This window comes from Marinobacter sp. C7 (genome assembly GCF_022343555.1).
In the GTDB taxonomy this organism is placed as follows: domain Bacteria; phylum Pseudomonadota; class Gammaproteobacteria; order Pseudomonadales; family Oleiphilaceae; genus Marinobacter.
In genome coordinates this window covers 1-57457 of record NZ_JAKQZH010000002.1, presented here as the reverse complement: position 1 = coordinate 57457, position 57457 = coordinate 1, and the positions used below count along the sequence as shown (strand labels likewise).

The 57457-nt window shown below is 60.4% G+C and carries 53 protein-coding genes (1 of these 53 cut by a window edge); 30 read left to right on the top strand and 23 right to left on the bottom strand.

Annotated elements, in window-relative coordinates; all coding sequences use genetic code 11:
- On the bottom strand, positions 1 to 305 hold the 5' portion of the coding sequence (gene pilG / locus MD273_RS10210; protein WP_008175635.1) for a twitching motility response regulator PilG. It extends 88 nt beyond the left edge of the window; the window shows 305 of its 393 coding nt (coding positions 1-305); the start codon lies at positions 303 to 305; the stop codon falls past the left edge of the window.
- A 297-nt stretch (positions 306 to 602) separates the two neighbouring features.
- Between pilG and gshB the strand changes: the two genes are divergently transcribed.
- The 8 genes from gshB to MD273_RS10170 all read left to right on the top strand — a co-directional run bounded on the left by gshB (position 603) and on the right by MD273_RS10170 (position 7599).
- Positions 603 to 1556: a glutathione synthase gene (gene gshB / locus MD273_RS10205; RefSeq protein ID WP_239037689.1), complete on the top strand. Its 954-nt coding sequence runs from the start codon at positions 603 to 605 to the stop codon at positions 1554 to 1556.
- A 52-nt stretch (positions 1557 to 1608) separates the two neighbouring features.
- On the top strand, positions 1609 to 2469 hold the full coding sequence (locus tag MD273_RS10200; RefSeq protein ID WP_239037688.1) for an energy transducer TonB: 861 nt from the start codon (positions 1609 to 1611) through the stop codon (positions 2467 to 2469).
- Positions 2466 to 3032, top strand: a complete 567-nt coding sequence (locus MD273_RS10195; RefSeq protein ID WP_239037687.1) for a YqgE/AlgH family protein — start codon at positions 2466 to 2468, stop codon at positions 3030 to 3032. Before MD273_RS10200 ends, MD273_RS10195 begins: the two co-directional genes overlap by 4 nt.
- Positions 3025 to 3465: a Holliday junction resolvase RuvX gene (gene ruvX, locus MD273_RS10190; RefSeq protein ID WP_239037686.1), complete on the top strand. Its 441-nt coding sequence runs from the start codon at positions 3025 to 3027 to the stop codon at positions 3463 to 3465. Before MD273_RS10195 ends, ruvX begins: the two co-directional genes overlap by 8 nt.
- A 35-nt stretch (positions 3466 to 3500) precedes the next feature.
- Complete coding sequence (pyrR, locus tag MD273_RS10185) at positions 3501 to 4010, top strand: bifunctional pyr operon transcriptional regulator/uracil phosphoribosyltransferase PyrR (RefSeq protein ID WP_239037685.1); 510 nt, start codon at positions 3501 to 3503, stop codon at positions 4008 to 4010.
- 39 nt (positions 4011 to 4049) lie between these two features.
- Positions 4050 to 5063, top strand: a complete 1014-nt coding sequence (locus MD273_RS10180) for an aspartate carbamoyltransferase catalytic subunit (protein WP_239037684.1) — start codon at positions 4050 to 4052, stop codon at positions 5061 to 5063.
- The gene (locus MD273_RS10175) at positions 5060 to 6367 is read left to right on the top strand and encodes a dihydroorotase (RefSeq protein ID WP_239037683.1); all 1308 of its coding nucleotides are present in this window, start codon (positions 5060 to 5062) and stop codon (positions 6365 to 6367) included. The genes MD273_RS10180 and MD273_RS10175 overlap by 4 nt, the downstream gene beginning before the upstream one ends.
- Positions 6368 to 6567: 200 nt before the next feature.
- Complete coding sequence (locus MD273_RS10170) at positions 6568 to 7599, top strand: putative solute-binding protein (protein ID WP_239037682.1); 1032 nt, start codon at positions 6568 to 6570, stop codon at positions 7597 to 7599.
- 33 nt (positions 7600 to 7632) lie between these two features.
- On the opposite strand, the gene MD273_RS10165 is transcribed toward MD273_RS10170, so the two are convergent.
- Complete coding sequence (locus MD273_RS10165) at positions 7633 to 7905, bottom strand: HU family DNA-binding protein (RefSeq protein ID WP_239037681.1); 273 nt, start codon at positions 7903 to 7905, stop codon at positions 7633 to 7635.
- A 227-nt stretch (positions 7906 to 8132) separates the two neighbouring features.
- On the opposite strand from MD273_RS10165, the gene MD273_RS10160 reads away from it, so the two are divergent.
- A complete protein-coding gene (locus MD273_RS10160) occupies positions 8133 to 9206 on the top strand; it encodes a hypothetical protein (protein ID WP_502846052.1) in 1074 nt (357 codons plus the stop codon).
- Between the two features lie 26 nt (positions 9207 to 9232).
- Complete coding sequence (locus MD273_RS10155; protein WP_239037680.1) at positions 9233 to 11293, top strand: TRAP transporter large permease subunit; 2061 nt, start codon at positions 9233 to 9235, stop codon at positions 11291 to 11293.
- 171 nt (positions 11294 to 11464) lie between these two features.
- Here MD273_RS10155 and MD273_RS10150 read toward each other — a convergent pair whose 3' ends face one another.
- The 6 genes from MD273_RS10150 to mutM form a co-directional block, all read right to left on the bottom strand.
- On the bottom strand, positions 11465 to 13000 hold the full coding sequence (locus MD273_RS10150; RefSeq protein ID WP_239037679.1) for a phosphoenolpyruvate carboxykinase: 1536 nt from the start codon (positions 12998 to 13000) through the stop codon (positions 11465 to 11467).
- 173 nt (positions 13001 to 13173) lie between these two features.
- Positions 13174 to 14028 carry an Hsp33 family molecular chaperone HslO gene (hslO, locus tag MD273_RS10145; protein WP_239037678.1) on the bottom strand — a complete coding sequence of 285 codons (855 nt, stop codon included), beginning with the start codon at positions 14026 to 14028 and terminating at the stop codon, positions 13174 to 13176.
- 66 nt (positions 14029 to 14094) lie between these two features.
- Complete coding sequence (gene hslR / locus MD273_RS10140) at positions 14095 to 14502, bottom strand: ribosome-associated heat shock protein Hsp15 (RefSeq protein WP_239037677.1); 408 nt, start codon at positions 14500 to 14502, stop codon at positions 14095 to 14097.
- A 41-nt stretch (positions 14503 to 14543) separates the two neighbouring features.
- Positions 14544 to 15233, bottom strand: coding sequence for a GMP/IMP nucleotidase (gene yrfG / locus MD273_RS10135; RefSeq protein WP_239037676.1), 690 nt, complete (start codon positions 15231 to 15233; stop codon positions 14544 to 14546).
- Between the two features lie 84 nt (positions 15234 to 15317).
- Positions 15318 to 15650 (bottom strand): hypothetical protein, encoded by a 333-nt coding sequence (locus MD273_RS10130; protein ID WP_239037675.1) that lies wholly within the window; start codon positions 15648 to 15650, stop codon positions 15318 to 15320.
- Positions 15651 to 15832: 182 nt separating this feature from the next.
- Complete coding sequence (mutM, locus tag MD273_RS10125) at positions 15833 to 16645, bottom strand: bifunctional DNA-formamidopyrimidine glycosylase/DNA-(apurinic or apyrimidinic site) lyase (RefSeq protein ID WP_239037674.1); 813 nt, start codon at positions 16643 to 16645, stop codon at positions 15833 to 15835.
- Positions 16646 to 16862: 217 nt separating this feature from the next.
- On the opposite strand from mutM, the gene MD273_RS10120 reads away from it, so the two are divergent.
- The gene (locus MD273_RS10120; RefSeq protein WP_239037673.1) at positions 16863 to 18038 is read left to right on the top strand and encodes a DesA family fatty acid desaturase; all 1176 of its coding nucleotides are present in this window, start codon (positions 16863 to 16865) and stop codon (positions 18036 to 18038) included.
- A 94-nt stretch (positions 18039 to 18132) separates the two neighbouring features.
- Here MD273_RS10120 and MD273_RS10115 read toward each other — a convergent pair whose 3' ends face one another.
- Both MD273_RS10115 and MD273_RS10110 read right to left on the bottom strand, forming a co-directional pair.
- Entirely contained in the window at positions 18133 to 18786 is a 654-nt protein-coding gene (locus MD273_RS10115; RefSeq protein WP_239037672.1) for a peroxiredoxin, read from the bottom strand.
- Between the two features lie 145 nt (positions 18787 to 18931).
- On the bottom strand, positions 18932 to 20296 hold the full coding sequence (locus MD273_RS10110; RefSeq protein ID WP_239037671.1) for an alanine/glycine:cation symporter family protein: 1365 nt from the start codon (positions 20294 to 20296) through the stop codon (positions 18932 to 18934).
- A 203-nt stretch (positions 20297 to 20499) separates the two neighbouring features.
- Here MD273_RS10110 and MD273_RS10105 point away from each other — a divergent pair, with 203 nt between their 5' ends.
- Together MD273_RS10105 and fghA are read left to right on the top strand one after the other, a co-directional pair.
- Entirely contained in the window at positions 20500 to 20934 is a 435-nt protein-coding gene (locus MD273_RS10105; protein WP_239037670.1) for a CBS domain-containing protein, read from the top strand.
- Positions 20935 to 20961: 27 nt separating this feature from the next.
- On the top strand, positions 20962 to 21807 hold the full coding sequence (gene fghA / locus MD273_RS10100) for an S-formylglutathione hydrolase (RefSeq protein ID WP_239037669.1): 846 nt from the start codon (positions 20962 to 20964) through the stop codon (positions 21805 to 21807).
- On the opposite strand, the gene MD273_RS10095 is transcribed toward fghA, so the two are convergent.
- From MD273_RS10095 to MD273_RS10060, 8 genes are read right to left on the bottom strand one after another with little or no spacing between them, the layout of a single operon-like run.
- Positions 21808 to 24660: an EAL domain-containing protein gene (locus MD273_RS10095; protein ID WP_239037668.1), complete on the bottom strand. Its 2853-nt coding sequence runs from the start codon at positions 24658 to 24660 to the stop codon at positions 21808 to 21810.
- The gene (locus tag MD273_RS10090; RefSeq protein ID WP_239037667.1) at positions 24653 to 25093 is read right to left on the bottom strand and encodes a response regulator; all 441 of its coding nucleotides are present in this window, start codon (positions 25091 to 25093) and stop codon (positions 24653 to 24655) included. Before MD273_RS10090 ends, MD273_RS10095 begins: the two co-directional genes overlap by 8 nt.
- Positions 25086 to 28388: a PAS domain S-box protein gene (locus MD273_RS10085; protein WP_239037666.1), complete on the bottom strand. Its 3303-nt coding sequence runs from the start codon at positions 28386 to 28388 to the stop codon at positions 25086 to 25088. The genes MD273_RS10090 and MD273_RS10085 overlap by 8 nt, the downstream gene beginning before the upstream one ends.
- A complete protein-coding gene (locus tag MD273_RS10080; protein WP_239037665.1) occupies positions 28381 to 30627 on the bottom strand; it encodes an ATPase, T2SS/T4P/T4SS family in 2247 nt (748 codons plus the stop codon). The genes MD273_RS10085 and MD273_RS10080 overlap by 8 nt, the downstream gene beginning before the upstream one ends.
- Positions 30628 to 31764 carry a sensor histidine kinase gene (locus MD273_RS10075; RefSeq protein WP_239037664.1) on the bottom strand — a complete coding sequence of 379 codons (1137 nt, stop codon included), beginning with the start codon at positions 31762 to 31764 and terminating at the stop codon, positions 30628 to 30630.
- Complete coding sequence (locus tag MD273_RS10070) at positions 31757 to 32425, bottom strand: GTP-binding protein (RefSeq protein ID WP_239037663.1); 669 nt, start codon at positions 32423 to 32425, stop codon at positions 31757 to 31759. The genes MD273_RS10075 and MD273_RS10070 overlap by 8 nt, the downstream gene beginning before the upstream one ends.
- 14 nt (positions 32426 to 32439) lie before the next feature.
- The gene (locus tag MD273_RS10065; protein WP_239037662.1) at positions 32440 to 32967 is read right to left on the bottom strand and encodes a response regulator; all 528 of its coding nucleotides are present in this window, start codon (positions 32965 to 32967) and stop codon (positions 32440 to 32442) included.
- 24 nt (positions 32968 to 32991) lie between these two features.
- Entirely contained in the window at positions 32992 to 33840 is an 849-nt protein-coding gene (locus tag MD273_RS10060; protein ID WP_239037661.1) for a sensor histidine kinase, read from the bottom strand.
- A gap of 265 nt (positions 33841 to 34105) precedes the next feature.
- Here MD273_RS10060 and MD273_RS10055 point away from each other — a divergent pair, with 265 nt between their 5' ends.
- Positions 34106 to 35110: a GGDEF domain-containing protein gene (locus MD273_RS10055; protein WP_239037660.1), complete on the top strand. Its 1005-nt coding sequence runs from the start codon at positions 34106 to 34108 to the stop codon at positions 35108 to 35110.
- Here MD273_RS10055 and MD273_RS10050 read toward each other — a convergent pair.
- Positions 35098 to 36489 (bottom strand): MATE family efflux transporter, encoded by a 1392-nt coding sequence (locus MD273_RS10050; RefSeq protein WP_239038467.1) that lies wholly within the window; start codon positions 36487 to 36489, stop codon positions 35098 to 35100. The two genes, MD273_RS10055 and MD273_RS10050, sit on opposite strands and share 13 nt — an antisense overlap.
- A gap of 102 nt (positions 36490 to 36591) precedes the next feature.
- Here MD273_RS10050 and MD273_RS10045 point away from each other — a divergent pair, with 102 nt between their 5' ends.
- Positions 36592 to 37464, top strand: a complete 873-nt coding sequence (locus MD273_RS10045) for a carboxylate/amino acid/amine transporter (RefSeq protein WP_239037659.1) — start codon at positions 36592 to 36594, stop codon at positions 37462 to 37464.
- 119 nt (positions 37465 to 37583) lie between these two features.
- Positions 37584 to 38981 carry a sodium-dependent transporter gene (locus MD273_RS10040; protein WP_239037658.1) on the top strand — a complete coding sequence of 466 codons (1398 nt, stop codon included), beginning with the start codon at positions 37584 to 37586 and terminating at the stop codon, positions 38979 to 38981.
- Positions 38982 to 39148: 167 nt separating this feature from the next.
- Here MD273_RS10040 and MD273_RS10035 read toward each other — a convergent pair whose 3' ends face one another.
- The 3 genes from MD273_RS10035 to dctP form a co-directional block, all read right to left on the bottom strand.
- The gene (locus MD273_RS10035; RefSeq protein ID WP_239037657.1) at positions 39149 to 40459 is read right to left on the bottom strand and encodes a TRAP transporter large permease; all 1311 of its coding nucleotides are present in this window, start codon (positions 40457 to 40459) and stop codon (positions 39149 to 39151) included.
- Positions 40456 to 41004, bottom strand: a complete 549-nt coding sequence (locus MD273_RS10030) for a TRAP transporter small permease subunit (protein WP_239037656.1) — start codon at positions 41002 to 41004, stop codon at positions 40456 to 40458. The genes MD273_RS10035 and MD273_RS10030 overlap by 4 nt, the downstream gene beginning before the upstream one ends.
- A gap of 89 nt (positions 41005 to 41093) precedes the next feature.
- Positions 41094 to 42140: a TRAP transporter substrate-binding protein DctP gene (dctP, locus tag MD273_RS10025; protein ID WP_239037655.1), complete on the bottom strand. Its 1047-nt coding sequence runs from the start codon at positions 42138 to 42140 to the stop codon at positions 41094 to 41096.
- Between the two features lie 164 nt (positions 42141 to 42304).
- Between dctP and MD273_RS10020 the strand changes: the two genes are divergently transcribed.
- Positions 42305 to 43045 (top strand): enoyl-CoA hydratase/isomerase family protein, encoded by a 741-nt coding sequence (locus MD273_RS10020; RefSeq protein ID WP_239037654.1) that lies wholly within the window; start codon positions 42305 to 42307, stop codon positions 43043 to 43045.
- Here the strand turns inward: MD273_RS10020 and MD273_RS10015 are convergent.
- A complete protein-coding gene (locus MD273_RS10015) occupies positions 43042 to 44625 on the bottom strand; it encodes a class I adenylate-forming enzyme family protein (protein WP_239037653.1) in 1584 nt (527 codons plus the stop codon). The two genes, MD273_RS10020 and MD273_RS10015, sit on opposite strands and share 4 nt — an antisense overlap.
- A gap of 143 nt (positions 44626 to 44768) precedes the next feature.
- Between MD273_RS10015 and MD273_RS10010 the strand changes: the two genes are divergently transcribed.
- From MD273_RS10010 to MD273_RS09950, 13 genes are all read left to right on the top strand, one after another.
- On the top strand, positions 44769 to 45563 hold the full coding sequence (locus MD273_RS10010; RefSeq protein ID WP_239037652.1) for an SDR family NAD(P)-dependent oxidoreductase: 795 nt from the start codon (positions 44769 to 44771) through the stop codon (positions 45561 to 45563).
- Positions 45563 to 46003, top strand: a complete 441-nt coding sequence (locus MD273_RS10005) for a PaaI family thioesterase (protein ID WP_239037651.1) — start codon at positions 45563 to 45565, stop codon at positions 46001 to 46003. Before MD273_RS10010 ends, MD273_RS10005 begins: the two co-directional genes overlap by 1 nt.
- Positions 46004 to 46077: 74 nt before the next feature.
- Entirely contained in the window at positions 46078 to 47280 is a 1203-nt protein-coding gene (locus MD273_RS10000; RefSeq protein ID WP_239037650.1) for an acyl-CoA dehydrogenase family protein, read from the top strand.
- 10 nt (positions 47281 to 47290) lie between these two features.
- A complete protein-coding gene (locus MD273_RS09995; protein ID WP_239037649.1) occupies positions 47291 to 48058 on the top strand; it encodes an SDR family NAD(P)-dependent oxidoreductase in 768 nt (255 codons plus the stop codon).
- A gap of 147 nt (positions 48059 to 48205) precedes the next feature.
- Entirely contained in the window at positions 48206 to 49279 is a 1074-nt protein-coding gene (locus tag MD273_RS09990) for a phosphotransferase (RefSeq protein WP_239037648.1), read from the top strand.
- Positions 49280 to 49288: 9 nt separating this feature from the next.
- Complete coding sequence (surE, locus tag MD273_RS09985) at positions 49289 to 50068, top strand: 5'/3'-nucleotidase SurE (protein WP_239037647.1); 780 nt, start codon at positions 49289 to 49291, stop codon at positions 50066 to 50068.
- 24 nt (positions 50069 to 50092) lie between these two features.
- Entirely contained in the window at positions 50093 to 51760 is a 1668-nt protein-coding gene (locus tag MD273_RS09980; protein ID WP_239037646.1) for a long-chain fatty acid--CoA ligase, read from the top strand.
- Positions 51761 to 51924: 164 nt separating this feature from the next.
- Positions 51925 to 52788: a branched-chain amino acid ABC transporter permease gene (locus tag MD273_RS09975; RefSeq protein ID WP_239037645.1), complete on the top strand. Its 864-nt coding sequence runs from the start codon at positions 51925 to 51927 to the stop codon at positions 52786 to 52788.
- A gap of 2 nt (positions 52789 to 52790) precedes the next feature.
- Positions 52791 to 53825 (top strand): branched-chain amino acid ABC transporter permease, encoded by a 1035-nt coding sequence (locus MD273_RS09970; RefSeq protein WP_239037644.1) that lies wholly within the window; start codon positions 52791 to 52793, stop codon positions 53823 to 53825.
- Positions 53818 to 54585: an ABC transporter ATP-binding protein gene (locus MD273_RS09965; RefSeq protein ID WP_239037643.1), complete on the top strand. Its 768-nt coding sequence runs from the start codon at positions 53818 to 53820 to the stop codon at positions 54583 to 54585. The genes MD273_RS09970 and MD273_RS09965 overlap by 8 nt, the downstream gene beginning before the upstream one ends.
- Positions 54572 to 55279, top strand: coding sequence for an ABC transporter ATP-binding protein (locus MD273_RS09960; protein ID WP_239037642.1), 708 nt, complete (start codon positions 54572 to 54574; stop codon positions 55277 to 55279). Before MD273_RS09965 ends, MD273_RS09960 begins: the two co-directional genes overlap by 14 nt.
- Before the next feature lie 49 nt (positions 55280 to 55328).
- A complete protein-coding gene (locus tag MD273_RS09955; RefSeq protein WP_239037641.1) occupies positions 55329 to 56477 on the top strand; it encodes an ABC transporter substrate-binding protein in 1149 nt (382 codons plus the stop codon).
- A gap of 306 nt (positions 56478 to 56783) precedes the next feature.
- Positions 56784 to 57457 (top strand): type VI secretion system Vgr family protein (locus MD273_RS09950; RefSeq protein ID WP_251068236.1); only part of this gene is annotated, 674 nt, incomplete at its 3' end.

The following is a 57457-nucleotide window of genomic DNA, read 5'->3' as shown; positions in this document are numbered from 1 at the left end:
ACGATGCGCCCTTTCGCTTTATCGAACAGACCGTCCTTGCTGGAGAGCATGATAACCGGCGTCTTTTTGAAAGAGGAATTGTTCTTGATCAGTGCGCAGGTCTGGTAGCCATCCAGACGGGGCATCATGATATCCACGAAAATGATGTCCGGCTGGGAATCGGCAATCTTGGCCAGAGCGTCAAAGCCGTCAGTCGCCGTGATGACTTCACAGCCGACCTTCTTGAGGAGGGTTTCTGCGGTGCGACGAATCGTTTTGCTGTCGTCGATCACCATAATCTTCAGATTCTCGAAGTTGTCATCCATTGTCCAACTGCCTTGCGCTCAGCGACTATCTTTATTTTGGAACGGGGGGTTTTAACACAAACCTCAAGGTTCTTCTATAAACCCCGCTCAGTTATAGAATATCGATGGCCATATAAAAAGTATTAGTTTGTGACTAAATGTACTTCTGCCCGCACAGTCACGTATCCCCTGAGGATATCTCCGGATGCATTCGTGGTTCGGGTACAATACCATCTGACGTCTCAGCATAGCACTTAACGCCCGGTCCGCTCTGCTGACCGGTTCGTGTTTTTACTTCCCAGGAGCTGAAGAGACACTATGACAGTCCGACTCGGGATCGTGATGGATCCCATTGAAAACATCACATTCAAGAAAGACAGTTCGCTCGCCATGTTGCTCGCCGCGCAGAAGCGGGGCTGGCAGATCGAATACATGGAGTTGCCGGACATGTACCTCGACGGTGGCAGGGCGATGGCCCATACCCGGGATCTGACTGTGCACATGGATCCGGAAAACTGGTTCAGTTTCGGCGGCGGCCGTGACCGGGCCCTGGGCGATCTGGACGTGATCCTGATGCGCAAGGACCCCCCGGTGGACAGGGAATTCCTGATGGCCACCTACATCCTGGAGTCGGCAGAGCTGCAGGGAGCCCTGGTAGTGAATCCGGCGGCCACGTTGAGGGACTGTAACGAAAAGCTCTTTGCAACCCAGTTCGAGGATCTCACGCCACCGTTGCTGGTCAGTCGCTCGGCGCACCGGTTCCGCGAGTTCTATGCCGAACACGGTGATATCATCATGAAGCCGGTTGACGGCATGGGTGGTCACTCGATCTTCCGGGTGCGGGAGAATGATTTCAACCTGGGGGTGATTATCGAGACGCTGACCAATTATGGTACTCACCAGGCCATGGCCCAGAAGTACATTCCCGAGATCACCGATGGCGATAAACGGATCCTGCTGATCGAAGGCGAGCCGGTGCCCTATGCTCTTGCTCGGATCCCTTCCCAGGGCGAGAATCGCGGCAACCTGGCTGCCGGTGGCCGGGGCGAAGGGCGGGAACTGACCGACCGTGACCGGGAAATCTGTGCCCGTGTCGCGCCGGCGATCAAGGAGAAGGGCCTGATGTTTGTCGGCCTGGACGTGATCGGCGACTATCTCACCGAAATCAATGTAACCAGCCCCACCTGCATCCGGGAACTGGATGCGGCTTACGGAATCGATATCGGCAGCATGCTGATGGATGCCGTTGAAAAGCGTCTGAAGCAGGCGTAACCGAAAGAGCAGGGCGAGTAGTGCAGGACCAACGACAGGATCAGGAACAGGAATGGCAGTTCAGGTAAGTGATTTTGACCGGTTTTCCTTCACCCTGTTCATGGCGTTGGCCGTGCACGCGATTATTGTGCTGGGGATCTCCTTCGCGCCGGAGCCGCCGCGCTCGTCGGCGCAGACCATGGAAATCACCCTGTCCCAGTTCGATGACGAGAAGGCCCCGGAGAAGGCCGATTTCCTGGCCCAGACCAGTCAGCAGGGCAGTGGCACCGAAGACGAGCCCCGGGAAATGACCACACCCCAGCCGGCCGAGGTCAGCCAGCCGGAGCCGGCACAGGTGCAGCCGGAGCCCCCGTCCCAGCCAGAACCGGTGAAGCAGCAGGAACAGACGGTGGTTCAGACTACCGCGCCCTCCAGTCGCAAGGTGGCCGAGCCCGAGGACAGGGCCGAGCCGGAACCGCAGCCGGTGCGCAAGAAGAAAAGCCTGATGGAGCGCAGCCTGGAAATCGCCAGCCTGGAGGCGCGGTTTGATGCCCAGCAGCAGGCCTACGCGCGCAAGCCGCGGGTTATGCGGGTCACCTCTGCCTCCACCCTGAAGTCCACCAACGCCTGGTATGTCCAGAACTGGATCAGCAAGGTTACCCGGGTCGGTAATATCAATTATCCGACCGAAGCGCGGCGTGCGGGCATCTATGGCACGCTCAGGATGCTGGTATCCCTCAAGAAAGATGGCACAATCAAGGAAGTGGCTATCCTGCAATCTTCGGGCAGCCGGGTCCTGGACGACGCCGCCATCCGGATCGTACGCATGGCGTCTCCGTTCGCCCCGTTCCCGGAAGACATGCGCGAGGAAGTGGATGAGCTGGAAATCATACGAACCTGGTCTTTCCAACGGCGGGGGCTGACATCCGGATGACCGCAACCAGGAAATCTCCCAACAGTCTGCAGCACCACTTTCTCGTGGCGTCGCCCTGGCTGGCCGACCCCCGTTTCCACGGCGGTGTGATCTACATCTGCGAGCATTCCGATGAAGGTGCCCTCGGGCTGATGATCAATCACCCCCTGGACATCCATCTCGGAGAGATCCTGGAGCAGCTGGACATGCATGGTTCGGAGCTGGACCTCCCGGTATACAGTGGTGGCCCGGTCCAGCCCGAGCGTGGCTTCGTCCTGCACAGTCCCGGTACCACCTGGCAGAATACCGCCCAGGTGGCCGGGGACGTCCTGCTCACCACCTCCCGGGATATCCTGGCCGGTATCGGCCGCGGCGATGGCCCGCAAGAGTTCCTGGTGGCGCTGGGCTACTCCGGCTGGGGCGAGGGCCAGCTGGAAGAGGAGCTGGGTAGCAACTCCTGGCTGACCTGTCCGGCCAGTACCGATATTCTGTTCCGGACCCCGGCCCAGGACCGCTACCACGCCGTTCTGAGGCTGATCGGCATCGACCTGAACCAGTTGACCGAGTTTGGTGGCCATGCCTGAAGCGGGCAATCGCCGGGTCATGGCGTTCGATTTCGGTACCCGCCGGATTGGTGTGGCAACGGGCCAGGAGCTGCTGGGCACCGGCGAACCGCTGGCGATGATTCCCGCCCGCGATGGTATTCCGGATTGGTCGGAGGTGGAAAAGCTGCTGGAGGAGTGGCGACCGGACCTGGTACTGGTCGGTCTGCCCCTGAACATGGACGACACCGAGAACGAGATGTGTGCCCGGGCCCGAAAGTTCGGCAACCGTATCCATGGCCGATTCCATTACCCGGTGGAGATGGTGGACGAACGCCTCACCAGTTTCGAGGCCAAGGGTGACGTCATGGCCCGCGGTGGCAGCCGGGATTTCGGCCGTCACGGTGTCGACGACCGCGCCGCGGTACTGATTCTGGAAACCTGGTTCCGGGAACAGGATAATAGCGCCGGCTGACCTTTCCGGCTGACCTGAAATACAGTGAGGACCTGATGACCGCACAGCTTGATATCAACCAGCTGCTGGATGAGCTGGAAACGGGACTGCGCCGGATTCTGGAGGAGCGCGGCGTAACCGAGCCGGCGATAATCGGTATCCGGACCGGCGGCGTCTGGCTGGCGGATGTGCTCAGCAAGCGCCTGGGCATCGATCAGGCCTTCGGGGAGCTGGATATCTCCTTTTACCGGGATGACTTCAGCCGTATCGGGCTGAATCCGAAGGTGAAGCCTTCCAGTCTGCCCTTTGACACCGAGGGCCGGGATATCATCCTCATCGATGACGTCATCATGAGTGGCCGGACCATTCGTGCCGCCATGAACGAAATTTTCGACTACGGTCGTCCCGCCAGTATCATACTGGCCACCCTGATTGATCTCGGAGCAAGGGAATTGCCGATCCAGCCGGATGTGGCCGGGCGGGTACTCTCCCTCGCCGCCCATCAACGGGTCAAACTCCGGGGCCCTGACCCCCTGCGCATTGAACTACAGGAAACCGGGCAGTAACCAGCAATTCCATTCGGCAACACAGAAAACAGGCGACCCATGACCGCACACGACCCTTCCCCGCACCACTTGCAGCTGACCCGGGATGGTCAGTTGCGGCATTTCCTTACCCTGGACGGCCTGGACCGTGACTTGCTCACCGACATTCTGGATACCGCCGACTCTTTCATCGAAGTGGGGGAGCGAACCATCAAGAAGGTCCCCCTGTTGCGGGGCCGAACGGTGGTCAACCTGTTCTTCGAATCCAGTACCCGTACCCGCAGTACTTTCGAGCTTGCCGCCAAGCGCCTGTCTGCCGACGTGCTGAATCTCGATATCAGTACCTCTGCCACCTCCAAGGGCGAGTCCCTGTCTGACACCCTGCTCAACCTTGAGGCCATGGCCAGCGACATGTTTGTGGTAAGGCACTCCCAGAGTGGCGCACCGCATTTCATTGCCGAGAGCGTGACCCCCGGAGTTGCCATTATCAATGCCGGCGACGGTCGTCATGCCCACCCCACCCAGGCGATGCTCGATATGCTGACCATTCGCCAGCACAAGCAGAGGTTTGAGGGCCTGAAAGTGGCCATCGTCGGCGATGTCCTGCACTCACGCGTGGCACGGTCCCAGATTCGCGCGCTTAATGTGCTGGGAGCCGAAGAGGTCCGGGTGATTGCCCCCGGAACCCTGTTGCCGAAGGATGTGGAGAGTCTGGGCTGCACCGTGGAATACGACATGGAGAAAGGCATGAAGGATCTGGATGTGGTGATCATGCTGCGGCTCCAGAAAGAGCGTATGGAAGGGGCGCTGTTGCCCAGCGAGCGCGAGTTCTACCGTCTTTACGGACTTAACCGCGAGAAGCTGGCGCTGGCTCATCCGGAATGCATCGTGATGCATCCCGGCCCGATCAACCGGGGCGTGGAAATCGAATCGGCGGTGGCGGATGGTCCGCAATCGGTGATTCTCAATCAGGTGACCAACGGCATCGCCATCCGGATGGCGGTCATGTCCATGGCCATGGGAGGTCAGGTGGCGGAGCGGCAACGGCAGCAGGCAAAGGGGGCAAAGGCATGAGTCATACCAGTAACCAGTCCTCGACGTTGCTACTGATCACCGGAGGTCGCCTGGTCGATGGTCAGGGCGGGGAGGCCGACAACGATGCACTGCTGATCCGGGATGGCCGGATTGCAGCCACCGGCAGCCAGGCCCGCAGTGCCGATGTCGATGACACCATCAACGCCGACGGTTGGGTGATCGCCCCGGGCTTTGTCGACCTCTGCTGCAACCTGCGCGAGCCGGGCAATGGCCAGAAAGGAAACATTGCCTCCGAAACCCGGGCGGCAGCCCACGGTGGCTTCACCACGGTTTGCGCCTCACCGGAAACCTCGCCGGTCAATGATTCCGGAGCCGTGACACACCTGATCCGGGATGTGGCCGCCAGCCGTTCGCCGATTCGGGTCCTGCCAATCGGTGCCATCACCCGGGGACTCGAGGGCGATCTGCTCAGTGACATGGCGGGTCTCAGGAACGCCGGCTGCGTTGCTGTCGGTAACGGTTCCCGCGGCGTACGCAATGCCCGTATCCTGCGCCGTTGCATGGCCTATGCCCAGACTTTCGGTCTGACCGTGATGTTCAGCCCGGAGAACCAGGCCCTGGCAGCCGACGGTTATGCCCATGACGGCCTGGTGACGTCGCGCCTGGGTCTTCTGGGGATTCCCGAAGTGGCGGAAACCGCGGCGGTCATGGAGATGCTGTTACTGGCCGAAGAGACCGGTGTCCGTCTGCACCTGAGCCAGCTGTCCTGTGCCCGCAGCGTCGAAATGCTGGCGGAAGCGCAGCAGCGGGGTATCAAGGTCACTGCCGACGTTGCCATTCACCAGCTGCTGTTTACCGAGGATGCTCTGGCCGGCTTCGACAGCCGCTTCCATGTGCGCCCGCCGTTGCGTTCCGAAAGTGACCGGAGAGCGCTGGTTGCCGGTGTCAGGGAGGGCGTCATCGCTGCGATTGTCAGCCAGCACCAGCCCCATGATACGGCGGCCAAACAGGCTCCGCTCGCCGCCACCGAGCCGGGTCTGTCCACCATCGAAAGCGTGCTCTCGCTCGGACTGGAGCTGGTTGATCGGGACGAGCTGTCGTTGACCGATCTGGTCAGGGCCCTGACCTCCGGACCGGCATCCGTCATCGGCCGGACCTCGGGGCTGGCCGAGGGGGATATGGCAGATCTTTGCCTGTTTGACCCGACCGGGACCTGGGTCGCCGACGACCGCACACTGGTCTCGGCCGGGCGCCATGCGCCGGTCACCGGCCGTGAACTGACCGGTGTGGTCCGGATGACTCTGGTCGAGGGCCGGAAAGCCTGGGACGCCCTGCAGGCCTGAGTGCGGAAATGCGGCAGAGGTCCTATGACCTCTGTCGACACCATCACAGAATCCCCCCCTCTTGCTGAAAAGACCTTGATGGCAGGCACCTGTGCCAACGTATTCTTGTATCGGTCGACCTAAGGTCGCTCAAGGACATCGTGGCAACCCCGGCACCCGGACGTGCCGGCGCCCGACAATAATAAATCAGGAGTCATCCCGTGAAATCAGCAAACTTCCCGCAACGGGTGGCCGTCGCTGCCACCCTGTGTGCCTCGCTGTTGTTCCCCGCGCTGGGCCATGCCCAGGATCAGGCGCCGAAGGAGATCCTCGAACGCAGCTTCTGCGTCTTTGATCCGGTGGGGGCCAACGGCCCTCTGTTTGCCATCACCAAAACTTTTCAGCCGGTTGCCCTGAAACGGGGGATCAAACTGGACCTTCGGGCCTATACCGACGAGAAAGTTGCGGCCGAGGACTTCAAGGCAGGCCAGTGCGATGCCGTCCTGCTGACCGGCACCCGTGCCCGGGAGTTCAACAGGTTCACCGGAAGTCTCGAGGCCATGGGGGCGGTGCCGGGTGAGGAGGAAATGCGTCTGTTGTACAACACCCTGAGCCAGCCCAAGGCCCGCCCGTTCCTGGTGAACGGACCCTATGAAGTGGCGGGTGTGTTCCCGGCCGGTGCGATTTACCTTTTCACCCGCGATCGCAGCATCGACTCGGTCGAGAAGCTGCAGGGAAAACGCATTGCAACCCTGGATTATGACGAGGCATCGGTACGCATGGTACGGCATGTCGGGGCGTCCGTGGTGGGCTCCAATGCGGCCAATTTTGCTGGCAAATTCAACAATGGCAGTGTCGATCTGGCCTATGCGCCGGCGGTGGCCTACCAACCCCTGGAGCTGTACAAGGGCGTCAATCCCGACGGTGCCGTGGTCAAGTACGCCATCGGTTATATGAATTTCCAGGTGATCATCCACCGGGACCGGTTCCCGGATGATGCCGGCCAGATGGTGCGTGATCAGGCTATCCAGCGCCTCGACGAGGCGTACGAGATCATCGCTGAAGCCGAGGCAGGGATCCCCGGAGATGTGTGGATGTCGCTGCCTCAGGAAGACACTGCCCAATATGACAAGATGCTTCAGAAGGTGCGCCTGTCACTGCTTGAGGATGGTGTCTATGACGAGTGTGCGATCAAGCTGATGAAGGCCATCCGCTGTCGGGTGGATGGTTCACGGGCCGAGTGCGCATCCTGATTGCGAGGGCCCGCAGGGCGGGCCCGCCGCACCTTACTGAACTGCATCCTTGAGGGCTTTGCCTGCTTTGAAACCCACGGTTTTGCTGGCGGGAATCTGGATCGAGGCCCCGGTCTGGGGATTGCGTCCGTTCCGCGCCTCGCGACTGCGGATGTTGAAGGTTCCGAAGCCAATGAGGCTGACATCCTCGCCACGGGCAGCAGCGGCGGATACCTGATGGGTGAAGGCGGCGATGACTTCGCCGGCTTTCTCCCGGGTCATACCGGTGCGTTCGGCGATGGCGGCAGCGAGTTCAGGTTTACGCATGGGAAAGTCCTCTTATTGTCGTTGTCGACAGAAATCTATAGTGGCTCCTGATGGATTGTGCAAACCGGACTCTCCTCTGGCGTCCGGGTTGATACCGCCATTTGCGGCCCCGGTCTCATAAAAATCGGGCGGAGTGCGCCATAATTTCGCCCGGTTACAGTTTGTAACATTTGGGTCGGGCGCGACCCGAACATACAGAACAAGAACACCAGACAGGTATTGAAGCCATGACCGATCTCCGGAACTCCCGTCGTCACTGTCGTCACTCCCGCCGGTCCCCGGGCCGCCTTCGCGGTCTGTTTGCCGCTGCACTGACCGGCACGCTGCTGAGTGGTTGTGGCGTGGTCAACCACATGATGTACAAGACCACCGGGGATGTCATGCAAGGGTTTTCCCGCAACCACACAGTGCCCTACCTGATGCAGTCCCAGGATCTGGCCATGGGATGCGCCATGAGCGAGGCCACTGCGCCCCTGCTGATGTCGTTTGGCCGGGTTACCGATGAACCGGATCAGCTTGCTGTCATGCTGTACCTGTCCGCCGGTGGCTGCGCCGAGGAGCAGGCTCGCGAGTACGAACTGGATGGACTGGCGGCCCTTAAGGGATTGAAGGCGGAGGAGGCCGAGGACGCCATGATTCGCCAGAAACGCGCCTATGTTCTGGCGTCCGAGCGCTACTTCCGGGCATGGCAGCACCACAATGCCCACTATGGGGAAGTGGGCACCGGCGAGTGTCCCGCATTTGACGATGACATGGACGAGTTCATCTATCTCGCTGGTCTGCTGTCAGGCCTGCAGGCGCTTAATGCCCAGATCCAGTCGACGTCGTCCATTGGCGTGCCGGCCAACATCGGGTCGGTCGTGGCTCGTGGCACCGGCTGCCTCGACAACGACAAATGGTGGGGAACGCCGATGGCACTGAGGGCAACGGTATGGGCCATGGTTCCCGGAGCCCAACCGCAGGGCGAGGATGCCTTTGAACGCCTGCAGATTGCCGACGAACAGGGTGAAAATGCCGGTGTGCGTCTGCCCCATGTGTTCCATGCCATTGCAGCGATCAACAAGGGCGATCAGCAGCTGCTCAGGGAGGTCATCCGGGAGCACGCCGAATCGCTGGAGGAAGACGCGGCCAATGAGGACTGGCGCTTCGTGGATTCGATGGCTACCAACATGATTGTGGCAATGTCTGATCAGCTTTGGATGGAAAACACCGGTCACCGAACTCCGCTTGGTCAGCTCGGCACCTTCTGGGACGACCGGCAGGAAGCGGTTGAAACCATGGATCTGGACGATCTGCTGTAAACCATCGGTTCCCGGGGTAGTTAGTTATGGCCAAGGCTGGTTTTCGTACCGGACTGGAATGGTTTTCGTCATTGCCGGCATGTTTGCTGCTGCTGGCGGTGGTGCTGTTTTCCACCAGCAGTGATATCCACAACCGGATGCTCCAGACCGGTGAGCAGCTTTGGAGTGGTTATTACAAGCTTCGGATGGACCCGGTGGCTCCGGAGTGCGATCCGGATCGGGACATCGAGGCTGCGGTGGCCGCCGAGATGGCAGAGGAGCCGGCCAGCGACGACCCGATGGCAGCGTTGCTCGGTGAAGCGGAAAAGGACCCGGACGAGGTCCGGCTCGCGATCGAACGATCGATCGCGGACTGCAGGACGGCCCACCTGAACTATCAGAATCTCAGGGATAACCTGACTCCGGGGGTGAAAGCCTACCGCGCCGTTGAGTTGTTTGTTGCCGATGTAATCGCCTTTGGTCTGGAATCGCAGCGTTACATCCTGGTGATACTCGTCATGCTGTGCGCGGTGACCGCCACCCTGACCCGTCATCACATTGCCATGCGGGCCATGGAAACCCGTCTCGATTACACCGTTTCCCACACCCTGCAAACCATTGCCAATGCCATGCTGCTGGGCTCCAGTGTGATCTTCCGGCAGTCCAGTCTCGGCTCGGACACCCTGGTTTCCAGTGAAGAGCTCCTGCTGCACAACCTGTGGATTGCCGGTTTTGCCGCTCTGACGCTGGCCAGTCTCTTCCGGCTGTTCCGGGTGCCGGGGGACCTTCAGGATGGCGGCAACCTGAACAAGGCCTTGCTGGCAGTGCCGCTCTATACCGTGATGTGCCTGATCTCCGGTACCTATTTTGCCCTCATTGGCCATTCCTCGGGGATTGGTATCTACCTCGGCAAAATGATGGAGCTGGCGGATATGTTTCTCAACGTGGGGCTGTATGTCTGGGTAGGGATGATGCTCAAGCAGACCCGGCTGGCCACCCTGGTATTCAATGTGTTCCGGCCCTGGCGGATGCCACCGGAATTGCTGGCGGTCGTTGCCGTACTGGTGGCTGCGGTACCCACCGCCTATACCGGCGCCTCGGGCATTTTCGTTATCGCCGCCGGGGCAGTGATCTACAGCGAACTCCGTGCTGCCGGGGCGAGACGCCAGTTGGCGTTGGCCGCTACTGCCATGTCGGGGTCGCTTGGTGTGGTGCTGCGGCCCTGCCTGCTGGTAGTGGTCATCGCCTATCTGAACCGGGAAGTCACTACCGATGAGCTCTTCGGTTGGGGAATCTGGGTGTTCCTGCTGACGGCCGCCATGTTCACCGTCGTGGCCCTGTCGGTCAACCGCCAGAGCCGATTCGACCTTGCCCCAGCCTCACAGGCGTTCCCGGCGATGATCCAGGCGCTCAGACCACTGGTTCCCTATGTGCTCGTGATGGCGGTGGTGGTCCTGTTCTACCGATTTGCCCTGGATGTAACGATGGATGAATTCTCGGCACCCCGGTTGCTGCCGGTGATCATGCTTGCCATCCTTTTGTACGAGCACGTCAGCCTGAAAAACCGCAAGGGCAGAGCCTCCGGCGAAATCAATCATCAGGGGCTGGAGCGAAGCGTCCGCGGTGCCACCAATGATACAACGGCTGAGATTGGGGCTCTGCTGCTGTTGCTGGGGCTCTCGGTCAGTATTGGTGGTGTGATCGAGCGTTCCCACATCATGCAGAGCTTTCCCCAGGCATTCGACAGTGCCTGGACCGCAATGCTGCTGATGGTGGTGCTGCTGGTTGTTCTGGGTATGATCATGGACGCCTTCGGCGCCGTCATTCTTGTCACCGCCACCGTTGCCGGTATTGCCTACGCCAGTGGCATCCATCCCGTTCATTTCTGGATGGTTACCCTGGTCGCCTTTGAGCTGGGGTATCTGAGTCCGCCGGTGGCACTCAACCACCTGCTCACAAGGCAGGTAGTGGGTGAGGCAGAGGTCACGGCGGCACAGCAGGAAACCGGTACCTTCTATCAGCGTCACGAGCGGATCATCCTGCCGCTGGTTGCCATGGGCATATCCCTGCTGCTGGTGGCCTTTGCGCCGCTGCTGTTCTACGCCTGATCGCCGGGCACAAAAAAAGCGCCATGCGTGTGCAGGGCGCTTTTCGGAGCCGGAGCTTCAAGCCGGGGTCAGATGAAAGCATTCATCTGACCCCTTTTCATTCCGCGAACCCGGAGCTTGAAGTCGGGGTCAGAAAAAGGCTTTCTTCTGACCCCATGTTCACTTCGAACCTCAGCTCAGCTTCGGGCCAGCTTCCACGATGGAGTCGGCCACGTCGAACTTCTTGAAATTGTCGACGAACTGGCCAATCAGTTCCTGGGCCTTGCCGTCGTAATAGTCCGGGCTGACCCAGGTCTTGCGTGGGTTCAGCAGTTCGGTATCGACGCCCGGCACATGCTTGGGAATATCCAGGTTCAGGGCATCCAGATGCTCGGTTTCCACATCGTCCAGGTCACCGTTCTGGATCGCGGCGATGATGGCGCGGGTGGTCGGGATGCTGAAACGGCTGCCTTCACCATAAGGACCGCCGGTCCAGCCGGTGTTGACCAGGAAAACCTTGCTGCCGAACTCGTCCATGCGCTTCATCAACAGCTCGGCGTAGACGCCGGCCGGGCGCGGGAAGAACGGTGCGCCGAAGCAGGTGGAGAAGGTGGACTTCAGCTTGGAGGAAGAGCCCATCTCGGTGGAACCCACCAGTGCAGTGTATCCACTCAGGAAGTGGTAGGCCGCCGCTTCACGGTTCAGAATGGACACGGGCGGCAGGACGCCGGTCATGTCACAGGTCAGGAACACGATGTGCGAAGGCTCGCCGGCACGGTTCTCGATGACACGCTTCTCTACGTGCTCCAGCGGGTAGGCGCACCGGGAGTTTTCGGTCAGGGAAACGTCGGTGTAATCCGGTTCGCGGGTTTCCTCGTCGATTACCACGTTCTCGACGATGGCCCCGAAACGGATGGCGTCCCAGATGATCGGCTCGTTCTTCTGGCTCAGGTCGATGCACTTGGCATAGCAACCGCCCTCGATGTTGAACACGGTGCCGGTGCCCCAGCCGTGCTCGTCGTCACCAATCAGGTAGCGATGCGGGTCGGCGGACAGGGTGGTCTTGCCGGTGCCGGACAGGCCGAAGAACAGACAGGTTTCGCCGGTCTCGCTGACGTTGGCGGAGCAGTGCATCGGCAGCACGTCTTTTTCCGGCAGCAGGAAGTTCTGGACAGAGAACATCGCTTTCTTCATTTCGCCGGCGTAGTGCATGCCCGCCAGCAGTACCTTGCGCTTGGCAAAGTTGATGATCACACAACCGTCGGAGTTGGTGCCGTCACGCTCGGGCACACACTCGAAGTTCGCCGCGTTGAGGATCTGCCATTCCTGCTTGTCGGCCGGGTTGTAGCTGTCCGGGCGGATGAACAGGTTCTGGCCGAACAGGTTCTGCCAGGCGGTCTCGGTTGTCATCTTCACCGGCAGGTAATGCTCGGGATCGGAGCCGACGTGCACGTGGGCGACGAACTGGTCCTTTTCTGCGATATAGGCTTCAACGCGGTCCCAAAGGGCGTCGAACTTGTCAGCGTCGAAGGGACGGTTGATCGGCCCCCACTGGATATCGTCGGCGGTGCTGGGTTCCTCGACGATGAAGCGGTCCATAGGAGACCGGCCTGTACGATCACCGGTTTTGACTACCAGTGAACCGTTACAAGCCAGCTGGCCTTCGTTACGTGCCAGTGCCAGCTCGACCAGTCGTGCTGTACTCAGATCAGTATAAGTGTTGCTCACTTCGACCTCGCCCTCGGGATGTCTTCGTGATTGCTCAGGCCGTCCCCCCAAAATTGACGGAAATCTGAGCAATCGGGTCAATTCAGGCGCGCTATTATGCCAGACGCGCCGGTAAAAAACGACTGCCCTGGAAGCCGCGCCAGCTGGGACTTCCGGGCAAATCAAGTGCGTGCTCAGTGTAACGTATGACCGGTGAAAAGGTGATCAATGTCATTTCTATCGAAACGATAGTGAGCATGACAAAACTGGCAATCCATTTCGATTACGCCCCGTTCATCGAGAATGCTGTAGCACTCTTCCTTGCCAATCGCTTCCAGGGCGCCGAGGGTTCGTTCCCGGGAGCAGCTACAGCGGAAGGCAACCGGTTCCGCATCAAAAAGACGCACCGTTTCCTCGTGGAACAGCCGGTGCAGCAGGGTTTCGCTATCCAGTTCCAGCAGTTCGGCGGCCTCCACGGTGCGCGCCAGATGGTTCACCCGTTCCCACAGGTCATCGTCTTCCTCGGTATGGCCGGGCAGGCGCTGGAGCATCAGGCCCGCGGCGCCGTTCTCGTCGGCGAACAGAAACAGGCTGGTGGCAAGCTGCTCCGAGCGCTCGAAATACTCTTCCAGGCAGCCGGCCAGGCTGTCTTCCTCGCGGGGGACAACACCCTGATAGCGCTGGCCCGTGGCCGGGGTGATGGTAATGGCCATTCGACCCTCGCCGAGCAGTGCCTTGAAATCCTCTTCTCGGATGGAGTGTTCGTCGAACCGGGCCAGACCGCGGATATAACGGTCGTGGCTGCACTCTGCCATCAGGGTGCTGATGGGGCCGTCGCCCTGGGCCTGCAGTGACAGCGTCCCCTCGAACTTCAGGGAGGAACTCATCAGGACACTCGCGACCAATGATTCGCCCAGCAGTTCTCTTACCGAATCGGGGTAGGGGGCCTGGCCACCGATTTCCCGATAGCTTTCGCCCAGCTGGACCCAGGCACCCCGCACCTGGCTGTGCTCGAAGATAAAGCGTTGGAACTGGTCACGGGATGCCATGTGTGTCTCCTGAAAATTGACTGCTGGAATGGGGTAAGGGGTTGGTCGGTCCCGCCCGGGCGGGACTCAGATTCCGTGTTGTTCGCGGAAACGCCGGATATCCCGACGGTCCTTCTTGTTGGGCCGGCGGGCGGGGGGCAGCTGCGCTGCCTGCATGGTCTTGCGCTGCCAGGCAAGCTCCTCGCGACGTTTCACGCTGTCTTCGGTTTCGTGATAGAGCTTTTGGGCTTCGGGTGCGCCCCGGCGACGGTCACTGATGTCATCGATGATTACGATCTTTTCCTGCCAGCCAAGGCGCAGTGTCAGCTTTGCCCCGGTCTCCACGATCTTGCCCGGCTTGGTGCGCTGGCTGTTGTAGTGAACCTTGCCGCCTTCGATGGCTTCCTTGGCCAGGGAGCGCGTCTTGTAGAACCGGGCAGCCCAGAGCCATTTGTCGAGTCGTACCTTCTGGTCGTCAGCGTTGGTCGCCGTCATGTCTCCTCACCTGATGGGCGTATGATCGAATTATAGCCGGCTCACCGGCTGGATGGCAGGGGGTGTCGTTGCCGAAGTGAGGGCAGGACTTCGTCGAAGTGGTGAATGCCAGGAATGTCCGGGTGATGCTCCCGCGCCGGTTGCCGGCTATCGGGCGCGAGGATGGCCAGACACTGGCCGATGCCTGCAGTTCGGGCGCTCTCAAGAACGGGGAAACTGTCGTCCACCATCAGCGTGGCCGGAGCGGAGTAAGAGGTGACGGAATTCAGCTCCTGCCAGAACCGGGGGTCTTCCTTCGGTTTTCCCAGTTCGTGGCTGGAGATTATGGCGTCCACATGACGATCAAGGCCGGTGCGCTCGAGCTTGAGTGCCAGCGGGTCCGGATGGCAGTTGGTAACGATCACGGACTGCAGACCTGCGGATTTGAGCGCCGTCAGGAAGTCGGTGACATGAGGACGGAAACCAATGCGGTCACCCACCTCGGCCTTGAGCCCGGTGATATCGACGGAGAGCCTGTCGCTCCAGTAATCGGTGCAGTACCAGTTAAGGGAGCCGCGCTCGGCCATGATCATCGGAATCAGGGTGTCCCTGGCCTGCTGGGGGTGCAGGTCAAACTGCTCGGCGTAACGCCGGGGCAGGTGCTCGAGCCAGAAGTGATTGTCGAAATGCAGGTCGAGTAGGGTTCCATCCATATCGAGGAACACTGTCTCAACGGAAGACCAGTTCACCATAAACAAAACAGCCTGAAGACATTTTCTTCAGGCTGCCGGAGAACACCGGCCATGACAAGCCGGAAATGTACGGATCTGAGCGGATCAGTTGTCTGTCTGTTCGACCGTTTCCGGCTTCTTGCCAGTGCGGGTGCAGCCCAGGCAGCGCACGAACGTTGCCTTGGCCGGACCAACCACCAGTACCTCTCCAGCTTCTCCGGCGTTGCCGCCAAGCGCCGAGAATGGCAGGGAGACCAGGTACACTGCACTGCCAATGATGGTAGTGGCGAACAGCACCGGGCGGACAAAGAGCGCGTCTCCGGTCATGGCCAGGGCCGAGGGTGTTTCATCGATGGCCTGGGCGTGGCCGACGGATGAAAACGCCATCAGACAAGCTGCCAGTGTGGCCATGATGGTACGGGAAATCTTGCGGGTCATTGTACTGTCTCCTGAACTTTGTCGGCCCTGTAGATGCATGGTTTTGGCAGCATCGCCATCAGGGTCGGACATTTAAAGGACGACCCTATTGTAGACCATGAGCATTAATCCTCTGTTAACTATGAATCATATTTGCGCATTTTCAAACGATTTTTCGTTGCAAAATGTGCGCTTTGGGCAACTCAGCGCTGACATCTCGGACAGTACACTGTGGAGCGGTTGTTCATGCGGATTTCCTTCAGGTCGGCGCCGCATTCCTTGCAGGCCTCGCCGCCGCGACCGTAAACCAGCAGGGACTGCGCGAAGTACCCGGGTTTGCCGTCACTGTTCACGAAGTCCCGCAGGGTCGTGCCGCCCATCAGGATCGCGGCACTGAGTGTTTCCCGGATGGCCTCGGCGAGCCGGTGGTAGCGGTCCAGGCTGATCCGCCCCGCTTTGCGTTTGGGGTGTATGCCGGCTTTGAACAGTGCTTCGTTGGCGTAGATGTTGCCGACCCCCACCACCACGTGGTTGTCCATGATGAACGACTTCACCGGCGTCTGTTTGCCACGGGACAGCTGGAACAGCAGCGGACCGTTGAAGTCCGGGGACAGCGGCTCCGGGCCCAGATTCGCAATCAATGGGTGGCTGGTGGCGGATTCGGTCCACAACCAGCAGCCGAAGCGTCTCGGGTCGTTGAATCGCAGTATCACTCCGGAGGCCAGTATCAGGTCGATATGGTCATGGGGCTGGGGCAGAGAGGTATCGGTAATCACCCGCAAGCTGCCGGACATTCCCAGGTGCACAATCACGGTACCGCCATCGAGGTTGATAAAAAGGTACTTGGCGCGCCGGTCCACGCTGCGGATAACCTGGCCAGTCAGTCGCTCCGCCAGGTCCTCGGGAACCGGCCAGCGCAGCCTGCCATCACGCACCGTGACACCGGTAATGATCTGGCCTTCGCAGTGGGGCGCTATGCCCCGGCGGGTGGTTTCAACTTCGGGTAATTCGGGCACGCGGGTGGTCTCCGGTGGTGTGCAGCGGGCGTTGTTACCAAACAAGGCCGATAAGTGTAATCAGTAACAATTTTCCGGCCAAATTCGGTTGTTGCGGCGAACACCTGTACGCTAGAGTTGTAGCGTTGGTTTGTTTCCCTTCGAGTGTTTGCGAAATACCCTGATGTATCGCCCGCCGAACGGCTGCAAGCCGCCGATCTGATTTTGAGGAAATACTATGTGGTTCAACGGTCTACTTGACCTGTCGGTGCCGCAACTGCTCCTGGTTGCCCTGGCCCTGACGCACGTCACCATCGTGAGCGTGACGCTTTATCTACACCGCCATTCCGCCCATAACTCGCTGGATCTGCATCCGGCACTGGCGCACTTTTTCCGGTTCTGGTTGTGGTTGACCACCGCCCAGAACACCAAGGAGTGGACAGCGATCCATCGTAAGCACCACGCCAAGTGTGAAACCGAGGAGGATCCCCACAGCCCGGTGGTTCTGGGTATCCGGAAGGTGCTTCTGGAAGGCGCAGAGCTATACGCCGAGGCTGCCACCCCGGAGACCCTCCAGCGCTATGGGCAGCGCACTCCGGAAGACTGGGTCGAGCGCACGGTTTATACCCCGCACAAGCACTGGGGCATCATCCTCATGGCCGCAATCAACCTGATGCTGTTCGGAGTGCATGGTATCTGGATCTGGGCCGTACAAATGCTCTGGATCCCGGTCTGGGCGGCCGGTGTGGTCAATGGCATTGGCCATTACCTGGGTTACCGCAATTTCGAGTGCGCGGACAATGCCCGCAACATTTCACCGATCGGCATCCTGATCGGTGGCGAAGAGCTCCACAACAACCACCATACCTACCCGAATTCCTCCAAGCTGTCCCGGCGCTGGTACGAGGTGGACATCGGCTGGGGCTATATCCGCCTGTTCCAGTTGTTCGGCCTGGCCAAACCCAAGGGATACCGTCCCATTGCCCATTACGTGCCGGGTAAACAGGAAGTGGATGTGGAAACGGTGCAGGCCATCGCCAACAACCGGTTCGACATCATGCGCCAATACCGCAAGCGGGTGATGGAACCGGTTCTGCGTCAGCAGAAAGCTCTGATGGATGAAGAGGTGCGTCCCCGTTACCGCAAGCTCAAGCGCCTGCTTTCACGGGAAGTAACGCTGATCAAGCCGCGGGAACAAGAGCATCTGGAGAGCGTGCTGGAGCGGCACGACATTCTCCGTCAGATCTACGAAAAGAGCCACGAACTCCAGGCACTGTGGCGCCAGCGCGGGCTCAAGCCCCAGGAAAAACTGCAGGCACTGATGGACTGGTGCAAGGACGCGGAGGCCAGTGGTATCCGTTACCTGGAAGAGTTTGCGGCGCACCTGCGGGCTTATTCACTGCGTCCGGCGTAAAAAAAGGGGTCAGATGAAAGCGTTCATCTGACCCCATCCTGGCCTCGAACTTCGGGGTCAGAAGAACGTCATCTTCTGACCCCTTCTTCATTGCTCAGTCACCACTCCAGTTGCTCTTCGGATCCGGCGTCATTCGCAGATAGGATTTAACGGCCTTATAGCCCTGCGGGAAGCGCTCCTTGATCTCTTCCTCGTCCTGGAGGGACGGTACGATCACCACGTCGCCACCGCGTTCCCAGTTACCCGGGGTTGCCACCTTGTGCTCGTCGGTCAGCTGCAGGGAATCGATGACCCTCAGCACTTCGTTGAAGTTACGACCGGTCGAGGCGGGGTAGGTGATGATCAGGCGCACCTTCTTGTTCGGATCGATCACGAACAGGGAGCGGACCGTCAGGCTGCTGTCGGCATTCGGATGGATCATGTCGTACAGCTCGGAAACCTTGCGGTCCTCGTCTGCGATGATCGGGAAATTCACCGAGCAGCCCTGGGTTTCCTCGATGTCCTTGACCCATTCCTTGTGGGAAGAGACCGGGTCGACACTCAGGGCAATCGCCTTGACGTTGCGTTTGGCAAATTGGTTTTTCAGCTTCGCGGTCAGACCGAGCTCGGTTGTGCACACCGGCGTGAAGTCGGCCGGATGTGAGAACAGTACGCCCCAGCTGTCGCCGAGCCAGTCGTAGAACCGGATCGTGCCTTCTGTTGACTCCTGTTCGAAGTCCGGTGCGGTATCTCCTAGACGCAAGCTCATAAACTCTCTCCTTTGATCGTCGTTCTGTTTTCTTGAGTGTATACGAGTATTCTGGTGTTGGATGAAATGAATACAAGGGGCCAATGATCCATCTCATCCAATTATCTGTTTATATCGCTATATCAATGCCTTACCCATGTGGCTGTCAGTCCACGCCCAGAGTTTTCTCGCGTGCAAAGTGCTCGCGGGTCAACTTGAACACCACCGGACTGAGCAATAACAGAGCGACGAGGTTGGGCAGCGCCATCATGGCGTTGAGGGTATCGGCCACCAGCCAGACGAGGCCCAGGTTCAGGGTGGCGCCAACGGGAATCGCGATGATCCAGGCAACCCGATAAGGCACAATTGCCTTGACGCCGAACAGGAACTCGACGCTGCGTTCACCATAGAACGACCAGCCCAGAATGGTGGTAAAGGCGAAGACGGCCAGGGCAATGGCGACAATGTAGTTGCCCACGCCGGGCAGCGCATCGGCGAAAGCCAGGGAGGTGAGTTCGGCGCCGGAAACGCCGCCCTTCCAGGCACCGGAAGTGATGATGACCAGGCCGGTTATGGTGCAGATGATGATGGTGTCGATGAAGGTACCGAGCATCGCCACCATGCCCTGGCTGATCGGGTTGCGGGTCTGTGCGGCGGCATGGGCAATGGGTGCTGAGCCAAGTCCGGCCTCATTGGAAAAGATGCCTCGGGCGACACCAAAGCGGATGGCGGCCCAGACCGCGGCGCCGGCAAAGCCACCTTCGGCGGCGATCGGGCTGAAGGCGTGCTTGAATACCAGAGCGATGGCCGCCGGGATATCCGCGGCATTGATGGCAAGCACGACGATACCGGACAGCAGGTAGGAGATGGCCATAAACGGAACCAGGGCACTGGCTACGTGGCCGATCCGGCGAATGCCGCCAATCAGCACCATTCCGACCAGCACCATGAGGATTACGCCGGTTGCCCAGTGCGGCAGGCCGAAACTGGCTTCCATCACATCCGCGACGGAGTTGGCCTGCACCGTGTTACCGATGCCAAAACCGGCAATGGCGGCGAAAATGGCAAACAGCACCCCCAGCCAGGTCCACTTTTTACCCAGGCCGTTACGGATATAGTACATGGGGCCACCGACGTGGTTTCCGCGTTCGTCCACCTCGCGGAAACGCACTGCGAGCACAGCCTCGGAGTATTTCGTAGCCATTCCGACCAGGGCGGTCAGCCACATCCAGAACAGGGCGCCGGGCCCGCCCAGGAAGACAGCCGTTGCTACGCCGGCGATGTTGCCGGTTCCGACGGTTGCCGAGAGCGCGGTCATCAGGGCCTGGAACGGCGGGATTTCGCCTTCGGATTCGGCCCCGGCTGCCTTGCGCCCCTGCCACATGAGTCGAAAGCCGGCGCCCAGTTTCAGCACCGGCATCAGCTTCAGGCCGATGCTGAGGAACAGCCCGACCCCGAGGATCATGACCAGCATGGGAGGACCCCACACCAGACCGTTAACCTGACCGATAAAGTTTTCAATGGCTGACATGGGGATCTCCCTGCGTTTGCCATGGATTGAAAGTAACTGTTTACCCCGATCAGGGGTATAACTGATTGAGTTTAGTCGGTTAATTTTGCCTGTAAACCGTTTTGGCGGAATCGGTTTTCCTTTTGCACGGCAATTGCCTATGTTTAGGGATAGGAGTATTGAATCGGTCTGCAATGGAAAAACGGAAGTGGAGGGATTGGCCCATGCGGTCATTGAAAGTATCGGATGTGATGTGGAACCACATCGAGCCTGTTCGCTGTGGTACTCCGTTGACCAAAGTGGTCAAGGCGCTGCTCAGCAATCACGTCACGGGTTTGCCGGTGGTGGACGAACAGCGGCGCGTACTGGGGTTTGTTTCCGAGCAGGACTGTATTCATTCCCTGCTGGTCAGCAGTTATCACTGTGAGGGTGATCCCATCGTGGATGACGTGATGTTCCGCCAGCCACTGACCATTTCGCCGGAAATGGCGGTGGTGGACCTTGCCCAGAACCTCGGTGCCGGCAAACCGAAAGTGTATCCGGTAGTCGACCATGGCAGGCTGATTGGTATTGTTACTCGTACCGCGATCCTCGCCGAGTTGGCACGAACCGGCTGTGGTATGGAATTGCCGAAATACGCCAGTGCGGACGAGGACTGACTTCACCTTTTCAGACCGGGATCCATTATGGAACTGCTATCCAGCAACGTTTGCTTTGGTGGTGAGCATCGCCGTTACCGTCACACCTCCGCGAGCCTTGAATGTGACATGGAATTCGCGGTGTTTCTGCCCCCTTCGGCGGTGGGCAGCTCGCCAAAGCCGGCACCGGTACTTTACTGGCTGTCCGGACTGACCTGTACCGACCAGAACTTCATGCAGAAGGCCGGCGCGCAGAAGCTGGCGGCAAAGCTGGGTCTGGCGATTGTCTGTCCGGATACCAGTCCCCGCGGCCTCAATCTTCCGGGCGAGGATGAGAGCTATGACTTCGGTACCGGTGCGGGCTTCTACATCAACGCCACCCGGCGGCCCTGGGCACCCCATTACCGGATGTACGATTATGTGGTGAAAGAACTGCCGCAGTTGGTGGAAAGTGAGCTACCGGTAACCGAGCAACGGTCGGTCAGCGGCCATTCCATGGGAGGACACGGTGCCCTGGTCTGCGCGCTGAAGAATCCCGGGCGCTACCAGTCGGTCTCGGCCTTCGCACCCATTGCCAACCCCACCGAATGCCCGTGGGGACAAAAGGCGTTCAGTGGGTATCTGGGTGACGACCGGTCAGCCTGGGAACAGTGGGATGCCACCCTGCTGATACCGACCGCCCGGGAAAGGCTGCCCTTACTGGTCGATCAGGGCACTGCGGACGAGTTTCTGGAGACCCAGCTCAATCCGGAGGTCCTGGCGGATATCTGCGAGAAATTCCACCACCACATCAACCTGCGTATGCACCGGGGCTATGACCATAGCTATTTCTTCATCGCCTCCTTCATCGATGACCATCTGAAGCACCATGCTGAAGCCCTGGGGCTGACATGATCAGCCCTGGAGGGTGCTGTGGTACTGGAACGCCTTCTGCACGTGCTCGCGGATCTCTTTGTCATCCCAGGGCTTGGTCAGGAATTTGTAGATCGAGCCTTCGTTGATGGCTTCCGTGACGGACTTCAGGTCCGTGTATCCGGACAGCACGATCCGGACGGTATCCGGGTAAATCCCTTTCACGCGGCTGAGGAATTCCGTACCTGACATTTCCGGCATGCGTTGGTCTGAAATGATGACCTGGACATCGTTCTCCGCAAGCAGGCTGAACGCCTCATGCACGCTGGTGGTGGTCAGGATCCGGTAGCCGTCCCGTCGGAGGACGCGGGTCAGGGCCCGCAGGATGTTGTTCTCGTCATCGAGCAGCAGCAACGTCTTTTCCGGTTCGTCCCGATCGGCATTGGCGCTCGTGGCGTAGCCGCCCCGGGTGTGCATATATTCTTCGAGTCGATCCATCGGCATGGGCTTGGCAAACAGGAAGCCCTGGAGCAAATCGCACTGGTTCCGTCGCAGGAATGCCGCCTGGGCATCCGTTTCCACGCCTTCGGCCACCACCTCCAGCGACAGGTGGTGGGCCATGGAGATCACCCCCTGAGTAATGGCGGCATCGCTGCGATCCTGGATGACGTCCTTGATGAAGGAGCGGTCAATCTTGATCTTGCCCGCCGGAAGCAGCTTGATGTAACTGAGGCTGGAGAAACCCGTGCCGAAGTCATCAATGGCAATGCCGACGCCGAGAGCCCGCAAGTCGTGCAGGGTCTTGATGACCTGGTCGGCATCGAAAAGCACTGCAGATTCGACCACTTCGAGTTCCAGTGCCTCCGGTGGCAGGCCGGATTTTTTCAGGGCATCACGCACTGTGTCGATGAAATCGGCCTTGCGGATCTGCATCGGGGAAACGTTTACCGCCACGACACAGTCCCTGAATCCGGCGGCATGGAGGCGGACCATATCCCGGCACGCCTGTTCCAGCACGGACTTGCCCAGGGCAATAATCTGACCGGTTTCCTCGGCCAGAGGTAGGAAATCCCCGGGAGACACCAGGCCCTGCTCAGGGTGCTCCCAACGTACCAGTGCTTCCACGGCCCGGGCCTTGCCGGTACGGGAATCGATCAGTGGCTGGTAGTAAATCGTGAGGCGGTCGTTGTCGATGGCGTCCTGCAATTCGTTGCGCAGTTTGACCCGATAGCTGGCTTCAGTGTTGAGGTGCTCCGAGAACCACTGAAAGGTGTTCCGGCCCATCTGCTTGGCGCGGTACATGGCCAGGTCGGCCTGCTGGATCAGTTCCGTCGGCTGGCTGATGCTCCCATCTGTGGTGGCGATGCCGATGCTTGCCGTCAGGTGCAGGTTTTCGTCATTGACCTTGTACGGCGCGGAGAGGGTGCGCATGATCTGTTCGACAGCGCTCAGCGCGTCTTCCGTGCGGGCAAGGTCGGGCAACAGCATCACGTACTCGTCGCCGCTGACCCTGGCCACGGTATCCCCATTCCGGCTGACCTCCTTGAGCCGTCGGGCCACCTCGATCAGCAGTTGGTCGCCGATGCGGTGTCCGAGGGAGTCGTTGATCAGCTTGAAACCGTCGAGATCAATGAACAGGAGAGCCAGGGTCCGGCCGTGGCGCTGGGCGAAGCGGCAGGCTTGTTCGAGTCGATCTTCCAGCAAGGCCCGGTTGGGCAGCTGGGTGAGGACATCGTGGCTGGCGTTGTAGGCCAGCTGGTTCTCGACGTGTTTACGGTGGGAGATGTCGCTCTGCACCCCGACATAATGGGTCACCTCGTCCTCGTCATTCCGTATCGGTGACAGGTACAGGTCGTTCCAGAACGGTGTTCCATCCTTCCGGAAATTCCGCAGCACCACGGAAGTCGCTCTCCCCGTGGCAAGGGCCTTGCGGATCTCCGCAAGCGCCTGTTCATTGCTCGGATCCTCGCTGTAGCCCTGCAGGAAACGGCAGTTCCGACCGACGGCCTCGTCCCGGCTGAAGCCGGTAATACGCTCGAACGTCGGGTTCACGTACACCAGGGGCATGTCCGATTTCTGGGCATCGGCGATGACAATGCCGTTGGAGCTGGATTCAATGCATTGTTGCAGCAGTCGGAGTCGCCGGTTGTTGTCGATCTGGCGTGTCATGTCGGTGACCATCACCAGATCGAGGGGGCGACGATCGAGGGTGATGCGTTCCGGAAGCAATTCAACGTAAAGGGGGCAGCCATCCCGGGTTATGTGCTCCTCCAGCCGGCTGCCTTCCCGGACAATAACCCCTTCCCGGGGGACCGGCCCGGAATTTCGTTGCAGGTCCGTGATGGTGAGCTCCGGGGTTTCGTCAGTGCTGAAGCCATAGAGCGCCATGGCGGCCCGGTTCATGGACTCAACACGGCCTGATTCCGGCTGCAGCAGGTACATGGGAGCCGGGTTGTTCTCGAACAGCAGGCGGTAGTGGGCTTCACTGCTGGCCAGGTCCTCATTGGCCGCCGCCCGGTCTGCCGCGTAACGAATGCTGCGAATCAGGGTCTGGCCATCCAGTCGGCCCTTGACCAGGTAGTCCGCCGCACCCAGTTCCACGGCGCGGGCATCCAGTTCCGCATCGCCCTGACCGGTTAGCAGGATGAAGGGAGAGGTAACGCCGCTGGCCTGGGCTTCCCGGATGACATCCAGTCCCGAATCCGGGCCCAGGCGAAGGTCTACCAGGGTGACATCGATGCGCTCCTGCCCCAGGGTTTCGAGCCCGGCCTGCATGGTGTCACGCCAGACCAGTTCAACGGCTGAGGGACTGACATCGTGCAGCAGATCCCGCGTGATCAGGTAATCGTCTTCGTCGTCCTCGATAAGCAGGACGCGGAGCGTTGGATCAGTCATGTTCCTTGTTAATCCACTGTTTTGTGAGTGACTCTACAACATCCAGCAGATCGCTGTATTTCCTGGGCTTTACGATATAGTCGTTGGCGCCCCTTTGCTGGCAGAAGTCCCGGTCATCCTGATCGCTGGAGGTGGTCATGACAACGGTAGGCAGCTCCTGCAACCGGGGATCCGACTTGATTTCCTGGAGGGACTGACGACCGTCCTTGAGCGGCATGTTGAGATCAAGCAGCAACAGGTCCGGCATGGTACAGGCCTGGCCGTCGCGGTCCGGATGCTGGCCGTGAAGGAAATCCATCAGTTCTTCACCGTCGTGGACGAAACACAGCGTGCAGTCGGCACACTGGTCCTCGAACGCCTCCCTGATCATCAGGCAGTCATCCGGGTCATCATCGGCAATCACTACCAGGGCGGCTTTTACAGGTTTATTCATCCTTGCTCTGCTCCTGTGCAGAACTGCTTCTGAACCGGATCCGGAACGTGGTTCCTTCGCCCGGCACGCTGGCCACGGTGATCTCCGCACCGTGGCGATCCAGGATTTTTTTCACGATAGCCATGCCAATCCCGGTACCCGCATACCCTTCCCGGCTATGCAGTCTCTGAAACGGGTGGAAGAGTTTACGGGTGTAGCGTGGATCGAAGCCTATGCCCCGATCCTGCACCACCAGCGTCCAGCCCGAGTCACTGACATCCTCAGCATAGACGGAAATTTCCGGTGGTGTGTCAGGGGCATGGAATTTGATGGCATTGGTGAGCAGGTTCTGGAACACCTGGCGCAGTTGAGTGGCGTCCCCCACCACATCCGGCAACGGCTGAACGTCGATCCGGGCCTGCTCCCGGGTAATGGCCGTGTCCAGATCCTGCAGTACGCCTGCCAGGACGTCATCGGTGTGGCAAAGTGCCATCGGCCTGGCGCGGGTGGTGACCCGGGAATAGCTCAGCAGATCCTCGATCAGCTGCTGCATGCGCCCGGCGGCCGACTGCATGCGGTTGAGGTAGTCTTGCTCCCGGAGGCCGAACTGGTCCGATCTGGTCATCAGCCGGTCCGAGAAGGCCTGGATCTTGCGCAGGGGTTCCTGCAGGTCGTGGGAGGCGACGAAGGCGAAGTCCTGCAATTCACGGTTGCTGCGCTCCAGTTCGGCCATCGCCGATTCCAGTTGCTGCTGGGCTTCCTTGCGCTCCCGGATACTGCGGTAATAGACCGCCAGGCCCTCTTCGGAAGGGTAGGCGCTGATTTCCAGCCATTCGTTCAGTGCCGGGTAATAGAACTCGAAAGAGACCGAGTTGCCGGTTTCCACTGCATGGTGATACTGATCGTCGAGCGTTGTGCCGATGGTGTCCGGGAATACTTCCCAGATGTTGTGGCCCAGCAGGTCTTCGCGCTTCTTGTGTAACAGTTCTTCCGATTTGCGGTTGACGTAGGTAAAACGCCAGTCGTTGTCGAGGGTATAGAATGCGTCGGTAATGCTTTCGAAGATCTTGGCCTGGCGGTCGGCGAACCGGCGCAACTGCTCCATCGCCTGCCGGCTTTCGGTAATGTCCTGGAACGCGCCCTGCAGTTTTACAATGTTCCCGTCGTCGTCCTGCACTGCATGGCCGATGGTTCTCACCCAGCGAAGGTTACCCCGGGCGGTGCGGATCTGGAGCTCTTCATCGAAGGGCAGGCCGGTTTCGGCGCAAAGTTGCACGGCTGCCCGGATCTGGTCCTTATGTTCGTCAACGTAGTAATTGATCGCTTCGTTTACCTCCGGTACCTGTCCCCGGGGTAACTCGTGGATGTCGCAGACTGTGTCCGACCACGTGGCCTTGCCGGTGGCCAGGTCCACCGCCCATCCACCAATCCGGGCCTGCCGTTCGGCCATCTTCAGAAGCGCCTCGTTTTCCCGGAGCTTGTCTTCGATCTCCAGTTGCTCGGTCATGTCCCGGGCCACGACGTAGATCAGGTCATCGGCACTGAGGATGGCATTGATCTGCAGCCAGTGCAGACCGCCGTCACTGTCCAGTACCCGGATCTGGAGGTCTTTGACCTCGTGGCCTTCCACCAGCGACTTTACAGCTGCAACGGTTTTTGCGTGATCATCCTGAAGCACCAGATTCATATAGGAGCTACCCAGTAGCTGTTCCCGTGTGTATCCGAGGGTAAGTATGAAGGTTTCGTTCAACTCGAAAAAATGACTGTTCAGGTCGACGATGCAGAACATGTCCGGTGACAGGGCAAAGAACTGATCGCGCTCCCGGGAGAGGGTTTCGTTGGTCGTTCGCAGATCCCTTTCTTCTTCGAGATGCTGGCTCAGAGTCAGGTTCAGTTCGGCGAGGTTCCGTGCGCGCTGTTCGGATTGGCGCCAGAAGAAATGGGACAGCATCACCAGGAAGCTCAGGCCCAGACCGGTGAACAGGACGGCCGGCGGGAGATAGAGTTCCCCCGGGGGCAGGCTGCCCTTGCGGGTATAGACTTCGATTCTGCGCTGGCTGTCGTGGTGTGGGGTCATTTGCTGGGATGCCAGCAGAGCCTCCTGGTCTGCCGGTATCTCCGGGGCGGTATCGAACACGTTGTCGTCGTCATGGAAGACCTTGATGTGCAGCTTGCCGCCGTAATAGTCGGTCAGGCCCTCATAGACGGTCTGGAGGTCCACCACCGCAAGGGCGGTCCAGGAATAACCCGGGCCTGGCGTGATGGGCACGGCCACCGCGGCGTGCAAGTGGTCCTGATTGTCCGGAAGTGGGCGGCTCAGATGGGCCGTTCGGGATTCGGTCACGTGGTCGAGCCAGCTCCGGGTACTCCGATCAGACAGAAAGACTTCCAGCCAGCCCCGGTAGTCGAGCGTGCGGGACTCGGTACGCACCGGTTCGTGCTCGCGGTTGAGGATGGTGATCAGCCGAAGGTCCGGGAAATCCCGCAGGTAACTGCCAACCTCCTGGTCCCAGAAATTCTCCGGGGGAACGCCATTGAGCAGCTCCCAGCGCTCGGCGAGGCGCCGGATCAGCGCGAGCTTCACCTCGAATGCAGAGTTGCTGGAGGCCTCGAGCTGGCTTGCCAGTGACTCGGCCCGTTCGATCAAGCGCTCGCCGGACTGTAACCTGAGGGCATGCCAGCTCAGCGTGGTTACCAGGATGCCAAGGATGCCAAGCACCAGCAGGCCTTTGGAATAGAACTGCACCTTGCTGTGATAGATGGAGTACAGGAACGGTAGGGTCAGGCCAATGAGCATGGCCATGGGGCTGATTACCAGGGTGGACTCGGTGATGCTGCCAAGGCTCAGTTCCAGAAGTCCGCCATGCCAGTGGGATAGCAGTGACAACAATCCGATGCCGAGGACCAGGGGCCCGCAGGCCAGCCCGACCACCCAGCCCCGGGACAGGTGCATGGCGGCCAGACCGCTCAGGCTGATCAGGGTGACGACCAGCAACAGCAATGGGTTGAGTGAGACGGTTTCCAGCCAGTCAATGCCGGAAAAGCGGGGCGTCAGGGTCAGCAGTGAGGCAAGGGCGATGACGCCCAAGCCCAGACCTGTGGCGAGCCAGCGTAAGCGCAACAGCAGCGCGAGAAGGCTGGCACACAGAGCCAGAGCCACCAGTCCACCACCGGGACGCAGCGTCGGTCTACCGACGCTTTCCGAGCCGCTGATGCTGAAGTCGACCAGGATGAGCAGGCCCACGGAGCCCAGGGAAATCGCGAGTGCGAGGGTCAGGCAGTACCAGAAGGCCGGTCGCTTGAACGCGTTAACCATGGAGTACCTGGGGGCCCAGCAGTCGCAGGATTTCGTCGGCTGTGGTCAGACCGTCGCGCAGTTTTTCCAGGGCGTCGTCGAGCAGCACCCTCATGCCCTTCTCCCGGGCAAGGGTCTCGATCTGCATGGCGCTGGCGCCCTCGGTGATCGCAATCCGCAGCTCTTCGTTCATGGTCAGCACTTCGTGAATGGCGACCCGGCCCTTGTAGCCCTTGTGGCATTTCTCGCAGCCCCGCCCCCGGTAAAACCGAAGCTCCGGGTCCAGGAACTGTGGCCCCAGTTGCTCAAGCACTTCCGTGGGCTGGTCGGTTTCTTCCCGGCAATGGGTGCAGATGCGCCGTACCAGCCGCTGGGCAATGATCGCTTCCAGTGCCGAAGCGAGCACGAAGGGCTTCAGCCCGAGGTCCAGCAGCCGGGCCACGGTGGCGGCTGCCGAGCTGGTATGCAGGGTGGAATAGACCAGGTGGCCGGTCATCGACGCGTGGAATGCCACATCGGCGGTCTCCTCATCCCGGATTTCGCCCAGCAGGATAACATCGGGGTCCTGGCGCAGGATTGCCCTCAGCACGCTGGCAAAATCCAGCCCGATACGGTCCTTGACGGGCACCTGGCCAGCCATATCGACGTGGAACTCCACCGGGTCTTCGATGGTGACGTAATTGCGTTCCGGCGAGGCGTTGTGCTGCAAGAGGGCATAGAGGGTCGTGGTCTTGCCACTGCCGGTGGGGCCGGTGGCGAGAATGATACCCTGGGGCTTGGCGATGACGTGCTTGAGCCGCGCCAGGTTGTGTTGCGACAGGCCCAGGTCCTCCAGGGACTGCGCTGAGGACTGGCGTTCCAGTACCCGCATGACCACCTTTTCGCCGTTGATGGTGGGCAGGGTGGAAATCCGCAGGTCCACAATGCGCATCGGTGTCTTTACGGTGATCCGGCCATCCTGGGGCCGCCGCCGTTCGGTGATGTCCAGCTCGGCCATCACCTTGATGCGCGAGACCACGGACATCAACAGGTTGGTGGGGATGTGGATCTTGTCCTGCAGTACCCCGTCAATCCGGTAGCGTACCACCAGCGATTTGGTGCGGGGGTGAATATGGATATCGCTTGCCCCCAGGCGCAGGGCCTCGAGGATGATGGCGTTAACCAGCCGGATCGCCGGTGGCTCTTCGGAACTGCCCAGTAGCTGTTCCAGGGATTCCTGGTCGGTATCCTCATCCAGGACGATCTCGATGCCTTCATAGGGATCATCGGACCCCACCTTGGTGGTGATGTCTTCCAGGTCGTTGGTGTCTCCGAAGATTTCCGCCAGCTTGGTCTGCATCTGCGAGGTTTCGCACAGCAGGGGATGGATGGTGTAGCCGGTCATGAACCCGAGTTCGTCGATCAGGTTTATGTCCATGGGGTCCACCATGGCCAGGCGCAGGCGCTGGCCGCTGACCCGCAGCGGCAGGACCAGTTGGCGTGTGCAGATTTTCTGGGGAATCAGGGACAGCAGGCTCGGATCCGGCTGGAATTCCCGCAGGTCCACCTCCTCGAACAGCATGTCGTCACGCAGCAGTTCAAACACCTTCTGAAAGTCCACCCAGTCGTGCTTGAGCAGCTGGCGGACCACCGGCGTCTTCTGGCTCTGCATCTCGCGATGCAGTTGCTGGATCTGCTGGGGGTTAAGCCAGCCTTTCTTGTGCAGCAGGATGGCGAGCTGACTGCGGTTGGTGGCGGTGAGCTTACTGATGGTCTCCAGGTCCCGGCCCTGTTTCTGGGTCTGCTCCTGCAGGGACCGGTTGCGCTGCATCAGTTCGTACTGTTCCAGTGCCAGGGCGATGGTCAGCCGGATATCGTCGTCGTTCCAGGGCTTCAGGATGAAGCGGTACACCGCGCCGTCCTTGATCGACCCCATCACCGCGTCGGTGTTGGCGTGGCCGGTCAGCATGATGCGGATGGTCTGGGGCCAGCGTTCCCGGACTTCCCGGAGCAGTTCACTGCCATTCATGCCGGGCATCATGAAGTCGGTCATGATCAGTTCAACCGGCTGGTTTTCCAAGATCTTCAGCGCCTCGTCGGCGCTGCGGGCAAACAGCAGCTCGTAATTTTCCCGCTGGAATACCCGGCGCAACGACGCCAGGATGTTGGGCTCATCGTCCACCAGCAGCAAGCGGTAAGGCGCGGCTTTCTTTGCCGGCTCGCGGCCTGGTTGCTTGTCGGTATCGTTTCCGTAAAACAGGGATGCGTAGCGTTTGGCCATTCAGGCACCTTGTTTGGCTGGCAGGACCAGGATGACGCGGGTACCCGCTTCTTCCTGGCTGTCGAGTGTCAGTTGGCCGCCGTGGGCATGGACCGTATCCCGGGCCACGGTCAGCCCGAGGCCCGCCCCGGAACCCACTGGCCGCGTGGTAAAAAAGGCGTCGAATACCTGGCTGCGGATGGAATCGGGGATGCCGCAACCGTTATCCTGGATGGTTACCTGGATCCCGGCATCGTCTGCCTGGGTCCGGACCAGGATGCGGCCATCGTTCCCGATGGCCTGCGCAGCGTTGTCCAACAGGTTGAACAGCGTCTGGGACAGCCGGGACGGATGGCCGGGAATCCGGGGAAGCTCCCCCAGACTCTCGATGATGGTCAAGTTGTGATCGTACTCGGTCTGTACCAGGTGTATCGCGCTTAGAAGCAGGCTGTTGAGGTCACACAGGGCGTTGTCGGCCTGGTCGATGCTGGCGAACGTCTTCAGGTCAGCAACGATACGGGCAATCCGGTCGGTGCCCTCGATCGACTCACTCAACAAGTCGCTGAAATCCCCGAGCATGTCCCGGTTGTCCGCCGTATCCGGCAACAGGGGTTCCAGGTTATCCACGTAATCCCGGGCGACCCGCAGATTGCTGCTGATAAACCCGACCGGGTTGTTGATCTCATGGGCCACACCCGCCGCCAGATGCCCGACAGAGCGAAGGCGGGCGCTCTCATAGAGTTCCTGTTGAGTCTGGCGAATCACCGCGACCTGTTCGTCCACCTGTTGCTGCAACTGGTCGGACAGCTCCCGATACCTGGCTTCCGACGCTTTCAGGGCCGCATTCTGGCGCTGCAGTTCGGCATAGCTGGCTTCCGTGGTGTCGTGGTGGAGGTTGGCCGCGAGCCGGTATTTGGCCACAAACAGCATCAGGAAAGACACGAGGCCGGCTGCGGCCTCGCGCTCCGAGGCCGAGGCCCCGCCGCTCAGCCAGCCAATGGTCTCCAGGTTGAATTCCACCGGCACGGACTCGTTCAGGCGCTGTTCCGTTATCAGTACCGGTTCCCGGCAAAGGGCGCTCAGGCCTTCGCTGAGCCGTTGAATCTGGTTCGGGGTCAGCAGGTCGGCCAGGGCTGGATCGTCCTCGAAGTTACGCATCGTCTCCCCCGTGACTGGCGCTCAGGCGGCGGATGAAGGTGGTTCGGTCGATGTCATGTCTGCCGGCCAGATCAAACTCCGAATCGATCACCGTGTAAAGGCGATCAAGCAGCACCCGGAAGGTTTCAATCACTCCTTCGCCTTTCAGCGCCGATGCCATCGATAGGGGAGCCCAGGGCGTGCCCGCCCATCGCCCCTGAAGTTCGGTCTCTTCGACCACATTGGGCAGATCCCGTTTGTTGAACTGCACCACCATGGGGACGGTATCGATGTCGAGGCCAACCTTGTCGAGATTGTCTTCCAGATTGCCAAAGGCAATGGCGTTGTTGTCTTGCTGGGCGATCTGGGAGTCAGCCACAAACACCACGCCATCGGCCCGGGATAGTACCGCCTTGCGGGTGCTGTCGTGCTGGACCTGTCCCGGCACGGTATAGAGTTTAAGCCTCAGATCCAGGCCCGAGCGGCTGCGAAGCCCGATGGGCAGCATGTCGAAGAACAGGGTGCGATCGTCCCGGGTTTCCAGCACCATGAGCTCGCCCTTGCGCTCTGGATTGAGCAGGGAATGCAGCTGCATCAGGTTGGTGGTCTTGCCGCTCAGGGCCGGGCCGTAGAACACCACCTTCAGGGCCAGCTTGTTGTCCTCCGGGCTGAAATCAGGCATCGCGCAGGTCCGGTTCAGTCATCGTCACTGAGCAACACCGATCCGTCGGTGTCCCTTTGTACCCGGGTGATGCCGGGATTTTCGGTTTCCAGACGCAACAACTCTTCCTCCCGTGCCCGGATCATGTCTTTCTGACGTTCGTTTTCCCGGCGCAGGCGCTGATTTTCTTTCTTCAGCTGGTAAAGATCGATGGCGGATCGGATGGCACTGATCACCTCGTGATCTTCCCAGGGTTTGGACAGATACCGGTGCACTTCGGCCTGGTTGATGGCCTTGATCATGGATTCGCGATCCCCATAGGCGCTAAGCACCAGCCGAACGGCATCCGGCTGTCGCTGCTTGGCGAACTGAAGGTAGGTCACGCCATCGGCCGTTGGCATGCGGAAGTCTGAAATGATGACCGCGTATTCGTGATCCTTGAGGCTGCCCAGGGCTTCCTCGACGTTGTCGTAGGTGTGGACTTCCCAGCCCTCGGGCTTGAGCAACCGGCGCAGGGCGCTGAGGATGTTGCGTTCATCGTCCACCAGCTGGATCTTGATCATGGTTTATCTCCGTGTCGCCGGGGGTTATTCGTTATCGGTGTCAGGGTGCACGATCGGCAGGGTGATACGAAAACACGTTCCCTCACCGGGAGCGCTTTCCACGTCGAGCGTGCCCTGGTGCTTTTCGATGATATTGAAAGACAGGGATAGCCCCAGGCCCGTGCCCTTGCCAACCGGTTTGGTGGTGAAAAACGGCTCGAAGATCCGGTGCCGGTGTTCCGGCGAGATGCCCCGGCCGGTGTCCTGCACCTCGACCACGACAGTGCTGCCTTTCTGGCGGGTACGGATGGTGATCCGGCCAAAGGTTTCAATGGCATGGGCTGCATTGACCAGCAGGTTCATGATCACCTGGTTGATCTGGGAGATGATGCACTCCACCTCCGGAAGATCTCCGAACTCCCGCACCACCTCGGCCTTGTACTTGAGTTCGTTGTTGACCACGTTCAGGGTAGTCTCGATACCTCGATGAAGGTCCGCCGGTTTGAACTCCTCCTCCTCGATGTGGGAGAAATCCTTCATGGCGGCGATGATGGTTTTGACCCGCTCGATGCCCTCCCGGGATTCGGCCAGCAGGTCACGCAAGTCGTCCTTCAGGAAATCGTAGTCGATGTTCTGTTTGATCTGGCGCAGGTCTTCGATGCAGCGGGCGTTATCCACCGCTTCGGTCAGCCGGAACAGATCGTTGAGATAGTTGTCGAGGGTTTGCAGGTTGGAGTACACATAACCCACCGGGTTATTGATCTCATGGGCGACGCCAGCGGCGAGCTGACCGATTGCCGCCAGTTTTTCGGACTGCAGCAACTGCTGGTTGGCCTGCTCCAGGCGCGCGTTGAGCAGTTCCTGTTCTGACTGGGGGGCGGAGGCGTTGGACATAGGCAACCATAACGGTGAATTTCAGCTGATCCCAGTATAGATGCCTGTATTTTGCCGCTTGGTAAATTTTGGTTTCCGGAATGCGGAGTTACGTTATCAATTCCTTGTTAAAAGTGTGGTTTTTCTGGTCTGTTGCGGAAAATGCGGCGTATTAACCTGAATGCTCCATGAAACATTGTTAAAGAATAGTCACTCATGAGGACCTTCGGGTGTTGTTGGTCTAACCTTGTTGCCACCACGCGACCATTGTCGGAAACCTGTCCCGATGTTCCAACGTCTTAGATCCGATTTTCGCCTGTCCATCATCACTCTGCTGGGACTGAGCGGCTTTCTGGGTATCACGCCGTTCGCCGTGTTGCGCTTTCATCAGGGCGACACGGCGACGGGCGTGGTGGACCTGCTCATCTTGTGCGGCGTCTCTGCCGGCGTGGCCTATGCGTGGTGGACCGGTGATACCCGGCGCAGTGGTTTGTTCATGGCTGTCGTCGCTTGTTTTGGCGCTGTGGTCGTGGCCGGACTGGTCGGTGATTCGGGACTGTTCTGGCTCTATCCCAGCCTGATAACGAGTTTCTTCCTGACGCCGCCGCGAATTGCCATAGCCATCAATGTCACGGCGGTGGGACTCATGGTTGCCCAGGGTGATGCCTTCTCCAGCCTGGAACAGATGGGCTCGTTCGTATCCACCGTCCTGGTGGTCAGTGCCTGTGCCTTTGTTTTTGCCAGCCGCAACGAAGATCAGCGCAGGCGTCTGGAGCATCTGGCCACCATTGATCCCCTTACCGGTGTGAAAAACCGGAGGGCCATGGACGAGGAACTGGAAATCGCGCAGGCTCATGCGACCCGGACCGGAATTTCCTGTGCCCTGATTCTGCTCGATATTGACCATTTCAAGAAGATTAATGACGAGTACGGCCACTATGTCGGGGATGCGGTCCTTGTTGATCTGGTCAAGGTGCTCCGCAAGAACACCCGGAAATCGGACCAGTTGTTCCGTTACGGCGGCGAGGAGTTCGTGCTGCTGCTTCCGGGGAGTGATGGCCCCGGGCTCAAGACGGTCATCGCCAACTTGCAGCAATTGCTGCGCAATCATGTGAAACACCCGGGCGGATCAATCACCGCCTCATTTGGTATTGCCGAACTGGATTGGGGAGAGACCGTGGGTTCCTGGCTTGCCCGCGCCGACGACGCCCTGTATCAGGCCAAGGAGTCGGGTCGCGACCGGGCGGTGTTTGCGGAACCCCGGATTCGGGTGGTACCTCAGCTGGCCTGATCCGGACGATAACGAAACAGACGCCAGCCAAGCAGCACGCTGGCGGAGGTCAGCCCGCAAGTAAGCCCTACCCAGAAACCCGCCGCGCCCATGGCGGTCACCAGCCAGTCCGTGAAGGTCAGCAAGTAACCGAGTGGCAGGCCGATTCCCCAGAATGAGAACAGCATGATGAACATCGGGATGCGGGTATCCTTGTAGCCTCTGAGTGCACTGATGCAGGTGACCTGGACAACGTCGGCCACCTGGAACAGGGCCGCAAAGCCCAGCAGGGCCACGGTCACCGCACGGACGTCTGCCTCACCCGAGTACAGAGCGGCGATTTCCGGGGAGAAGGTGTAGAGCAGGGTGGCGAAGACCAGGGCAATGGCTCCTGCCAGCACCAATGCGCTGCGGGAGATCAGCCGGGCGCTGTCTGGCGCCCCGGCTCCGACCAGGAAGCTGACCCGCAGGGTCAGCGCCATGCCGAGACTCAATGGCACCATGAACAGTAAAGACACGACGTTCAGGGCAATCTGGTGGCCGGCGACCACGACCGGTCCCAGCGGGGCCAGGAACAGGGCGATGACCGAGAACATGCTGGCCTCCACGAAGATGGTGAATCCGATCGGGACGCCGATGCGCAGGATGTACGCCAGCCCTTGTCTGTCGGGTGTGGTCCAGTCCGTCACCAGATGGAAGCTCCGGTAGACCCGGCTCCGGTTCAGGTAAACCAGCATCGCAACCGCAGCAACTCCGTTGGACAGCGACGTGGCCCAGCCACAGCCGATACCCCCCATTGCCGGAATGCCGAGCTTTCCGTAGATGAAGATGTAGTTCAGGGGCAGGTTGATCAGGGTGCTGAGAACAGAGAACGCCATGATTACCCGGGTATGGCCGAGGCCGTCCGTCAGCCCGCGCAGGGCGGTCATCAGTAGCAGCGCCGGCACGCCCCACGCAAAGGCATCGAGGTATCCCTGGGTTATCCGGCTGGTATTCGATTCCAGTTCCAGCAACGTGAGTACGGGGTGAACGTTGAGCAGCAGCAGGATCATGATCGCCGAACCCGCCCCCGCCAGATACAGCCCCTGCCAGGTGGCCGGCATGATCTTTTCGCGGGTGCCCGCACCGTTGTAACCGGAAATGATCGGTTGCAGGGCGCCCAGCGCGCCCATGAAAAACAGGAACAGCGGCATCCACAGGCTGCTGCCGATACCCACGGCGGCCAGGTCCTCGGCACTGGCGTGGCCGGCCATGACCGTATCGATTACGCCGTTGGCCATCTGGGCAACCTGGGCGACAAGGATAGGGCCGCCAAGAAGGGCCAGAGTCCGCCATTCGGTGAGGACCCTGCTTAGCAGAGGCCGCCGGGCTTCGGGTAATGGCTGGTGGGTTTCGTCCATCGCGGCGATCGGCCCTTTGGTATCCATGGTGTGAAACAGGCCTGCATCCTACCGGAAAAGCGGTTACAGTACGCGCCTCGGTTAATGGGAGAGATTATCAACATGGGTTTGCTGATTTTTGTTACGGTTCTCTGGGCGTTTTCCTTCAGCCTGATCGGAGAATTCCTCGCCGGGCAGGTGGACAGTGATTTTGCCGTGCTGACCCGGGTGCTGATCGCGTCGCTGATCTTTTTGCCGTTTACCCGCTGGCGCGGTGTGCCTTCCGGACTCAAGCTGGGCATTCTGGTCACCGGTATGCTGCAGTTCGGGGTGACCTATCTGTGTCTTTACCGCTCGTTCAGTTACCTGACCGTTCCGGAAGTCCTGCTGTTTACCATATTCACCCCCCTGTATGTGACGCTGATCGACGACGCGCTGTTCCGCCGTTTCTCACCGGTGGCCCTGCTGGCTGCCGCTATCGCCACCCTCGGGGCGGGCATCATCCGCTATGACGGCCTTAGCCAGGATTTTATTACCGGCTTCCTGTTACTGCAGATAGCCAACTTTACGTTTGCCGCCGGCCAGGTGGGTTACAAACATATCATGCAGCGGTATCCGCTGGATCTCGGCTCTTTCCGGACCTTCGGCTACTTCTTTTTCGGAGCGCTGATTATCGCGCTGCCATCATTCATGATCTTTGGTAATCCGGAGCGGCTGCCCTCCACCGAACTGCAGTGGGGCGTGCTGGCCTGGCTCGGCTTTGCGGCTTCCGGTCTGGGACTGTTCCTGTGGAATCGTGGCGCGTGCAAGGTGGATGCGGGCACCCTGGCAATCATGAACAATGCTTTGGTGCCGGCCGGCCTTCTGGTTAACCTCCTGATCTGGAACCGTGATGCCGATCTGCTGCGCCTCGCCATTGGTGGTGCGGTCATCGTGTTTTCCCTGTGGGTGAATGCCCGCTTCCATCCCCGGGCCCGTCTGGCCAGCGCTGCCTGATACTGGCCGGTACTGGCATCGGCACGCCAGTGCTGGCAGAATCCCGCCCCAATGGCCCGGGCCTGTCCCGGGCGCTCGATATACTTTCAATTCCTTAGCCGAAAGCACAGGAAATCAACATGTCTCAATCCAACTCCGTGTCGGGTAACGGCGATTACACCGCCCGTGGCCTCTGGTCGTCCCGGCTGGCGTTCATTCTGGCGGCTACCGGTTCTGCCGTCGGTCTGGGCAACGTCTGGAAGTTCCCCTACGTCACCGGCGAGAACGGTGGTGGTGCCTTTGTCATGGTGTACCTGCTGTGTATCGCCATCATTGGTATTCCCATCATGATGGCCGAGGTATTTATCGGCCGGAACGGCCGCCACAACCCGATCACCAGCTTCCGCCTGGTGGCGGAGCGCAACCTGGCCTCTCCGCTCTGGCGGATCTCGGCGATTGTGGGCATGCTGGCTGCCTTTATTATCCTCTCGTTCTATTCCGTGATTGGTGGTTGGGCGGCCTCTTACATCGGTCACGCCGCTGCCGGTGATTTCACCGGTGGTACCGCTGAATCCATCGGTGACCTGTTCGGCGGCTTGCTCGGCAGCCCGGTGCAGCTGCTGATCTGGCACACTGTGTTCATGGCGCTGGTGGTACTGGTGGTTTCGCGCGGCCTCAAGGGTGGCCTGGAGCGCGCTGCGACCATTCTGATGCCGGCCCTGTTCATCCTGCTCCTGGTAGCGGTCGGCTACGCCACCACCACCGGCCACTTCGGTGAGGCGGTCAGCTTCCTGTTCAGCCCCAACTTTGGCGCGCTTACCGTCAGCGGTGTGCTGGTTGCCCTGGGACACGCCTTCTTCACCCTGAGCCTGGGTATGGCAATCATGATGGCATACGGGTCCTACCTGGGCCGGGATGTTTCCATTGGCCGTACTGCGATCAGTGTTGCCGTCATGGATACCGGGGTTGCCCTGCTGGCGGGTCTGGCCATTTTCCCGGTGGTGTTTGCCAACAACCTGGAAGCGGGTGCCGGCCCCGGGCTGATCTTCCAGACGCTGCCGCTGGCGTTCGGCAACATGCCCTTTGGCAGTCTGTTCGGTGCCCTGTTCTTCGTGCTGCTGCTCTTCGCCGCCTGGACCTCCGGGATTTCCCTGCTGGAACCGGTGGTCGAGTGGGTCGAGGAGAAGACCAGCCTTGCCCGTACCGGCAGCGCGATTCTGGTGGGCGTGCTGTGCTGGGCGCTGGGCATCGCTTCGATCCTGTCCCTCAACGTCTGGTCCGATGTCACTCCGCTGGCCATGTTCGACCGTTTTGAGGGCAAGACCATCTTCGATCTGCTGGACTACGTCACCGCCAACATCATGCTGCCGCTGTCTGGCCTGCTCACGGCCCTGTTCGTCGGCTGGTTCGTGGCCCGGGAGTCACTGAAGTCCGATCTGGCCCTGACCGGAAGCGCCTTCGGCCTGTGGTACAACCTGATCCGGTTCGTGACTCCGATTGCCGTGGTGATCGTGTTCATTTACAACCTGATGGCGTGATCCCCCCGGTTGCCGCCAAAGCAGGGGTCAGATGAAAGCTTTCATCTGACCCCGTTTTAACTCCCGTCCCGGTTGCCGGCTTCGGGCCGGGCGGGAAACGGAAACAAAAAAGGCCCGATGGACGACGTCCGCCGGGCCTTTTTTTATTGCCTGTCAGTTTGGGGTGGTCAGAAGAACAGGTCCGGCAGCCAGGTGGCAATCTCCGGGAAGATCATGATCAGGATGATGCCGATGATTTCCACAATCACGAACGGAATGATTGACCTGTAGATGTCCTTCATGGTGATCGAGGGAGGCACGATGCCTTTCAGGTAGAACAGGTTGAAGCCGAACGGCGGCGTCATGTAGCCGATTTCCATGTTGATCACGAACAGGATGCCGAACCAGATCGGATCGAAGCCCAGGGATTCCACGATCGGCATGAACACGGGCAGGGTGATCAGCATGATGCCCACCGGGTCCAGCACCATGGCCAGCAGGAATACGATGACCATCATCGCAATGATGATGCCCCACGGCCCACCGGGAACCATGTTCATCAGGCCCTCGATCAACTCCTGGGCGCCCATGCTCTGGTAGGCAGCGCTGAAGGCGTGGGCGGCAAACAGGATCCACATGATCATGCCGGTGAGCTTGAAGGTACGGATTGCCGCTTCCTGCAGGATGCTCCACTTGAACTGCTTGTATACGGCGGCCGAGATCAGTGCACCGAGAACGCCCATGGCAGCGGCTTCGGTCGGGGTGGTAATACCGCCGATGATGGAGCCCAGCACCATGACCACCACGCCGATCGGCAACAGCACCGCTCTCAGGGCGCGCAGCTTCTCCGGCCACGTGCCCCGCTCTTCTTTCGGCAGGGCGGGGGCCAGTTCCGGCTGCAGGTGGCAACGCACCAGGATGTAAATGGCGGTCAGCACCATCAGCAGGATGCCGGGCATGATGCCGGCAGCGAACATCTGGCCCACTGAAACCCCGGTGATCAACGCGTACAGGATCATCAGAATGCTGGGCGGTATCAGGATGCCCCAGCCGCCGCCGGTGTTGATGACACCCAGGGCCATGTTCTTGTCGTATCCCCGTTCGAGCATGGACGGCAGGGCAATGGTGCCCATGGCGACCACGGCAGCACCGCTGATGCCCACCATGGCGGCAAACACGGCGCAGATCCCCAGGGTACCCAGGGCGAGACCGCCTCTGAGGCCACCGCACCACAGGTGCATCATCCGGTACAGATCCCTGGCGACGCCGGTGCGCTCCAGAATCATGGCCATGAACACAAACAGCGGAATGGCCACCAGGGTGAAGCTGCCCATGGTGCCCCAGATCTGCGAGGCCACCATGTAGAAGGAGTCGAAGCCCCAGGTGAAATAGAGGAACACCACGGACACGCCGCCCAGCACAAACGCCAGCGGCAGGCCCAGCAGCAGTAAAAACAGCAGGGTGCCGAAGAACAGCAGGGTCAGGACTTCAATACTCACAGCTGTTCTCCTTCGGAATCAGTGTCTTCGGGGGTGTGGTAATCCAGATTGAAGGCTACTGCGATATCCTCGAGAAGCTTGACCAGGCCCTGCAGGACCAGCAGAGCCGTACCGATCGGAATCGCGAGCTTGACCGGCCAGATGGGCGGATTCCAGGCGGAGTAGGAGGTCTCCCAGCTGGACATGGACTCCGTGGCCATGTCGATGCCGAACCAGAGCAGCGCGAGCGTGAAGATGAAGAAGACCGTGGAGGTGACAATGTCCAGCACCGCCCGCTTGCGCGGCGCCAGGTGGGAATGCACCAGGTCGACATTGACGTGACCGCGATGGGCCATGATGTAGCCGCCGGACATCACCGCATAGATACCGAACAGCATCTGGGTCAGCTCATTGGTCCAGACCGTCGGCGAGTTGAACAGGTAGCGGAAGCCCACTTCCAGCAAAAGGAACGCAAACATCGCGAACACCAGCAGGGCTATCCAGCGCCCGACGACATCATTGAGACGGGTAATCCCTCTCATGAATGCGGCAATCATCACACCCATGGTTCTCTCCAGGAGGACGTTGGTTGTAGTCAGGGACAAAAAGGCCGGAGTGCTGGACTCCGGCCCGGGTTACACGGATACCGGTGGGATCAGAGGTAGCCGAGGTCGCTCAGGTAGCTCTTGAGCATGTCCAGTGCCTTCTGGGCGTTTTCGCTGCGCTTGCCTTCCTCTTCCCACATTTTCTGGGCCGTGGCTACCAGCTTGTCCTGTACCTCATCCGGCAGGATGTTGAGCTGAACCCCTTCCTCGGCAATGGCCTTGGCCAGGGTGATGCGCTCCTTGTACTGGTACTCGTTGGTGCGGATCCAGAACTGCTCGTTCAGGGCATCCTTGACGATCTTCTGCATGTCTTCCGGCAGCTTGTCCAGAGCCTTCTGGCTGACAATGATGACGTCGGTGCCGGCGATGTTCAGGGCAGGCTGCACGTGGTACTTGGCGATTTCATACAGGCCCATGCTGAAGGCGCCCTGGGAAGCCCCCCAGTGAGCTCCGTCCACAATGCCGGAGTCCAGGGCGGAATACAGCTCACCGCCCGGAATGTAGGAGGCAGCGGCACCGGCCTCGGTCAGGAACTTCTGCAGTGCGCCGGAAGAGCGGATCTTCAGGCTGGTGAAGTCGTCCCAGCTCTCGATGGGCTTCTTGACCACCATCTCGGTCGGGTAGACCTTGTCGGTTGCCCAGTAAACGCCATGTTCGGCGGCTTCGTCTCGCAGCATCTGCTCGAAGCCCAGGTTCTGGTGGAAGTAGGCCGCTTCCCAGACGTTACGGAATGCAAAGGGCAGACCGGAGGCGATGCCCGCCAGGGAAACCTTGTCCTGGGCATAGGCGGGTGAAATGGTGCCCATTTCGAGAATGCCGCGGCTGACTGCGTTGAAGGTTTCTTTGGCCTTGAACAGTGCGCCGGCCTCGTAGAGCTGCAGTTTCAGACGGCCGTCGGTGCGCTCCTCGATGACCCGCTTCAGACGACCCAGGCTGTCAGTGTAGGAGCTGCTGGAGCCCGGCCAGTGGGATTGGACCTTCCAGGTGACCGTGTCCTGCGCGGCAGCCGGCGTGGCGGCGAGGGCGGCGGAAACACCGAGGGTAAGGGCGGACGCGTAAACGGTCAGCTTCTTGCGTGCTTGTACTATGAGGTTCATGGCTGTGCCTCTTTCGTTGTTGTAGTGGCCTTTCTTATGTTTCACTCTGCAGAACTGTTAACTGCAGGGTGAATTTATGTTCTCTGAATCTATCACAACACCCGGCTTTTGCAATAGGATGTTTTTACTCAAACAACAACCTCATGATCTGGAAGGATAGCTCAATGATCGACATGCAGCAGACGGATGCTGTGGTCCACCTGACCATCAATCGCCCCGCCAAGAAAAACGCGTTGACCCGAGAGATGTATGGACAGCTTGGCGAGCGTATCCGCGAGGCGGGTGACGATCCGGCGGTCAATGCCATCGTCATCTCGGGGCAGGGCAATGTCTTTACTGCCGGCAATGACCTGGACGATTTTCGTGCCCGCGCCACGGACCCGAATCCCCGGCCCTCGGCAGGTCTGGCCTTTATCGAGGCCCTGATGGAGTGCGATACCCCGGTCATTGCGGCGGTGGAGGGGATTGCCATCGGTATCGGGACCACGCTGCTGCTGCATTGCGATTCGGTCATTGCCGGCCGGTCCACGACCTTCAAGACCGCCTTCGTCGATCTCGGCCTGGTACCGGAAGCCGCGTCCACCGTTACCATGCCCCTCCATCTGGGGAGCCGGCGAGCGACCGACCTTCTGTTGCTGGGGGAAGTTCTTGATGGGGACGAAGCCAGGGAGTGTGGTCTGGTTAGCCGGGTGGTGGAGGACGGGACAGCCCTGGCCGCCGCGCTTGAACTGGCACAGCGGTTGGCCGGCAAGCCCAGGGAAGCGCTCAGGGCCAGCAAACGCCTGATCCGTGCCCCCTGGCGGGAGCAGGTCAGAGAGGCCCTGGAGCGCGAACGCGCGGTGTTTTCCGAGCGATTGCGCTCCGACGATTGCCGGGCGGCCCTGGGAAGATTACAGCGCCGCTAGCGGGTCCAGTAGGGCTCCCGGAGTTCACGCTTGAGGACTTTACCAATGGTGGAGCGGGGCAGTTGGTCCCGGAACTCCACCGCCGCCAGTCGCTGGGTTTTGCCCAGCCGCTGGTTGGCCCAGTCCAGCAGTTCCGTTTCCGTCTCCGGGCAGCCCGGAGCCTTGACCACCAGTGCCAGGGGCGTCTCGCCCCATTGCTCGCTGGGTATGCCGATGACTGCCACATCGGCGACAGCGGGGTGGCCCAGCAGCGCCTTTTCCAGATCCACTGCATAAATGTTGAACCCGCCCGAGATGATCATGTCCTTGCGACGGTCGAGGATGTAGACAAACCCGTCTTCATCGATGCGGCCCATATCACCGCTGCGATAGAACACCAGGCCCTCCGGACTGGTCCAGAGCATTTCCCGGGTCTGTTCGGGACGGTTGACGTAGCCGCGCATCATCGAGATCGCCCGGCCAACGATTTCCCCGGTTTCGCCCCGGGGCAGCTCCCGGCCATTGTCGTCAATCACCCGGACCTCGGCACCTTCGGTGGGCAATCCCACGGAGTCCCATTTGTCGGGATGGGCGGCACAATCCAGACTGGTGGATATGCCGCCTTCGGTCAGGCCGTACACTTCACGGATATTGCCGGGCCAGCGGCGCATGGCTTCGGCGATCACTTCCGCCCGCAACGGCGCGCTGGTACACAGCTTGAGCTTGAAGCTCGACAGATCGAATTGGTCGAAATCCGGCATCGCCAGGATGCGCTGGTACTGAACAGGCACCAGCATGGCGTGGGTAACGCGGTACTGCTCGGCGAGTTCCAGGAAGCGGTGGGCATCGAATTTCGCCATCAGGACGAGGATGCCACCGTGGAACAGAGTCGGTAACACCGAGACCAGGGTGGTATTGGAATACAGCGGTGTGGAAACAAGATTGATGGCGTTGCCGTCCAGCCCGAACCGGCTCATCCGGATCATCTGGCGCTGACGGAAACGATAGTCGTGCAGGATGCCTTTGGGCGTGCCGGTAGTGCCCGAGCTGTAGATGATGTTGAAAGGATCGTCGAGGGTTACCGGTGCCGGAGCGGCTTGGTCAGATACGTCGCCCAGCCATTGCTCCAGTGTCTGACCCACCTCTGCTGTATCCAGGCCGATCACATTCTCTTCGGGCAGGTCGACGGCTTTTCGAATCCCGGACCAGAGCGCCAGATTCTTACCGGACACGAACAGGAAGCGGGCTTCGCAATCCCGGATCATCAGGGTCAGGGCTTCGCCGCTGGCCATGCCGGACAGCGGTACCATGCAGCCGCCCGCGACAAGAGTGCCGAGATAGAGCGCCACGTACTCCCGTGTGTTCTCAGAGAGACCGGCCACGCAGTCGCCCTGTTTGAGACCGGCGGTCCGCAGGCGGTTGGCAATCCGGTTCACCTGGCTGATCAGGTCCGACCAGCTAACGGCCCCTCGTTCGTCGATCAGGGCGGCTTTGTTGCCCTGACTCTCACGGTAATCCTGGATCCGTTCGCCGATGGCCTCCATGGTCTCGCCGTCGGTTGCTGGAGCGTAGACCGGCATATCATTAGTTGTATTTTTCATTTTTCTCTATTCCGGCGTTGTTGTGTTTTGCTAGATGAAATTTCCTTTCGAATATATTGACTCAAAACCGGAAGGCGTGACAAATTATCGAAACGATAAGAACGCGATCACAACAACAATTGCGGAAAACGAGGAGCGATTCCATGGCGCGATTTGACCAGCGCATTGCCATCGTCACCGGTGCCGGTAGTGGGATTGGCCGTGCGACTGCCGTCCGTCTGGCCCGGGAGGGCGCCTCGGTAGTGATGGCTGATGTGTCCGAGGCGGGATTACTGGAGACCGAAAGCGCCATGCCCGAGGATGCCCGCTACCTGCGTCGCCTGGTGAATGTCGCCGACGAAAGCCAGGTGAAAGACCTGGTTGTTGAAACGGTGGAAACCTTTGGCCGGATCGATGTGCTGTGCAACATCGCCGGCATCGCCAGTAGTTCCGGCGGGCATCCATCGGTGACCGGTAACGAGCGTGAGGAATGGGAGCAGGTGCTGGCGGTCAACCTCATCGGCACCATGCTGTTCATCAAGCACGTGGCGCCGCACATGCAGTCCCGCAAGCTCGGTGCCATCGTCAATACCGCCTCGGTGGCGGGTATCCGTTCCGGCGCCGGGGGCAACGCCTACAGTGCCTCCAAGGCCGGCGTGATCAACCTGACCATGACCGCGGCCTGTGACCTGGGCGACGACAACGTCCGCGTCAATGCCGTCTGCCCGGGCCTGGTGGAAACCGGGATGACCCGTGCGGTGTTCGATTACGCCCGCGCCCATGAAAAGGCCCACAAGCTGGGCTCCCGCTGTGAACTGCGCCGCTATGGCGATCCCGAGGAGATTGCCGCCGCCATTCTGTTCCTCGCCAGCGACGATGCCAGCTACATCACCGGCCAGGCGCTCGCGGTGGACGGTGGCAATACCGCCTCCCTCAACCTGCCGGGAATGAAAGTCTGATGAATAAGGAAAATCTGCACATTACCGGAGGCAACGACCTGCCGGGTTTCCACAACCTGCTGGGCTACCGTCAGGTGTCCTGGGAAGAGAACGAAGCCGTGATCGAGTTGGCGCTGGAGCCCCGTCACCTGAATCTGGGTGGGGTGATCCACGGCGGTGTGCTGACGTCCCTGCTGGATATTGTCCTGGCCCAGGCCGGTACTTATTGCCCGTACCCCGGCCGTATGCGCAAGGCGATCACGCTCTCCCTGACGACCACCTTCACAGGACAGTGCTCCGGGGGCGTGATCCGGGTAACTGGCCGTAAAAGAGCCGGTGGCACGCGCATTTTCAACAGCACCGGTGAAGTGCATGACGATCAGGGCAACCTGCTTGCCATCGGTGAAGGCACCTTCCGGATCCGCTCCGGAAGCGATAAGCCCGAGGGCGTTCCGATCTGAAGCGCAACGCTGACAAGACCAGGATTGCGGGTATCACCGGCAGTCCGCACAAAAATCAACGAGAGGAAACGGACATGTTCGAGCTGTCTGACAAGGCCAAGAAACTGCAGGCCGACTTAACCGAGTTCATGGATGCCTACATCTATCCGAACGAAGAGAAGCACCACCACCAGGTGGAAAATGCCGAGGATCGCTGGGCACCGGTTCCCATCGTCGAAGAACTCAAGCAGAAAGCGAAAGCCGCCGGTCTGTGGAACCTGTTCCTGCCGGACAGCGAGTTTGGCGCCGGTCTGACCAACTTCGAATACGCCCACCTGTGCGAAATCATGGGCCGCTCCGAGATGGCGCCCGAGGTATTCAACTGCTCTGCGCCGGACACCGGCAATATGGAAACGATCGCCCGTTATGGCAACGAGGAGCAGCAGGAACAGTGGCTGAAACCGCTGCTGGCCGGCGAAATCCGATCCTGTTTTTCCATGACCGAGCCGGACGTGGCCTCTTCGGATGCCACCAACATCGCCTGCGAGATCCGCCGTGAGGGTGACGAGTACGTCATCAACGGCCGCAAGTGGTGGTCCTCCGGGGCCATGACCCGTACTTCGAAGATTGCCATCGTCATGGGCAAGACCGACCCGAACGCGGAAAAGCACAAGCAGCAGTCCATGATCCTGGTGCCGCTGGACGCCCCTGGCGTGAAGATGGTCCGCCCGCTGCACGTGTTCGGCTATGACCACGCCCCCCACGGCCATGCCGAGATCCAATACGACAATGTTCGGGTACCCGCCAGCAACATGCTGCTGGGAGAAGGTCGTGGTTTCGAGATTGCCCAGGGCCGTCTGGGGCCGGGCCGGATTCACCACTGCATGCGCACCATCGGTATCGCCGAGCGGGCGCTGGAAGCAATGTGCAAGCGTGCCAATGCCCGCGAAGCCTTTGGCCGTAAATTGTCTGACTTCGATTCGATCCGCAAGGACATTGCCCGCAGCCGGCTGGAAATCGAACAGGCGCGCCTGCTGACCCTGAAGGCGGCGCACATGATGGACACCGTCGGCAACAAAGTCGCCCGCCAGGAAATCGCCATGATCAAGGTAGTGGCCCCAAGCATGGCGCTGAAGGTCATCGACCGGGCCATTCAGGTCCACGGCGGCGCCGGCGTCAGCCAGGACACCTTCCTGGCCTCCGCCTGGGCCAAGGTCCGCACCCTGCGCCTGGCCGACGGACCGGACGAAGTGCATCTGGATTCCGTTGCCAAGATGGAACTTCGCCAATACCGCTGAGGATCACGTTATGACCAATCCGCTTTTCGATATGACCGGCAAAGTCGCGGTCATCACCGGTTCCACCAAGGGCATCGGCCGCTCCATTGCCGAGGAAATGGCCAGATGTGGTGCCAGAGTCGTCATCTCCAGCCGCAAGGCCGACGCCTGTGAACAGGTCGCCGGTGAACTGAGGGAGCAGGGCTTTGAGGCCATGGCCGTTCCCTGCCACGTCGGCAAGAAAGAAGATCTGCAGAACCTGGTGGACAAGACCAACGAGGCCTGGGGCAGCATCGACGTGCTGGTATGCAACGCCGCGACCAATCCGGTCTACGGCCCGACGTCCGAGATGACTGACGACGCCTGGGACAAGATCATGGACACCAACGTCAAAGGCACCTTCTGGCTCACCAACATGGTGCTGCCGCAGATGGCCGAAAAAGGCGAGGGCGCCGTGGTGCTTCTTTCCAGTATCGCCGGCCTGCGTGGCAACACCGTGATCGGCACCTATGGCGTTTCCAAGGCCGCCGAAGCCGCCCTGGCCCGAAACCTGGCCGTGGAATGGGGCCCCAAGGGCATCCGCGTCAACGCCATCGCCCCGGGCCTGATCAAGACCGACTTCGCCAAGGCTCTGTGGGAAGACCCCGTCCGCGTCAAACGCGCCGAGGACAAAACCCCGCTCCGCCGCATCGGTGACCCGGTTGATATCGCCGGTTTGGCCGTGTTCCTGTCCACGAAGGCAAGTGCGTACATCACCGGCCAGGTGATCGTCGCGGACGGCGGCGAAACAGTCTGTTGAGACAGCGAGCCTCAATGTTTGCCGAGGCGTGGGGGTGGGTCTGATTTTCTGCAGGGAAAATTGTCTGAGCGCAGCGAGTTGTTTTTCCCGAAAGAAAATCAGACCCACCCCCACGCCGCTGCCCCCAATCAAAGACACAGAGTAATTATGAGCATGACTCCGGAATTGGTAGACGTCCTCCCGGCCCATAAATTCGACGAAGCCAACCTCCTGGCCTGGCTCCAGCAGGCAATGCCGGACTTCGGCACCCGCCTGGAGGTCAAACAGTTCCAGGGCGGCCAGTCCAACCCCACGTTCCTGCTGGACACCGACAGCGGCCGCTACGTCCTGCGCAAAAAACCGCCCGGAAAGACCCTGCCCTCCGCACACATGGTCGAGCGCGAATACCGCGTTATGCGGGCGTTATCCGAAAACACCGATGTGCCCGTACCGAACGTGCGGGTGCTGTGCGAGGACAGCGATGTCATCGGCACGCCCTTCTATGTCATGGACTTCCTCGAAGGCCGGATTATCAGCCATTCGGCGCTCCGCGCCCTGGATCGCCAGGATCGCTTGCCCGCGCACCATTCCGCGATTGATACCCTGGCAGCCCTGCACGCGGTGGATGTGAATGCCGTGGGCCTTGGCGATTACGGTCGTCCCGAGGGCTACGTGGCCCGTCAGGTGGCCCGCTGGAGCAAACAGTACCTGGCATCGAAAACCGATGATCTGCCGGCTATGGACAAGCTGATGGCCTGGCTGCCCGAGAACCTGCCGGCCAAAGACGAGACCGCGATTGCCCATGGGGACTACCGTTTTGGCAACCTGATGCTGGCGCCGGACAAGCCGGAAGTGATCGCCATTCTGGATTGGGAGCTGTCCACCCTGGGCCACCCGCTGGCGGATCTGGCGTACTACTGCCTTCCTTATTACCTCCCTTCAGACATGGAAGGCATGCGCGGGTTGCAGGGCGAGGATCTCGAGGCGCTGGGTATTCCCGACGAGCAGGAAACCATTGCCCGCTACTGTGCCAAAACCGGACGTGACGGTATCGATGACTGGCACGTGTTCCTGGCGTTTTCCCTGTTCCGGCTCGCCGCCATCCTGCAGGGCGTCTACAAGCGTGCCCTGGATGGCAACGCTGCCAACGCCAACGCCCTGCAGGTCGGCAAACGCGCAAGTTTGCTCGCAGACATCGGTTGGAAGATCGCCAGCGACGGTCCCCGCAACGGACAGAAGTGAGGAAACCCCATGAACGGTCCGATATGTGAACGCATCCTGATCACCAACGACGACGGCATCAATGCGCCGGGGCTGGCGATCCTGGAGACCATCGCCCGGCGACTCGCCGAGGAGGTCTGGGTAGTCGCGCCGGAGCATGACCGCAGTGGTGCCGGCCAGAGCATTTCCATCCACAGTCCGCTCCGGGTCTATGAAACCGGAACCAAGCGCTATGCCGTCTCCGGCACGCCCGCAGACTGTGTGCTCTATTCCCTGGCCGAGTGGTTCGGGGAAACGCCGCCGGACCTGGTCCTCTCCGGCGTCAATTGCGGGGCCAACATCAGCGATTCGGTGCAGTACTCCGGTACCGTCGGGGCCGTGCTCAGTGCCCTGCACATGAACATTCCGGCCATCGCCATGAGCCAGGCGTTCCTGACCCGCGACGGCATCCGGTGGTCGCCGGTGGAAACCCATGGCGAGACCCTGATCCGAAAGCTCTACCAGCCCGGCGAGGCCCGCGCCTGGAACGTCAATTTCCCGGCCTGTGAGGCCGGCGAGATCACCACGGCACGCTGGTGCCGGCAGTCCACCGGTTCTATCCAGCGGCCGAGACTGCTGGCCGGGCGTGACGCCCGCAGCCTGCCGTACTGGTGGCTGGGCTTTGAGCGCAGCTCACGCCACATAGTGGCTCCGGATGCCGATGTTACCGTGCTCCGGGACAAAGCGGTGGCCGTCACACCCTTACGACATGAAGACCCCCTGCCAGGGGGCAACGACACCTTTGATTTGTCCGCCGAAGCGGCTGACTGATTCACCCTGGGGAGAATAACAACCATGTTTGAACGTCATTACAAGGTCTGGCCCAAGGAACTGCCCAAAACCATGACCCTGCCGAAGACCAGCGTCTACACCAACCTGGAGATTTCGGCCCGGCGCTACCCTGACCATACCGCCATCATCTTCTACGATGCGCCCATAAACTACCGGCGCCTTAATGAGGAAGTGGAAACCATGGCCGGCTATCTGCAGGCCCAGGGCGTCAGTAAGGGTGACCGGGTGCTGCTGTATATGCAGAACTCCCCGCAGTACGTGATTTCCTACTATGCCATCCTGCGTGCCGACGCCGTGGTGATCCCGGTGAACCCCATGAACCGGGCGGCGGAGCTGGAGCACTTCATTGCCGATACCGGTGCTACGGTCTGCATGGCCGGGCAGGAGTTGGCAGGTTTCATCGCGCCCATGATCGGTGAAACCGATCTTGAGCAGGTGGTGGTTGCCTCCTACAGCACCTACATCAACCCCGAGACCGACCTGGATCTGCCCGCCGAAGTGGCGGCTCCGGCCTGGTCCCGGGAGGTGCCGGGAGTGGTCACCTGGGAAGCCGCAATGGCGGCGGGCCATACCCCGGCGCCACATACCGCGACGCCCGAGGACCTGGCGGTGATTCCCTACAGTTCCGGTACCACCGGCGCACCCAAGGGGTGCATGCACACTCATCGCTCGGTGATGGCAACGGCGGTCCACCGGGTGTTCTGGAACCTGACCACGGCGGACAGTGTCCAGCTGGCGACCCTGCCTTTCTTCCATGTCACCGGCATGACCGGATCCATGAACGGCCCGATTTTCACCGGTTCGACCTCGGTGATCATGACCCGCTGGGAGCGCACCACGGCGGCACGGCTGATCGAGCGTTACAAGGTAACCGGGTGGACCAACATCGTCACCATGGCGGTGGACTTCCTGTCCAATCCGGATATCGGCAAGTACGACCTCAGCAGCCTGAACATGATCGGAGGCGGTGGTGCCGCCATGCCCGTTGCGGTGGCCGAAAAACTCAAGCGGATGACCGGGCTGGACTACATCGAGGGCTATGGCCTCTCTGAAACCATGGCCGCGACCCACATCAACCCCACCGCGCATCCCAAGCCCCAGTGCCTCGGCATTCCGGTGTTTGATGTGGATAGCCGCATCATCGATGTGGACACCCTGGAGGAGAAGGGCCCGGGCGAGACGGGCGAAATCGTCTCCTGTGGCCCCCAGGTCACGATCGGATACTGGAATCGGCCGGCGGAGACCGAAGCAGCGTTTGTCGAGATCGATGGCAAGCGTTTCTTCCGTACTGGCGACCTGGGCTACTACGACGAGGACGGCTATTTCTTCATGGTCGACCGGGTCAAGCGCATGATCAACGCCTCCGGCTTCAAAGTGTGGCCCTCCGAAGTCGAGGGGCTGATGTACCGTCACCCCGCGATTCACGAGGTATGCATCATCTCCGCGCCGGATCCCAAGCGGGGCGAGACGGTCAAAGCCTGCATCGTGCTGACCCCGGAAGCCGGGGGCAAGACCACCGAAGCCGATATTACCGCCTGGTGCAAGGAACAGATGGCGGCTTACAAAGTCCCGACCATCGTGGAGTTCGTGGATGAGTTGCCGAAATCACCAACCGGCAAGCTGATGTGGCGGGCCCTGCAGGAAGAAGAGTGGAAGAAGCAGTCTCAATAGCGGTACCTGGTAGCTATTAAGGATCGCACAGCGAAATATCATTTTAAAATATTGACAGTTGAGACGATCAGTGTAATTGTTCCATACAAGACTGCAGGGCCATTCGGCCCTGTGGTTCGAAGCCTCAAAAACGTCCGATAACAACAAACACCGGAGGGGCAGACTTGAACCTTTTCTTCCAGCAAATCATCAACGGGTTAACCCTGGGGAGCATCTACGGACTCGTAGCCCTCGGCCTGACCCTGGTCTACGGAATTCTCCACATTCCGAACTTTGCCCATGGCGCGCTGTATATGGTCGGTGCGTTCATGTCGTACTTCTTCATGACGGATCTGGGCGTGCACTACTGGGTTGCCATGGCCGGCTCGGCCGCCGTTGTCGCCGTACTCGCCATTCTCTGCGAACGTCTGGTTTTCCACCCGCTGCGCAATTCCCCGCCGATCCACGACAAGATCGCGGCCATCGGCATCCTGCTGTTCCTGGAAGCGGTGGTGCAGATGTTCTGGGGCTCCGACTTCCGCCGTCTGTCCTCGCCGTTCACGGGCATCATGAACTTCGACGGCCTGATCATCCCGGAGCAACGGCTGCTGATCATTGTCGGTGCCTTTGTCCTGGTGATTGCCCTCCAGCTGTTCCTGCGCAAGACCATGACCGGTGCCACCATCATCGCCATGGCCCAGAGCCGTGAGGGTGCTTTCCTGGTGGGTATCGATGCCAACCGGGTGGCCATGATGACCTTCGCCATCTCCGGTGTGCTGGCAGCGGTGGCGGCCAGCCTCTACGCGCCGATCAACCTGGTTTACCCGGCCATGGGCCACCTGGTCATCATGAAGGCCTTTGTCATCATCATCCTCGGTGGCATGGGCAGCATTCCCGGTGCCATCGCCGGCGGCATGATCATCGGATTTGCGGAGGCGTTCGGCGGCTTCTACATCTCCACCGCCTATAAGGACATCATCGCCTTCGGGTTGCTGGTGCTGATTCTGTCTGTCCGCCCGCAGGGGCTGTTTGCGAAGGGGGCGCACTGATCATGCTGTTCAAGCTTGGAAGTCTGCTGATGAAGCCCGGTGCCAAGATGGCGCTGCTGGCGTTCGCGATAGTGTTTCCGTTCCTGGCGGATAACGAGTACCAGGTCTATGTCATGGCCTCTGCCTTTGTCTGGGCGATCGCGGTCTATGGCCTGAACATTATCACCGGGTACTGTGGCCAGCTGAACCTGGCCCATGGTGGTTTCTTCGCCATCGGCGCCTATACCCTGGGGCTGCTCACCGCCGATGCCGGCTGGAGTTTCTGGCCGGCGTTCGTGGCGGCGCTGGTGATGACCGCGGTGCTCGGTTTCTTCGTGGGGATTGTTTCCCTGCGTCTGAAAGAGCACTACTTTGCCATCTTCACCCTGTGCGTGGGCTTCATCATCTACCTGCTGATCGACAAGTGGGAGGAACTGACCCACGGCCCGATCGGTGTCCGGGATATTGCCGCGCCCTCGGGTTTCGGGCTTGTCGACTTCACCGAGACCACGCCCTTCTATTACCTGGTGCTGGCGTTCCTGGTGTTCTCCATCTGGTTCATGGGCCGGCTGTCCCGGTCGCTGCTGGGCCGCACCTTCATCGCCATCCGCAACGGTGACGAGCTGGCCCAGTCCCTGGGCATCAACCTGATGCGCAACAAGGTACTGGCCTTTGTGCTGTCCACCACTTACGCCGGCCTGGCCGGAGCCCTTTACGCGGGCATGGTGCGCTTCATCGGCCCGGAAGAGGCCAACATCAACCACACCTTCGACATGATCACCTACCTGCTGGTGGGGGGCATCGGCACCTTGACCGGCCCGCTGCTCGGCACCGTGGGCATTGTCTGGATCACCCAGTCCCTGCAGTTCCTTGAGGAGTACCGGATGATCATCTTCGGCCCGCTGCTGGTGATCCTGGTGATCTTCTTCCCGCGGGGCATTACCGGGCAGTTCCTGACCTGGATGCACCACAAGGCCCAGTCCCTCGCCCCCGGCAAAAAACGCAGGGAGAGCAAGGTCCAGACAGCAAGCGCACGGGAGGCCGAGAACAATGCTTAAGGTAGAACACCTCACCAAGATGTTTGGCGGCCTGGCGGCGGTCAATGATGTATCCGTCGATTTCGAGGCGGGCAAGATCAACGCCATCATCGGCCCCAATGGTGCCGGCAAGAGTACCTTCTTCAACCTGATTTCCGGGCTGCATCAGCCCACCTCCGGCCGAATCCTGCTGGATGGTGTGGATGTTACCCATATGCCCTGTGACCAGGTGGCACGGCTGGGCGTCGGCCGGACCTTCCAGACCACCAACCTGTTCGAGCAGGCGACGGTGCTGGACAACCTGATCGTCGGCCATCGCCTGCGTACCCGCTCCGGCCTGTGGGATGTGCTGATCAACAGCAAGCGCCTGCAGCGGGAAGAGAAGGCGGCCCGGGACAAGGCCATGGAAGCGCTCGATTTTGTCGGCCTGACCCACGTGGCCGGCCAGTTCATCGCCGATATCACCCAGGAAGAACGCAAGCGCGTGGCCTTCGCCCTGGCGCTGGCGACCGATCCGAAAATCGTCCTGCTGGACGAGCCCGCCGCCGGTGTGAACCCGGAGGAAACCGAGGGCTTCGCGGCGCTGATGCGCAAGATGGTGGATAACGGCCTGACCGTGTGTCTGATCGAACACAAGATGGACATGATCATGAGCCTGGCGGACAAGATCATGGTGCTGGATCACGGCGAGAAGATCGCCGAGGGCACGCCTGAGGAAGTCCGTAACAATCCGGTGGTGATCGAGGCCTACCTGGGAGGAGATGAAGATGCTGCAGCTTGAGAACGTGGATGTCTGCTACGGCAGCTTCAAGGCCCTCACCGACATTTCCATGACCGTCGATACCGGTGAGTTGGTGGTGCTGCTTGGCGCCAACGGGGCCGGCAAGACCACCCTGTTCAATGCCATCAGTGGCCTGGTCAAACCGACCGGGGGAGATATCCGCTTCGAGGACAAGCACCTGAATGGCATGAAGCCCAGTGCCGTGGTGTCTGGCGGCGTTGTGCAGTGTGCCGAAGGCCGCAAGCTGTTCCCTCAGATGAGTGTGCAGCAGAACCTGATGATGGGCGCCTATGTGCACCGGCGTGACCGGGAGGGCAACAGGAAGCGCCTGAACGAGGTACTGGAACTGTTCCCGATCCTCGAAGACAAGGCCAGCCAGCCGGCGGGTTCGCTGTCCGGCGGGCAGCAGCAGATGGTGGCCATTGGTCGCGCCATGATGAGCCGGCCCCGGCTGCTGATTCTGGACGAGCCCTCACTGGGCCTGGCCCCGCTGGTAGTCCGGCAGATGTTCGAGACCATCCGGCAGATCAACAGCCTCGGCACCACCGTGCTGCTGGCGGAACAGAATGCCTTTGCGGCCCTCAAGATCGCCGACCGCGCCTATGTGATGGAGAACGGTCGCCTGGTCATGGACGGTGATCGGGAAACCATGCTGGGCAATGAAGAAGTTCGTAAAGCGTACATTGGAGCCTGATGGCTCAGGACTCGGATCCACAAGAGACAACAACAACGAGGAGAAGACAATGAAAAACGTGAAAACACTGGCTCAGGCTGTCGCAGCGGCAACCCTCGGCATGACTCTGACTGCCGGCGCCATGGCCGGTGAGGTGAACATCGGCTTTACCGGCCCCTTGAGCGGCGGTGCCGCCCTGTACGGTGAAAACACCCTGTCCGGGCTGCGCATGGCGGCCGAGGAAATCAATGCCGCCGGCGGCTTTGACCTGGATGGCGAGAAGACCACCATCAACCTGGTCTCCCTGGACGACCGCTACTCACCGGCCCAGGCCGCCACAAACGCCAAGCGCCTGAAGCAGGAATCCAACGTCCCCGCCGTTTTCATCCCGCACTCCGGTGGCGTCTTTGCCCTGCAGGATTTCAACGAGAAGGACGATTTCCTGATCATGGCCTACACCAGCGTACCGACCGTTACCGAGAAGGGTAACTCCCTGACGCTGCGTATTCCGCCGACCTTCGATGGCTACGTCCGTGCCTTTACCGACTACGCCCTGGAACACGAAGGCAAGACCCTGGGCATGGCCGGCGCCACCCACGAGTACGCCAAGATCTGGGCTTCCATGATCGAGGAGGAATGGACCTCCAAGGGCGGCGAAGTCGTGGCCAAGAATCCCATGGACTACAACAAGTCCGCTGACTTCTTCACCGGCGTCAGCCGGATCATCGCCGAGAATCCGGACGTGATGTTCGTCGGCGGCGCGTCCGAGCCGACCGGCCTGGTGGTTCAGCAGGCACGCCAGATGGGTTTCCAGGGCGGCTTCATCGTCATGGACCAGGCCAAGATTGACGAAGTGGCCGAAGTCGCTGGCGGCATGGAGATGGTGGAGGGCGCCATCGGCGTCGTTCCCCTGAGCGTGTATGAGACCGAAGCAGCGAAGAGCTTCATCGAACGCTACCAGGACAAGTACGGCAAGATGCCCGGCTCCGAAGCCGCCTACAACTACCTGGCCCTGCACGGCCTGGTTGAAGCCATGGATGCCACCGAGTCCACCGACCCGAAGGTCATCCGCGGCGCCATTGGCAAGGCCCTGGCGAACATGGATTCCAGCAAGAATCCGTACGAAGTCACCGACGTCACCGACAAGGGCGGCTTCGTCACCGAAACCACCCTGGCCGTGGTCAAGGATGGCAAGATCGTGCGCGAGCCGATTGAATAAGCCCGCTGGTCAAAGCCGGGGTCAGATGAAGTCTTTCATCTGACCCCATTTCAGTCCCCACTCCGAGTTTGCGGCCAAACCCGGGGTCAGAAGAAAGCTTTCTTCTGACCCCACCTTCACCCCCACCCCCAGGGGTCTGATGAACGTGTTCATCTGACCCCATCTTCAACCCCATCTCCAAACTCTGGATTTTCTCCAAAGCCACTGGTACCTTCTCCAACTCTGCGGGCACCCCATCAAGGATCCGATGGCTTGACCCCCCGCACCGATTCAACGGACCGAATCAACCCTTCAAGGACTGAAGACATGCCCCAGGCAAGCGGATTGCAGTTCACCGCCCGTGTCGGTGACTTCCCCTCTGATCATTTCGCCGTGGTCGCCTTCGCGCTGACCGAGCACCTCTCCGAGCTATTCCAGGGCCGACTGGACCTGGCCAGTACCGATCCCGATGTCTCCGCCGACGCCCTGCTGGAACAACCTGTGGACCTGGTGGTCTGGCAGGACGGCCAACCCCTGCGCCGCTTCACCGGCGTGGTGAACGAATTCGCCCGGGGCGATACCGGTCATCGCCGCACCAGATACGAAGTCGTCTTCCAGCCTCCTCTCTGGCGCCTCGGCCTGATGCACAACAGCCGGATCTTCCAGGGCCAGGACACCGGGGCCATCGTCCGCACCCTGCTGGAAGAGCGGGGCATCGTGAACACGGTTTTCGATCTCAAGCGAACCCCGGAAGAACGGGAATACTGTGTCCAGCACCGGGAAAGCGACCTGGCCTTGATCGAGCGCCTGGCTGCCGAGGAGGGCTGGCACTACCGTTACCAGCACGGCAGCGTGGATGGAGCAGAACCGCCGGCCCTGGTCTTCGCCGATCACCACGGCAATGCCCCGAAGCTCGAGCCGGCCCCCTACAACGCCCGTGCCGGCGGTAACACGCGAGTCCCCTGTGTTTTTCGTTTCAAATACCAGGAACGGGTCCGGGC

Coding starts and splice junctions, on each gene's coding strand:
- MD273_RS10080 (WP_239037665.1), bottom strand. CDS start 30,627: ATGGCCAAACGCTACGCATCCCTGTTTTACGGAAACGATACCGACAAG.
- MD273_RS10060 (WP_239037661.1), bottom strand. CDS start 33,840: ATGTCCAACGCCTCCGCCCCCCAGTCAGAACAGGAACTGCTCAACGCG.
- MD273_RS10180 (WP_239037684.1), top strand. CDS start 4,050: ATGACCGCACACGACCCTTCCCCGCACCACTTGCAGCTGACCCGGGAT.
- MD273_RS10020 (WP_239037654.1), top strand. CDS start 42,305: ATGATCGACATGCAGCAGACGGATGCTGTGGTCCACCTGACCATCAAT.
- MD273_RS10050 (WP_239038467.1), bottom strand. CDS start 36,489: ATGGACGAAACCCACCAGCCATTACCCGAAGCCCGGCGGCCTCTGCTA.
- MD273_RS10110 (WP_239037671.1), bottom strand. CDS start 20,296: ATGTCAGCCATTGAAAACTTTATCGGTCAGGTTAACGGTCTGGTGTGG.
- MD273_RS09990 (WP_239037648.1), top strand. CDS start 48,206: ATGAGCATGACTCCGGAATTGGTAGACGTCCTCCCGGCCCATAAATTC.
- MD273_RS10075 (WP_239037664.1), bottom strand. CDS start 31,764: ATGCGTAACTTCGAGGACGATCCAGCCCTGGCCGACCTGCTGACCCCG.
- MD273_RS10155 (WP_239037680.1), top strand. CDS start 9,233: ATGGCCAAGGCTGGTTTTCGTACCGGACTGGAATGGTTTTCGTCATTG.
- fghA (WP_239037669.1), top strand. CDS start 20,962: ATGGAACTGCTATCCAGCAACGTTTGCTTTGGTGGTGAGCATCGCCGT.
- MD273_RS10165 (WP_239037681.1), bottom strand. CDS start 7,905: ATGCGTAAACCTGAACTCGCTGCCGCCATCGCCGAACGCACCGGTATG.
- MD273_RS10160 (WP_502846052.1), top strand. CDS start 8,133: ATGACCGATCTCCGGAACTCCCGTCGTCACTGTCGTCACTCCCGCCGG.
- hslO (WP_239037678.1), bottom strand. CDS start 14,028: ATGGCATCCCGTGACCAGTTCCAACGCTTTATCTTCGAGCACAGCCAG.
- MD273_RS10090 (WP_239037667.1), bottom strand. CDS start 25,093: ATGAATAAACCTGTAAAAGCCGCCCTGGTAGTGATTGCCGATGATGAC.
- MD273_RS10010 (WP_239037652.1), top strand. CDS start 44,769: ATGGCGCGATTTGACCAGCGCATTGCCATCGTCACCGGTGCCGGTAGT.
- MD273_RS10130 (WP_239037675.1), bottom strand. CDS start 15,650: ATGACCCGCAAGATTTCCCGTACCATCATGGCCACACTGGCAGCTTGT.
- MD273_RS10040 (WP_239037658.1), top strand. CDS start 37,584: ATGTCTCAATCCAACTCCGTGTCGGGTAACGGCGATTACACCGCCCGT.
- MD273_RS10120 (WP_239037673.1), top strand. CDS start 16,863: ATGTGGTTCAACGGTCTACTTGACCTGTCGGTGCCGCAACTGCTCCTG.
- surE (WP_239037647.1), top strand. CDS start 49,289: ATGAACGGTCCGATATGTGAACGCATCCTGATCACCAACGACGACGGC.
- yrfG (WP_239037676.1), bottom strand. CDS start 15,233: ATGGTGAACTGGTCTTCCGTTGAGACAGTGTTCCTCGATATGGATGGA.
- MD273_RS10005 (WP_239037651.1), top strand. CDS start 45,563: ATGAATAAGGAAAATCTGCACATTACCGGAGGCAACGACCTGCCGGGT.
- hslR (WP_239037677.1), bottom strand. CDS start 14,502: ATGACGGCGACCAACGCTGACGACCAGAAGGTACGACTCGACAAATGG.
- ruvX (WP_239037686.1), top strand. CDS start 3,025: ATGCCTGAAGCGGGCAATCGCCGGGTCATGGCGTTCGATTTCGGTACC.
- MD273_RS10175 (WP_239037683.1), top strand. CDS start 5,060: ATGAGTCATACCAGTAACCAGTCCTCGACGTTGCTACTGATCACCGGA.
- MD273_RS09970 (WP_239037644.1), top strand. CDS start 52,791: ATGCTGTTCAAGCTTGGAAGTCTGCTGATGAAGCCCGGTGCCAAGATG.
- MD273_RS10015 (WP_239037653.1), bottom strand. CDS start 44,625: ATGAAAAATACAACTAATGATATGCCGGTCTACGCTCCAGCAACCGAC.
- MD273_RS10095 (WP_239037668.1), bottom strand. CDS start 24,660: ATGACTGATCCAACGCTCCGCGTCCTGCTTATCGAGGACGACGAAGAC.
- MD273_RS10085 (WP_239037666.1), bottom strand. CDS start 28,388: ATGGTTAACGCGTTCAAGCGACCGGCCTTCTGGTACTGCCTGACCCTC.
- MD273_RS10000 (WP_239037650.1), top strand. CDS start 46,078: ATGTTCGAGCTGTCTGACAAGGCCAAGAAACTGCAGGCCGACTTAACC.
- pyrR (WP_239037685.1), top strand. CDS start 3,501: ATGACCGCACAGCTTGATATCAACCAGCTGCTGGATGAGCTGGAAACG.
- MD273_RS10045 (WP_239037659.1), top strand. CDS start 36,592: ATGGGTTTGCTGATTTTTGTTACGGTTCTCTGGGCGTTTTCCTTCAGC.
- MD273_RS10070 (WP_239037663.1), bottom strand. CDS start 32,425: ATGCCTGATTTCAGCCCGGAGGACAACAAGCTGGCCCTGAAGGTGGTG.
- dctP (WP_239037655.1), bottom strand. CDS start 42,140: ATGAACCTCATAGTACAAGCACGCAAGAAGCTGACCGTTTACGCGTCC.
- gshB (WP_239037689.1), top strand. CDS start 603: ATGACAGTCCGACTCGGGATCGTGATGGATCCCATTGAAAACATCACA.
- MD273_RS10065 (WP_239037662.1), bottom strand. CDS start 32,967: ATGATCAAGATCCAGCTGGTGGACGATGAACGCAACATCCTCAGCGCC.
- MD273_RS10105 (WP_239037670.1), top strand. CDS start 20,500: ATGCGGTCATTGAAAGTATCGGATGTGATGTGGAACCACATCGAGCCT.
- MD273_RS09960 (WP_239037642.1), top strand. CDS start 54,572: ATGCTGCAGCTTGAGAACGTGGATGTCTGCTACGGCAGCTTCAAGGCC.
- MD273_RS10195 (WP_239037687.1), top strand. CDS start 2,466: ATGACCGCAACCAGGAAATCTCCCAACAGTCTGCAGCACCACTTTCTC.
- MD273_RS10200 (WP_239037688.1), top strand. CDS start 1,609: ATGGCAGTTCAGGTAAGTGATTTTGACCGGTTTTCCTTCACCCTGTTC.
- MD273_RS10030 (WP_239037656.1), bottom strand. CDS start 41,004: ATGGGTGTGATGATTGCCGCATTCATGAGAGGGATTACCCGTCTCAAT.
- MD273_RS09965 (WP_239037643.1), top strand. CDS start 53,818: ATGCTTAAGGTAGAACACCTCACCAAGATGTTTGGCGGCCTGGCGGCG.
- MD273_RS10055 (WP_239037660.1), top strand. CDS start 34,106: ATGTTCCAACGTCTTAGATCCGATTTTCGCCTGTCCATCATCACTCTG.
- MD273_RS09980 (WP_239037646.1), top strand. CDS start 50,093: ATGTTTGAACGTCATTACAAGGTCTGGCCCAAGGAACTGCCCAAAACC.
- MD273_RS10115 (WP_239037672.1), bottom strand. CDS start 18,786: ATGAGCTTGCGTCTAGGAGATACCGCACCGGACTTCGAACAGGAGTCA.
- MD273_RS09995 (WP_239037649.1), top strand. CDS start 47,291: ATGACCAATCCGCTTTTCGATATGACCGGCAAAGTCGCGGTCATCACC.
- MD273_RS09955 (WP_239037641.1), top strand. CDS start 55,329: ATGAAAAACGTGAAAACACTGGCTCAGGCTGTCGCAGCGGCAACCCTC.